The sequence below is a fragment of the Granulicella sp. S156 genome, assembly GCF_009766105.1.
Taxonomy (GTDB): domain Bacteria; phylum Acidobacteriota; class Terriglobia; order Terriglobales; family Acidobacteriaceae; genus Granulicella.
The window spans coordinates 599,218-656,888 of sequence record NZ_LMUH01000025.1 but is presented as its reverse complement, the minus strand read 5'-3'; the positions used below and the strand labels follow the sequence as shown (position 1 = coordinate 656,888).

The 57,671-nt window shown below is 56.7% G+C and carries 49 protein-coding genes (2 of these 49 only partly in view); 23 read left to right on the top strand and 26 right to left on the bottom strand.

Annotated features, from left to right (window positions below; genetic code table 11):
• The 3 genes from GSQ91_RS21385 to GSQ91_RS21375 all read right to left on the bottom strand — a co-directional run.
• Nucleotides 1-67, bottom strand: partial view of a helix-turn-helix domain-containing protein gene (locus GSQ91_RS21385; RefSeq protein WP_158823765.1) — the start only. It extends 734 nt beyond the left edge of the window; only the first 67 of its 801 coding nucleotides appear in the window; its start codon is at nucleotides 65-67; its stop codon lies beyond the left edge, outside the window.
• Nucleotides 68-269: 202 nt separating this feature from the next.
• A complete protein-coding gene (locus tag GSQ91_RS21380; protein WP_158823764.1) occupies nucleotides 270-1,655 on the bottom strand; it encodes an ATP-binding protein in 1,386 nt (461 codons plus the stop codon).
• Nucleotides 1,656-1,658: 3 nt separating this feature from the next.
• Nucleotides 1,659-2,369 carry a response regulator transcription factor gene (locus tag GSQ91_RS21375; RefSeq protein ID WP_158823763.1) on the bottom strand — a complete coding sequence of 237 codons (711 nt, stop codon included), beginning with the start codon at nucleotides 2,367-2,369 and terminating at the stop codon, nucleotides 1,659-1,661.
• Nucleotides 2,370-2,528: 159 nt separating this feature from the next.
• On the opposite strand from GSQ91_RS21375, the gene GSQ91_RS21370 reads away from it, so the two are divergent.
• A complete protein-coding gene (locus tag GSQ91_RS21370) occupies nucleotides 2,529-5,396 on the top strand; it encodes a TonB-dependent receptor (RefSeq protein WP_158823762.1) in 2,868 nt (955 codons plus the stop codon).
• A 564-nt stretch (nucleotides 5,397-5,960) separates the two neighbouring features.
• Here GSQ91_RS21370 and GSQ91_RS21365 read toward each other — a convergent pair.
• A complete protein-coding gene (locus GSQ91_RS21365) occupies nucleotides 5,961-7,025 on the bottom strand; it encodes a LysR family transcriptional regulator (RefSeq protein ID WP_158823761.1) in 1,065 nt (354 codons plus the stop codon).
• A gap of 51 nt (nucleotides 7,026-7,076) precedes the next feature.
• On the opposite strand from GSQ91_RS21365, the gene GSQ91_RS21360 reads away from it, so the two are divergent.
• Nucleotides 7,077-7,235 (top strand): hypothetical protein, encoded by a 159-nt coding sequence (locus GSQ91_RS21360; protein WP_158823760.1) that lies wholly within the window; start codon nucleotides 7,077-7,079, stop codon nucleotides 7,233-7,235.
• An 89-nt stretch (nucleotides 7,236-7,324) separates the two neighbouring features.
• Nucleotides 7,325-8,329: an MBL fold metallo-hydrolase gene (locus tag GSQ91_RS21355; protein ID WP_158823759.1), complete on the top strand. Its 1,005-nt coding sequence runs from the start codon at nucleotides 7,325-7,327 to the stop codon at nucleotides 8,327-8,329.
• A gap of 163 nt (nucleotides 8,330-8,492) precedes the next feature.
• Here the strand turns inward: GSQ91_RS21355 and GSQ91_RS21350 are convergent, their stop codons facing one another.
• The 5 genes from GSQ91_RS21350 to GSQ91_RS21330 all read right to left on the bottom strand — a co-directional run bounded on the left by GSQ91_RS21350 (nucleotide 8,493) and on the right by GSQ91_RS21330 (nucleotide 12,554).
• Nucleotides 8,493-10,394 (bottom strand): M56 family metallopeptidase, encoded by a 1,902-nt coding sequence (locus GSQ91_RS21350; protein ID WP_158823758.1) that lies wholly within the window; start codon nucleotides 10,392-10,394, stop codon nucleotides 8,493-8,495.
• Nucleotides 10,394-10,777 carry a BlaI/MecI/CopY family transcriptional regulator gene (locus GSQ91_RS21345; protein WP_158823757.1) on the bottom strand — a complete coding sequence of 128 codons (384 nt, stop codon included), beginning with the start codon at nucleotides 10,775-10,777 and terminating at the stop codon, nucleotides 10,394-10,396. Before GSQ91_RS21345 ends, GSQ91_RS21350 begins: the two co-directional genes overlap by 1 nt.
• A gap of 284 nt (nucleotides 10,778-11,061) precedes the next feature.
• Nucleotides 11,062-11,541 carry a DUF6644 family protein gene (locus tag GSQ91_RS21340; protein WP_158823756.1) on the bottom strand — a complete coding sequence of 160 codons (480 nt, stop codon included), beginning with the start codon at nucleotides 11,539-11,541 and terminating at the stop codon, nucleotides 11,062-11,064.
• Nucleotides 11,542-11,562: 21 nt separating this feature from the next.
• Nucleotides 11,563-12,060, bottom strand: coding sequence for a DUF6644 family protein (locus tag GSQ91_RS21335; RefSeq protein WP_158823755.1), 498 nt, complete (start codon nucleotides 12,058-12,060; stop codon nucleotides 11,563-11,565).
• 47 nt (nucleotides 12,061-12,107) lie between these two features.
• The gene (locus tag GSQ91_RS21330) at nucleotides 12,108-12,554 is read right to left on the bottom strand and encodes a DUF6152 family protein (RefSeq protein ID WP_158823754.1); all 447 of its coding nucleotides are present in this window, start codon (nucleotides 12,552-12,554) and stop codon (nucleotides 12,108-12,110) included.
• A 565-nt stretch (nucleotides 12,555-13,119) separates the two neighbouring features.
• On the opposite strand from GSQ91_RS21330, the gene GSQ91_RS21325 reads away from it, so the two are divergent.
• Together GSQ91_RS21325 and GSQ91_RS21320 are read left to right on the top strand one after the other, a co-directional pair.
• Entirely contained in the window at nucleotides 13,120-14,031 is a 912-nt protein-coding gene (locus GSQ91_RS21325; protein WP_158823753.1) for a hypothetical protein, read from the top strand.
• 45 nt (nucleotides 14,032-14,076) lie between these two features.
• Entirely contained in the window at nucleotides 14,077-14,868 is a 792-nt protein-coding gene (locus GSQ91_RS21320) for a hypothetical protein (RefSeq protein ID WP_158823752.1), read from the top strand.
• Nucleotides 14,869-15,052: 184 nt separating this feature from the next.
• Here the strand turns inward: GSQ91_RS21320 and GSQ91_RS21315 are convergent, their stop codons facing one another.
• Entirely contained in the window at nucleotides 15,053-15,601 is a 549-nt protein-coding gene (locus GSQ91_RS21315) for a TetR/AcrR family transcriptional regulator (RefSeq protein ID WP_256370399.1), read from the bottom strand.
• A 1,116-nt stretch (nucleotides 15,602-16,717) separates the two neighbouring features.
• Here GSQ91_RS21315 and GSQ91_RS21310 point away from each other — a divergent pair.
• Nucleotides 16,718-18,310: a DHA2 family efflux MFS transporter permease subunit gene (locus GSQ91_RS21310; RefSeq protein ID WP_158823750.1), complete on the top strand. Its 1,593-nt coding sequence runs from the start codon at nucleotides 16,718-16,720 to the stop codon at nucleotides 18,308-18,310.
• Nucleotides 18,311-18,767: 457 nt separating this feature from the next.
• On the opposite strand, the gene GSQ91_RS21305 is transcribed toward GSQ91_RS21310, so the two are convergent.
• The gene (locus GSQ91_RS21305; protein ID WP_158823749.1) at nucleotides 18,768-19,652 is read right to left on the bottom strand and encodes a LysR family transcriptional regulator; all 885 of its coding nucleotides are present in this window, start codon (nucleotides 19,650-19,652) and stop codon (nucleotides 18,768-18,770) included.
• Nucleotides 19,653-19,765: 113 nt separating this feature from the next.
• On the opposite strand from GSQ91_RS21305, the gene GSQ91_RS21300 reads away from it, so the two are divergent.
• Together GSQ91_RS21300 and GSQ91_RS21295 are read left to right on the top strand one after the other, a co-directional pair.
• Nucleotides 19,766-20,761, top strand: a complete 996-nt coding sequence (locus tag GSQ91_RS21300; RefSeq protein ID WP_158823748.1) for an aldo/keto reductase — start codon at nucleotides 19,766-19,768, stop codon at nucleotides 20,759-20,761.
• Nucleotides 20,762-20,801: 40 nt separating this feature from the next.
• Nucleotides 20,802-21,569: an SDR family NAD(P)-dependent oxidoreductase gene (locus GSQ91_RS21295; RefSeq protein ID WP_158823747.1), complete on the top strand. Its 768-nt coding sequence runs from the start codon at nucleotides 20,802-20,804 to the stop codon at nucleotides 21,567-21,569.
• Between the two features lie 102 nt (nucleotides 21,570-21,671).
• On the opposite strand, the gene GSQ91_RS21290 is transcribed toward GSQ91_RS21295, so the two are convergent.
• Nucleotides 21,672-24,362 carry a sugar-binding domain-containing protein gene (locus GSQ91_RS21290; RefSeq protein WP_158823746.1) on the bottom strand — a complete coding sequence of 897 codons (2,691 nt, stop codon included), beginning with the start codon at nucleotides 24,360-24,362 and terminating at the stop codon, nucleotides 21,672-21,674.
• 297 nt (nucleotides 24,363-24,659) lie between these two features.
• Here GSQ91_RS21290 and GSQ91_RS21285 point away from each other — a divergent pair, with 297 nt between their 5' ends.
• Entirely contained in the window at nucleotides 24,660-25,538 is an 879-nt protein-coding gene (locus tag GSQ91_RS21285; RefSeq protein WP_254064789.1) for an alpha/beta hydrolase, read from the top strand.
• Nucleotides 25,539-25,632: 94 nt separating this feature from the next.
• Here the strand turns inward: GSQ91_RS21285 and tam are convergent, their stop codons facing one another.
• Entirely contained in the window at nucleotides 25,633-26,406 is a 774-nt protein-coding gene (gene tam, locus GSQ91_RS21280; protein WP_158823745.1) for a trans-aconitate 2-methyltransferase, read from the bottom strand.
• 139 nt (nucleotides 26,407-26,545) lie between these two features.
• On the opposite strand from tam, the gene GSQ91_RS21275 reads away from it, so the two are divergent.
• The 3 genes from GSQ91_RS21275 to GSQ91_RS21265 all read left to right on the top strand — a co-directional run bounded on the left by GSQ91_RS21275 (nucleotide 26,546) and on the right by GSQ91_RS21265 (nucleotide 29,029).
• A complete protein-coding gene (locus GSQ91_RS21275) occupies nucleotides 26,546-26,929 on the top strand; it encodes a nuclear transport factor 2 family protein (protein ID WP_158823744.1) in 384 nt (127 codons plus the stop codon).
• 112 nt (nucleotides 26,930-27,041) lie between these two features.
• Nucleotides 27,042-27,494, top strand: coding sequence for a DUF1772 domain-containing protein (locus GSQ91_RS21270; protein ID WP_158823743.1), 453 nt, complete (start codon nucleotides 27,042-27,044; stop codon nucleotides 27,492-27,494).
• A 56-nt stretch (nucleotides 27,495-27,550) separates the two neighbouring features.
• Nucleotides 27,551-29,029 (top strand): MFS transporter, encoded by a 1,479-nt coding sequence (locus GSQ91_RS21265; RefSeq protein ID WP_256370398.1) that lies wholly within the window; start codon nucleotides 27,551-27,553, stop codon nucleotides 29,027-29,029.
• A gap of 56 nt (nucleotides 29,030-29,085) precedes the next feature.
• Here the strand turns inward: GSQ91_RS21265 and GSQ91_RS21260 are convergent, their stop codons facing one another.
• From GSQ91_RS21260 to GSQ91_RS21250, 3 genes are all read right to left on the bottom strand, one after another.
• Nucleotides 29,086-29,961, bottom strand: a complete 876-nt coding sequence (locus GSQ91_RS21260) for an SDR family NAD(P)-dependent oxidoreductase (RefSeq protein ID WP_174240712.1) — start codon at nucleotides 29,959-29,961, stop codon at nucleotides 29,086-29,088.
• Nucleotides 29,962-30,020: 59 nt separating this feature from the next.
• Nucleotides 30,021-30,584, bottom strand: coding sequence for a TetR/AcrR family transcriptional regulator (locus GSQ91_RS21255; RefSeq protein ID WP_158823741.1), 564 nt, complete (start codon nucleotides 30,582-30,584; stop codon nucleotides 30,021-30,023).
• Nucleotides 30,585-30,800: 216 nt separating this feature from the next.
• Complete coding sequence (locus GSQ91_RS21250; RefSeq protein ID WP_158823740.1) at nucleotides 30,801-31,178, bottom strand: tautomerase family protein; 378 nt, start codon at nucleotides 31,176-31,178, stop codon at nucleotides 30,801-30,803.
• Nucleotides 31,179-31,363: 185 nt separating this feature from the next.
• Here GSQ91_RS21250 and GSQ91_RS21245 point away from each other — a divergent pair, with 185 nt between their 5' ends.
• Nucleotides 31,364-32,296 (top strand): AraC family transcriptional regulator, encoded by a 933-nt coding sequence (locus tag GSQ91_RS21245; RefSeq protein ID WP_158823739.1) that lies wholly within the window; start codon nucleotides 31,364-31,366, stop codon nucleotides 32,294-32,296.
• Between the two features lie 257 nt (nucleotides 32,297-32,553).
• Complete coding sequence (locus GSQ91_RS21240; protein WP_254064788.1) at nucleotides 32,554-33,567, top strand: family 43 glycosylhydrolase; 1,014 nt, start codon at nucleotides 32,554-32,556, stop codon at nucleotides 33,565-33,567.
• A gap of 150 nt (nucleotides 33,568-33,717) precedes the next feature.
• On the opposite strand, the gene GSQ91_RS21235 is transcribed toward GSQ91_RS21240, so the two are convergent.
• Nucleotides 33,718-34,812 (bottom strand): hypothetical protein, encoded by a 1,095-nt coding sequence (locus GSQ91_RS21235; protein WP_158823737.1) that lies wholly within the window; start codon nucleotides 34,810-34,812, stop codon nucleotides 33,718-33,720.
• 375 nt (nucleotides 34,813-35,187) lie between these two features.
• Between GSQ91_RS21235 and GSQ91_RS21230 the strand changes: the two genes are divergently transcribed.
• Nucleotides 35,188-36,834 (top strand): FAD-dependent oxidoreductase, encoded by a 1,647-nt coding sequence (locus tag GSQ91_RS21230; protein ID WP_158823736.1) that lies wholly within the window; start codon nucleotides 35,188-35,190, stop codon nucleotides 36,832-36,834.
• Nucleotides 36,835-36,846: 12 nt separating this feature from the next.
• Nucleotides 36,847-38,313, top strand: coding sequence for an ATP-binding protein (locus GSQ91_RS21225; protein ID WP_254064787.1), 1,467 nt, complete (start codon nucleotides 36,847-36,849; stop codon nucleotides 38,311-38,313).
• Nucleotides 38,314-38,315: 2 nt separating this feature from the next.
• Here the strand turns inward: GSQ91_RS21225 and GSQ91_RS21220 are convergent, their stop codons facing one another.
• From GSQ91_RS21220 to GSQ91_RS21200, 5 genes are all read right to left on the bottom strand, one after another.
• Entirely contained in the window at nucleotides 38,316-38,966 is a 651-nt protein-coding gene (locus GSQ91_RS21220) for a PadR family transcriptional regulator (RefSeq protein WP_158823735.1), read from the bottom strand.
• A 224-nt stretch (nucleotides 38,967-39,190) separates the two neighbouring features.
• Nucleotides 39,191-39,964, bottom strand: coding sequence for a LytTR family DNA-binding domain-containing protein (locus GSQ91_RS21215; RefSeq protein WP_158823734.1), 774 nt, complete (start codon nucleotides 39,962-39,964; stop codon nucleotides 39,191-39,193).
• A complete protein-coding gene (locus GSQ91_RS21210) occupies nucleotides 39,961-41,094 on the bottom strand; it encodes a sensor histidine kinase (protein WP_158823733.1) in 1,134 nt (377 codons plus the stop codon). Before GSQ91_RS21210 ends, GSQ91_RS21215 begins: the two co-directional genes overlap by 4 nt.
• Before the next feature lie 67 nt (nucleotides 41,095-41,161).
• Entirely contained in the window at nucleotides 41,162-43,927 is a 2,766-nt protein-coding gene (locus GSQ91_RS21205) for a TonB-dependent receptor (protein ID WP_158823732.1), read from the bottom strand.
• A 385-nt stretch (nucleotides 43,928-44,312) separates the two neighbouring features.
• Nucleotides 44,313-44,909, bottom strand: coding sequence for a TetR/AcrR family transcriptional regulator (locus GSQ91_RS21200; protein WP_158823731.1), 597 nt, complete (start codon nucleotides 44,907-44,909; stop codon nucleotides 44,313-44,315).
• Between the two features lie 165 nt (nucleotides 44,910-45,074).
• On the opposite strand from GSQ91_RS21200, the gene GSQ91_RS21195 reads away from it, so the two are divergent.
• From GSQ91_RS21195 to ogt, 3 genes are all read left to right on the top strand, one after another.
• A complete protein-coding gene (locus GSQ91_RS21195; RefSeq protein WP_158823730.1) occupies nucleotides 45,075-45,758 on the top strand; it encodes a CPBP family intramembrane glutamic endopeptidase in 684 nt (227 codons plus the stop codon).
• A 90-nt stretch (nucleotides 45,759-45,848) separates the two neighbouring features.
• Nucleotides 45,849-47,351 (top strand): DNA-3-methyladenine glycosylase 2, encoded by a 1,503-nt coding sequence (locus tag GSQ91_RS21190; protein ID WP_158823729.1) that lies wholly within the window; start codon nucleotides 45,849-45,851, stop codon nucleotides 47,349-47,351.
• A complete protein-coding gene (gene ogt, locus GSQ91_RS21185; protein WP_158823728.1) occupies nucleotides 47,344-47,895 on the top strand; it encodes a methylated-DNA--[protein]-cysteine S-methyltransferase in 552 nt (183 codons plus the stop codon). The genes GSQ91_RS21190 and ogt overlap by 8 nt, the downstream gene beginning before the upstream one ends.
• 38 nt (nucleotides 47,896-47,933) lie before the next feature.
• On the opposite strand, the gene GSQ91_RS21180 is transcribed toward ogt, so the two are convergent.
• On the bottom strand, nucleotides 47,934-48,716 hold the full coding sequence (locus GSQ91_RS21180; protein WP_158823727.1) for a class I SAM-dependent methyltransferase: 783 nt from the start codon (nucleotides 48,714-48,716) through the stop codon (nucleotides 47,934-47,936).
• 139 nt (nucleotides 48,717-48,855) lie between these two features.
• Between GSQ91_RS21180 and GSQ91_RS21175 the strand changes: the two genes are divergently transcribed.
• The 4 genes from GSQ91_RS21175 (at nucleotide 48,856) to cynS (ending at nucleotide 52,768) form a co-directional block, all read left to right on the top strand.
• Nucleotides 48,856-49,842, top strand: a complete 987-nt coding sequence (locus GSQ91_RS21175) for a LysR family transcriptional regulator (RefSeq protein WP_254064786.1) — start codon at nucleotides 48,856-48,858, stop codon at nucleotides 49,840-49,842.
• A 147-nt stretch (nucleotides 49,843-49,989) separates the two neighbouring features.
• Nucleotides 49,990-50,832: a class I SAM-dependent methyltransferase gene (locus tag GSQ91_RS21170; protein WP_158823726.1), complete on the top strand. Its 843-nt coding sequence runs from the start codon at nucleotides 49,990-49,992 to the stop codon at nucleotides 50,830-50,832.
• A gap of 207 nt (nucleotides 50,833-51,039) precedes the next feature.
• Nucleotides 51,040-52,212 carry an NAD-dependent formate dehydrogenase gene (locus tag GSQ91_RS21165; protein WP_158823725.1) on the top strand — a complete coding sequence of 391 codons (1,173 nt, stop codon included), beginning with the start codon at nucleotides 51,040-51,042 and terminating at the stop codon, nucleotides 52,210-52,212.
• Between the two features lie 106 nt (nucleotides 52,213-52,318).
• Nucleotides 52,319-52,768 carry a cyanase gene (cynS, locus tag GSQ91_RS21160; RefSeq protein ID WP_158823724.1) on the top strand — a complete coding sequence of 150 codons (450 nt, stop codon included), beginning with the start codon at nucleotides 52,319-52,321 and terminating at the stop codon, nucleotides 52,766-52,768.
• Nucleotides 52,769-52,813: 45 nt separating this feature from the next.
• On the opposite strand, the gene GSQ91_RS21155 is transcribed toward cynS, so the two are convergent.
• The 3 genes in view from GSQ91_RS21155 to GSQ91_RS21145 are tightly spaced (each overlapping or abutting the next) and all read right to left on the bottom strand, a layout consistent with a single transcriptional unit that may run on beyond the window.
• Nucleotides 52,814-54,307: an efflux transporter outer membrane subunit gene (locus GSQ91_RS21155; protein ID WP_158823723.1), complete on the bottom strand. Its 1,494-nt coding sequence runs from the start codon at nucleotides 54,305-54,307 to the stop codon at nucleotides 52,814-52,816.
• Entirely contained in the window at nucleotides 54,291-55,544 is a 1,254-nt protein-coding gene (locus tag GSQ91_RS21150) for an efflux RND transporter periplasmic adaptor subunit (protein WP_158823722.1), read from the bottom strand. The genes GSQ91_RS21155 and GSQ91_RS21150 overlap by 17 nt, the downstream gene beginning before the upstream one ends.
• Nucleotides 55,541-57,671: the 3' portion of an efflux RND transporter permease subunit gene (locus GSQ91_RS21145; protein WP_158823721.1), read on the bottom strand. The gene runs 1,046 nt beyond the window's last position; the window shows 2,131 of its 3,177 coding nt (coding positions 1,047-3,177); the start codon falls outside the window, past its right edge — the gene reads right to left on this strand; the stop codon is at nucleotides 55,541-55,543. Before GSQ91_RS21145 ends, GSQ91_RS21150 begins: the two co-directional genes overlap by 4 nt.

Here is a 57,671-nt window from a genome sequence, read left to right as displayed (position 1 = left end):
TGCAGTACCATAGCAAGCGCACGCAGCTCTTAATCGTGGCATCGGGTTTATGCTCGACATAAATCATGTCAGCCCTTTTACTCGAGTAGCGTAACTGCTACCAGTAGGACGTTGGAGCGTTCGAATCTCTGCATGTTGAGCGACAACAAGGTATAGCAATACAACACTCTCCAGTGCAACTCGTTTTGGGATCACTGTAGATCAGTTCTGGTTTTCTATTGAGGGTCGGCCGGTGGATGGCATCAGGCGCGCACTGGCCAAAGAGGGGATCATGGCTGGTGATTTGTGGGGAACATTATCTGGATGCAGGTTCCACCTTCTGTCCGGTTGATCGCTCGCAGTGTTCCGCCATGAAGTCTCACGGCGCGTTCCGTAATGGCCAGTCCGACCCCGAATCCTCCGGTTGTGGAGGTGCGTGCCTCATCCAGGCGATAAAAGGGGCGAAAGATATGCTCCAGTTCTGGGGCGGGAATACCTGGACCGCAGTCTGTTACTTCGATCGTCGCCAGCTGCGTTGCTTCCAGAGACGTTTTTCGAATGCTGATTGTGACCAGTGTGCCTGGGTCTGTGTACCGGATTGCATTGCGGACTACATTCTCGATAGCGCGATATAACAGCTCCCAGTCGCCACGGATCGCGCACTCTGAGTCCTGTTGCAGGATGACGATACAGGGACGTCGCTGTGCCTCGTATTCAGCATCAGGCAGGATCTGTTCGCAGAGTTGGTTGAGTGAAACAGGCTTGAAAGAGGAGACGCTGTCTCTCGCTTCCATCGAAGACAGGGTGAGTAGTTGACCGATAAGCTGGTTGAGCTTTTCTCCTTCTCGCTCAATGCGCGCCAGATGCACTCCCAGCTCCGGTGTCGCATCTTCCCGCGCCAGCTCCAGTGCCACGCTTAGCCGCGAAAGTGGCGAGCGCAGTTCATGGGAGACGTCGCGCAATAAAAGCCTCTGCGCTCCGACGAGCGACTCCAGTCGCTCCGCCATGTGGTTGAAGTCGTGGACAAGCCCCTGGAACTCATCGGAGTGTGACCGCAACGCTCCCGACGGGGACGCTTCGACACGTACAGCGAGATTGCCCTCCGCAAGTTCGCGTGCGGCTTTGCGCAGACGGACGAGAGGACGGCTGAAAAGAAGTACCAGGACAAACGTCGTTAGACCACCCACTGCGATGGCGACAGGCAACTGAGGAAAGGCGTAGTGAAGAAATTTCCAATGCGGTTCTGGATGTCTTGCAGAGGCTGGAGGCTGAAACCAGACGTATTCGTAGGGGGCGCCGTCGCTGGATACAACTGGAATCAGCCATGCATAGTGGCCACCAATCTGGCGTCCATCAATTCTGTCCGGGAAATGGGTATCCAGACCGGAAAGAGAAGGTACGTTCGGCGTGCGGCAGACAATCTCTCCACTCTTCTTCAGAAGTGTCGAACCGGATGGCTCGTGTCGAGCTGCATTATCGGCAAAGCTACTGCAGCCACCGGCTTCATACGCGTGAAGCGCCGCATCTCCATCGTGCCGCAGATTGCTGTCGAGCGCATCCGACACAATATTCGGACTCGGAAAGCGCTGCCGCACGATAAGCGCGGTGGATATCACGAAGATCAGGCTTTGTGCCAGCCAGAAAATAGCGAATATTTTGAAGAACAGTCCGCGCATGTGTCAGTTCCTCCCACGCACAAGAGTTCGACGAAGGACAAGCTGATAACCCGTTCCGCGGACCGTTTTGACACGTTCTTCGCCGTTGCCGTCACCGGCCAACTTCTTCCGAAGGCGGCTTACATGCATGTCGAGGCTTCGATCAAACGGATTGAATTTTCGGCCCAGCACCGCCTCTGCCAGGCTTTCGCGTTCGACAACTTTACCGGGCGACCGCATAAGCACTTCGAGTAACGTGAACTCCACGTCGGTTAGCTCGAGCTGTTCGCCATTCCGCCGGACAGTCCGCGCTCCTGGATCAAGGGCGAGATCTTCCACAACGAGCGGAGGAGAGTCGATTCCTGCCGCCGGAGCTTCGCTCCGACGGCGGATAGCGCGAATGCGTGCGAGGAGTTCACGTGCATTGAAGGGCTTTGCAAGATAGTCGTCGGCTCCCATCTCCAGGCCGACGATACGGTCAATGTCTTCTCCACGTGCGGTCAACAGAAGTATATTGTCGGCGGAGAAGGTGCGAATCTGCTTGAGAACCTCGAAACCATCCATGCCGGGGAGCATCACGTCCAGCAAAATCATAGGCCAGGGGCGGGTGCGCGCGGCCTGCAGCCCTGAGTCTCCACGATGCACTGCGCAGACGCGAAGATCGTAGCGGCCGAGATACTCGGTCAGCATCTCGCACAACTCTACGTCGTCATCGATCAGGAGAATATCTTCCATGGCTCAACTGCGTTCCTCAGTAGGGTAAACCCGCATTACGGACAGCGATGTAAAGAATCGTCACGGCGTTGGTGACAAAGCTTTACATAGCGTTACTCAATGTGGCTGTACTGAATCGTGCGATGCGTTCTTCTGAAGAAGCTTCTGGAAGGCGCCATCATGATAAGGAAAAATACTGTTTTTCAATTCGCCCTTGGCGTGCTGTTGATGTTCTGCATGACAACTCCCATTCTCGCTCAAGTGGCCACGGGGACGATTAGAGGGACTGTTGCCGATCCCTCTGGGGCGCTCATACCTCAGGCCGATCTCACGCTCTCCAACGCAAGCGGTTTCTCCCGGACTCTTAAGAGTGGTGCTGCTGGAACATTCGAGGTGACACGCCTTGTGCCGGGCCGCTATTCCTTGAGTGTTAAGGCAAAGGGCTTTACGCCTGCTCTGGTGGGTGACGTTCTGGTATACGGCGACAAGGTTACGAGTGAGAATGTGAAGCTCGTAATTTCTGTGGAATCCAATGTCCAGGTCGCTGCTGAAGATCCAAGTTTAAGTATGAGTCCCGACAACAACGCGAGCGCCCTGGTCATCAAAGGCAAGGATCTGGATGCGCTGTCAGACGATCCGGACGATCTCCAGAATGAACTGACTGCTCTCGCTGGCCCCGCAGCTGGACCGAGTGGAGCCCAGATATATATCGACGGCTTCACTGGAGGTCAACTGCCGCCAAAGAGTTCCATCCGTGAAATCCGTATCAACCGGAATCCGTTTTCTGCACAATATGACAAGCTGGGCTACGGGCGTATCGAGATTCTGACGAAGCCTGGTACGGACAAATTCCATGGATCGTTCATGATCGATGGAAATGAGAAAGCGTTCAATTCGCTGAACCCATTTGTCACGAACGAGCCGTCGTATTACTCCACTTTCCTCACTGGCAATGCGAGTGGTGCGTTAAGCAAGAGCGCATCCTGGTTCACCAGCGTGTTCCGCCGAGACAACGCATCGAATTCCATCATCAACGCCGACATCCTTGGATCCGATGGAGCGGTACAGAATTTTACGTTGGCAGTTCCGAACCCCCAGTCGCGACTCGACATCAGCCCCCGGTTTGATTTCCAGCTCGGGGCGAACAACACGCTCACTGTGCGCTATATGTTCGATCGCCAAAAAGAGACCAACAGCGGTGTCTCCGGATTCTCATTGCAAAGCCAGGCGTACAACGTGCTCAATTACGAGAATACGGTTCAGATCAGTGACACCCAGGTTCTTAGCCCGAAGGCCGTCAACGAGACGCGCTTTCAGTACACTGCGGACCGCGATAGCCAGGCAGCCTCCGATACAGACCCGACTACCACGGTACAAGGTGCCTTTACGGGGGGAGGAAACAACTCTGGCACAGTCCGCGACAATCAGGATCGCTTCGAATTGCAGGACTACGTTACAGCCGCGGAAGGAAAGCACGCGCTGAACTTTGGCACACGCTTGCGGCTCACACACGAGGTCAACTCCTCCACCTCTGGCTTCAATGGGAACTACATCTACCAATCCCTCAGCGCCTATGCTGCGGGCACTCCGTCGGAGTATGACGTTACTGCCGGGAACCCAACGGCAGGGGTCAATCTCTTCGACGCTGCGCTGTTCTTCCAGGATGATTGGAGTCTGCGGCCGAACCTGACTCTCAGCTACGGTCTTCGGTATGAAGGCCAGAACCGCATCAGTGATCATGACGATTGGGCTCCACGCCTTTCGCTGGCATACGCTCCGGGAGCGCGAAACGGCAAAAAGGCCAGCACCGTTTTCCGCGCGGGGTATGGTTGGTTCTTCGACCGATTCTCTTCGACGTACGTTCTGGATGCTATTCATCAGAACGGAATCAACCAGCAGCAGTATGTTGTGAAAAATCCAACGTTCACGACCGACGCACCTTCGGCATCACAGCTCGCGAGCAGCAGCACGACTGCGCCCACTTTATACACGGTCGCTCCCAATTTGAAAGCAGCCACCAACATGCAGGCGGCGGTCGGGATCGATCATCAGTTTGGGAAGGCCGTCACTGTCTCCGCAACCTATATCAACTCGCGGGGTCTGCATCAGTATCTGAGCGACAACACCAATGCATACATCGCCTCAACGTACAACGCGACAACGGGAACGGGTGTCCGCCCCAACGGAATCAACGAAAACATCTATCAGTTTCAATCCGGTGGAGTGTACAACCAGAATCAACTGATGTTGAACTATTCGGTCAAGGCCCGCAAGCTATCCCTCTTCGGTTTCTATATGTTGAACTTTGCGAAGGCCGACACCTCCGGCGCCACCTACTTTCCTTCTAATCAGACAAATCCTGGAGCTGACTACGGACGAGCAACCTTCGATGTGCGCAGTCGCTTTCTGCTCGGCGGAAACTACCAAGCCCCCTTCGGGATTTCGGTCAGCCCTTTTCTGGTTGCAAACTCCGGCAGTCCATTCAACATCACCATTGGGCAGGACTTGAATGGAGACAATCAGTACAACGACCGGCCCTCGTATGCGACCGCCAGCAGCACCGATACGCTGCAAACGGCATACGGAGACTTCGATCTTGACCCGAGCGCAGATGCAACGCGAATTCCTTACAACGTCGGGACCGGACCGGCGCAGTTCAGCATGAATCTGCGTTTGAGTAAGACCTTTGGAATTGGTCCGAGAGTCCAAGGCGGCTCCACGGGTGGGACTTCCAATGGTGGCCCGGGAGGACCCGGAGGAGGACCTGGCGGGGGTGGGCCTGGAGGCGGTCCTCCAGGAGGAGGTCTTGGGCCAGGAGGCTTGAGTGGCAACACTGGGCCCCCGAGACTCGATCAGGTGGCACCGCGGCGTTATTCGCTGACCCTCTCTGCGATGAGTCGAAATGTCTTCAACCACGTAAGCCTGGCGGCTCCGGTGGGCGTACTTGAATCGCCACTGTTTGGCCAATCTACCGCGATCTCCGGAGGCTTCTTCGGTTCCGCGGCAGCCAATCGTACCGTCGACTTCCAAGCTAGCTTCAGCTTCTGAGGTGGAGTTCTGTGAGAACAGAACTCCAGTCAGACCATTTCTTGTACTTCGTATGGACTGTCTTTGACCTTCACTGACAAAGAGAAACCCATTCATCAGGAGAATAAAGAATGCATCCTCGGAAGGTAATTCGATTCGAAGAATCGGCGGTTCTACTTGCGTTGGCGCTAGTACAGTTTGCTTCCACACAAATTCTTCTTTCTGAATATTTACCTGGGATGTTTGGTGCTACGAATCAAGCAGTTCAGCCAGTCGACGGACTGCCTTCCGGGGCCCTGGTACACGATCGAGGTATCGCTGCCCACATCTGCACGCCTTCCGCTACTCTGTTATCCGGAACTCGTGTAAGGAGTCGAGCAGCGTGTTCACCGTTGGGCTAATGTCTCACCGGTTCGCTGTACCTCTGAACTGCTACTGATGGCCTCTTGGATATTTGGCAGGCCTTTGCTCAGGCGGTCGTCGATGTCGATGGATTTTGATTCGTGTTCGGCTCTCCTCACAACGGCGTGGTTTGCGCCGCTGTGGGGCGGACGCTGACGCAGAGCGCGGGATAGACGTTTGGAATTAAAGCTGTTGCGCCGCAGCAATCACGGGACAAACCTGTTCGCGAATCCACTCAAAGGCGGGTTCTTTGTCTGCGTGAGCGGTCCAGATCATCGCGATTGGAGCTACTTCTAAATTGAACGGAACTTCGCAGACTTTTAGACCAAACATACGTGCGTAACGCTTTGCAATCCGCGTTGGGAGCGTTGCTATAAATGGCGATTCGGCCGCCGCAGTAAGAACGGTCAGGAATTCCGGGGCTGCCATGGCAACGTCGAGCCGAAGATCGAGCTTCTTCAATGCGGCATCGAGGCATCCCTCGATCTCCTGCTTTTGCGACACGAGTGCATGTCTCGCCGCAAGGTACTCTTTCTGCGTGAGGCCGCGAGGAAACTTGAGCAGCTTTGGGTTATAGCAACACGAAAGCGACTGCTGAAAGAGCTCCTTGCGCCGGTAGCGGCTTGTGCCTTCTGCATAACAGCCAACCGCGAAGTCGATGATGTGATCGTCGAGCATGTGAAAGACGCTCTCGGGAGAGGCGGCTCGGGCATGCACACGAATACCGGACGCGTGCTTATGAAGGTGAGTAGCGAGTGGCGGCATCAGGATGACTTCAAGCTCGTTTGAAAAACCGATGCGGAAGATACGCTCCTCCCGGCTGGGATCAAAGGGCTGCGCGGTTAGCAGAATGCGGTGGGCCTGCGAGAGTACCTGATTGACGCCTACTGCCATGGCATGTGCTCGCGGAGTCGGCCGCATCGTCTGTCCCACCCTGACAAACAATTCATCCTGCAGCAGAAGCCGTAGCGTGGAGAGGCTGTGACTCATCGCCGGCTGCTGAATCCGCAGTTTCACCGCAGCTTTCGTAACGCTGCGTTCCTGCATCAGCGCGTCGAACACCAGCATGAGGTTGAGGTCGAACGAACGTAAATTGAAATGATCGATCGGCGAAGCTTCACGTTCGTGACTCTCACCGTGGTCTGCACCAACGAGTTGCAGGGGCGCGCCAGCGGCCGCATGTTCTTTCAATGGTTTGCTCGCAGGCTGCCCATTATGCTTTTTATCGATTCGGCGAATGCTTTGCATTGATTTGTATTATACGCAGTGGGGCCATAGTCTCTGTTTCGGAGGGACACCATGTCTCAGCAGAGCGCACTCATCACCGGAGCCAACAAAGGTATTGGTTTTGAAACAGCTCGCCAGCCTGGGCATGGCGGCATGCATGTCATCCTTGCCACCCTTCCTGCGAATGGTCTCTCTGGATCGTTCTTTCACGGGTGCGACGTTCAACCCTAGTACGTTGCGCCTACTTCCGGTGGTACGTGCGCTGCCGATGCGGTTCACTCACCGCTCACACCTGCCTCTTTCAGAAAGTGAAATCCATCATGAAACAGCTTCTTCTTACCCTTAGTTTGTGCTGCTTTACCTTTGCGGTGCGGGCTCAAGCTCCGATCGATAATCCGCAAGGTGCTCTTCAAGGAGCGAATCACTATACCTTTCGGGTAGGCGATATCGAGATCACATCGCTGTCGGACGGCACCGTTCCCCAGGACCTCCACACTTTGCTACACGACACCACCGATCAGAAAACAGATGCACTCCTGCATGATGCTTTCCTCTCCAACCCTGTGGAGACTTCCATCAACGCCTTTCTGCTCCGGGATGCAGGGCGTGTGGTGCTGGTGGACACTGGGGCTGGCGACTTCTTTGGCCCCGGTTACGGTGGCAAGCTTCTCGAGAGCCTGGCGTCGATCCACGTGAGCCCCAACCAGATTACCGATGTGCTCCTGACTCATGCTCATGACGACCACATGGGCGGTCTTGTTCACAACGGGCAGCTTGTCTTCCCGCATGCGATCGTGCATCTGAGTGCGCCTGATCTGGCCTTCTTCCTGGATCGGTCGAACTCTGCCAAGGCTCACTACGCCATGTCTTACTTCGACCAGGCATACACAGCGCTCAAGCCTGAACAGGATGCTGGCAAGATCGTACCGTTCCATAGCGGTGAGGAAGTCGTGCCGGGGGTCGAGGCTGTGATTCATCCAGGGCATACACCGGGAAGCACCTTCTACATCCTTCGCAGTCATGGCCAATCCATCACATTCGTTGGTGACATTATTCATGTCGCTGCTGTCCAGACACCGGCCCCCGAGATCACCATCGCTTACGACGTCGATCCTGCCAAAGCTGCTGCAGTACGTGAGACCTCCTTTGCTGAATTCGCAAGAGATCGCACCTTGGTCGCCGTTCCTCATCTTCCGTTTCCGGGCGTTGGGCACCTTAAGGCAAATGGCGACGGGTATATATGGGTGCCCATTCTTTACGAGAACCGAGACATTAGCAGAGGTGCAACGTTCATGGACCCACACAAGAATGGTGACAAGCCATAGCCGGCGATGGTCAAGGGCATCGCTAGCTATGCTGTAAGTAGCAGCAATTTGCCCCGGATGCTGACCTGCACCCGGGGCTATCTTTCGGCTGTAAATAAATAGGAGGCCCGGATGACTGCCTTGCGAAAGTGCCTTGCTGCAAAACTCTTTGGTCGGCTGTGGTTCAATTCGGAGTTGGTGGCTCGATGTGATCGATCATGAGTGTAGTGACGGGGGCAGTGGCGCGTGTAATGCGCAGGCCCAGTTGTTGTGCGAAAGCCTGATCAAAGAGCGGCCCGGAGGTGTGATTCGCCTCGGCCTGCTGCTCGTTTTTGACAAATTCGATATCGAAATCGATAAGACCAGAAAAATTTGTGCCATCGACTACGGAGTAGGTACGCATCCCCGGATCTTGCGAAACGTTGACGAGTGAGCCGACGGAGCTCGTGAGCTGCGATGGCGTCGCGTTGATGTAGCGAAAGTGCAGGCGGCCATCAACATTCCACGCGTCAAGGCCACAGTAGATGGGGCGGTTGACGCCTCCGGCTGACATGGTTTCCGTGGCAGAAGCGCGGCTGACGCAAGGTGTGGGGGCAGTGTGCAGGTGTAGCTGCGGGCCGGGTGCGGAGTGGGCGAGGGTGAGGACGAGGGCTGGTGCATCATGAGTCTCCGAGTGGAGGTGGAGGTGGAAACGGTCTTCGAGGAGCGAGCGCATCATGAGACGGACGTCGTCGGCTGTGGCGGACTCGGCGGCGCGGGCTTCGATGGTGTAGTTGACGTCGCGAGCCCAGGGCGGCATCTGGTCCATAAAGGATGTGGCCTGGCGTACGTCGGTGATCTTGTAGGCGAAGTCAAGGTAGAGGTAGAGCGGCGCGTTGGTGGAGAAGAGGCCGCCAGTGAAGCTTTTGCCCTGTAGCTCGTAGCCATTGAGGGATTCATTGCCGCGTTCCGGTAAATGGGGTGGAGCCTGACGGACGGATGCGACTTCGAATTCGAGCCGATGGTTGGCCTGCGCGATGAGGAGGGGTACCGCGAGTGTGCAGACAGCGACGGCAGCGAGCATGATCTTCTGCGCCGTTGTCAGGGAGCGCGTTTGGGTGCGGAGGATTGCGGTGATGCGGGTGCTGAGCGGACCGCCGCCGGTGAACCCTGCGGCATACGGGAGTGGCGAGCCGATCGCGTGACATGAGGCTTTGATAAGGCCTTGAGCGTAGATGCGGCGATTACCTTCGAGGCCAATGACAGCTTCGTCGCAGGCAAGTTCCCGCTCAGCGAGAAGGCGGGTTTCGATGTACCAGACGGCAGGGTGGAACCAGAAGAGCGCCTGCACCAGCATGTGGAGCGTTGCGGTCAGGTTGTCGCGGCGGCGGGCGTGGATGAGTTCGTGGAGGAGGATGGATTTGATGTGGTCGTCGGTGAGATGTTCTGAGAGCGAGGACGGCCAGATGAGCCTGGGCCGCAGAACGCCGAAGAGTCCCGGTTCAGAGAGAGAAGAGCACACGTGCAGCGGCAAGGTGCGGCGTGTGGGGAGCGAGGACTCGAGGCTGCGGAGCAGTGTGAGCTCTCGGCCCTGCCTGGCGAGTGTAGAAGCCTTCAGCACTTGGCGGGCGGTGCGCCATCGAGCACACCATACAGTGAGGACGAGGAGCGCGCCAATGAGCCAAATGGAAGCCAGCAGGATGATTGGCCATGCCGTAGGCAAGGGCTGTGCGGAGACGAACGGTTGTGGGAACGCGTGCGTGGGTGGCGTTGCAAAGAACGGCTGTGCAGCGGCCTGGGCGGCAGTGGTGATATGACTTGTGGGTACTGTGGTCCGGGGTGCGTAGAGGAAGCCGGAGAGCACAGACAAGGTGGAGAACGGAACGAGGAACTTGAGCGAAGCCGCGAGCCAGATGGCGTGCCGGGTAGCAGGGCGGTTGCGGCGAAGCAGGAGCGTGAGCAGCCACGCGAGCAGAAATACGGCAGTGGATTGCCAGAGGTGGTTGGCGATGGCTGGAACGATTGAGCGGAACGTCGCGGCAAGGGCCTGGACGGAGTGAAAGGCTGCGGGCGGAAGGAATACTGCTGGCTCGGTGAGGGTAGTCATCAGAACTGACCTTCTTTCTCGAACGCGCTAAGAGTGTCTTCGGCATAGGCGATGTCTTCTCGGGTGAGTTTGCCGGATTCGATGAGATGAGCTATGACAGGGCGGGACTGGCCATGGAAGAGGGCAAGCAGGTCGTTGAGGAGGCCGCGTTCCGTTTCTTCTCGCGTGATAGAAGGAGCGAAGATGTGAAAGTTGCCGACCTTGCGGATACGGCGCACTGCATGCTTGTCTTCGAGCCGGTAAATGAGAGTTTGGACGGTGGTGTAAGCGGGGCGTTTGCGGGTAGGAAGCGCCGCGTGGAGTTCGCGGATGGAGGCCTCACTCTGCTGCCAGAGGATCTCCATGAGCTGCTTTTCGCGGGGGCTGAGGCGGATAGGTGGCATCGCTACTGACCTTGTAGGAGTATTTACTACATCTAGTAGTAGGTTAAATATCAGCCACGCAGGATGGAAGTCAAGAATTTGTTTTGCTTATTTCTTTGGGGCTTGGTCTCAGGGATATTTTGAAGACGGTGCGGTGGTTTAAGCCCTGTTTTGCCCGAAGTTGCATTGCCGCTTCAGCCAAAATACAGGGGTCTCTCCGCTACGGCGCAAAAGCGCGCCTCCGGTCGAGATGACAAGGTCGGAGAATGGTCAAGAGGTCTCTCCGCTACTGCAGTTTTCGTCGCTTAGATCAATCCAATCGCTCGTCCTGCGACTCCGACGCCTAGCCAAAGCAGCATCGAGATCACTGCGATGGTTCTCTGCCCGATTCCAGGGGAAGCCGTGCCGGCACGATTCAACGCTCGACGGTGAATCGTGAAGTAGAACACGATGGAGCTTGCGAGAAGGGCCATCTTCCAGCGAAAGGCAGGGCTGAAGTAGCACTTCATGGATTCTTCCGAGAGCAGCCCGATGCCAGAGAAGATGAGCACGACCAAGCTGCCGAGCAGGATACGGCCGAGGTCGCGGCCTATGCTCTTCGCGGACTCGCCTTTCAGGATCACGCCGAGCAGGCGAAGGTCGATGAGCAACACGGAGCCGCCGAGAGCCGCAATAGCGAGCAAGTGGACCATCTCGACGACTGCAAAGGCCCACCGGCTGGTCTGCATGTAGAGTCCGAGCGGGGACTGCGAGAGGAGTTCAAACCAATGTTGGGCGGCGAGCAAGCGGATGATTCCTCAGGTGCGTTAGAAGTAAGCGATCGCGCGGCCCGCGACGATAATGCCACTCCACAGAGTGAGCGAGGCGATGGCGGCTGCACGCGCCCGCCAGGGAGAGCGATGCTGGAGTTCCCACTCTGCAACGCGGCGATAGATGGATGTGTGAAAGATCAGAGGATTGAGACCGACGAGCAGCAACAGCAAGAGCTTTATGCGAAAGGCGGGGTTCAGGTAGTTCTTCGCTGCCTCGGCCCAAAAGAGCAACAGGCCGCTTGTGAGCATCACCGCGAAGCCGGTCCAGGTGATGGGGAAGACCGCGCGTGAAACGCGGGTGACCGGAATCTCACGAAGGATAAGGCCGAGCATGCGCAGGTCGAGGATGGAGATAGAGCCGACGAGGAGCGTGATCGCCAGTACGTGAACAGATTCGATGATCGAGAAGGCGTAGTCCGACTCGCGGATCATGGTGCCGACGTGGGAGTCGTAGATGACCTGGCATATGTGTTGGAGAAGAGGTTGTGTCATTGAGAAAAATGCCGGCGCCTCCGAGAAGACGCCGGGCCTCAGAATCCTTAGCTCTTGCCGGTACCGGGCAGGTTGCCCTGTACGGTGCCGTTGTCTCCGGGGCCGCCGTCTCCGGGACTGCCGCCGTAGACCGAGCGACCGTCGGGCAGGGTTACGCGGCGAGCGTCGATCAGATGCGAGCCGTCCTTGGCGCGGTAGCCATCCACGACGATGGAGTCGCCGATCTTGAGGTCACCCTTCTTCCAGCCGCGACGGCTGAGAGCGCCGGGGCCGGCGCCTTCGCATCCCCAGTTGGAGACTTTGCCCTTGGAGTCCGACACGTCGACGTAGAAGTACGAGTGCGGGTTGGTCCACTCCACCCGTGTGATCTTGCCGACCAGCCGCGTGGGCTTGGAGCCGTCGAATTCTGCGGCGAACGAGTGATGCGCGTATGCCGGGACCGCCGCGAGAAGCGTCGCGACGATGAGAGCCGAGGTTGCGAGTTTAGCTTTCATGTCGATTCCTTTGTCGAACGAAGTGGAAGAGAAGAAACTCTTTGCGAAGGCTGTGATTGCTAGGCAATGCAAAGGCTGTGAGTGCGAGGCAAATGGAAAGGCCGCTCCGGATGGAGCGGCCTTCGATCTCGTAGGGCTTAGCTGTTCATACGTTCCGCCTGCGCTTTCGCAGGCACCACACGCGTTACAGCCGGGCGCACGCCGAAGTCCACTCCAACGGGAGCGAACAACGACAACAACGCGAAGCTGCGAGAGAGAACATGCCTGAACTTTAGGGAACAAGCCGACCCCTGTCAAGGGGACGGACTTGACGTTGTCTCAGTGATGGTCTAATTTCTGCCTATGCCCAGCATTTCCACGATGCAGTGTTCGCGCCGCTGTTGTTGCTCCTGTCGCTGAGCGCACACGCGTGAGCGGAGCCTGCAATCTCGAGCAGGCTCGGCACGATTTCTTCCAACACATACCTAACCCGTCAGTCCTGCTGCGATCGAGCAGCGAAGGATGACTCGCGTTGCATGCGGCATCTATGCCGCGTATGCACGACGGAAGAACAAGGAGTTCTCACTTGACGTTCAACCATGCCATCGCCGCATCTGCGCTAGCCGTAGTGACTCTTGTGCTCGTACCTTCATCCGGTGCTCAAGCGCAGGATTCCAAGAAAAAAGCAGACGACGCTACGGGGCGTGCCAACTCTCCGTTCTCGCGTAACGAGGCAGACCTGCCGAAGGGGCCAGCGCCACGGCTCGGCACGCATCCTGATCTCTCCGGCTACTGGGTTCCGTCGCATGCTCCGAAAGACAAGCCCATCGGAAACCTCGGTAAGGATTATCCGAACTATAAGCTGCCGTTCACGCCGGCTGGCGAAGCGGCGCATAAGTACAACGTCGAGCACACGATCGATCCCGAGGCGCTCTGCATCGTCGGCGGCTTGCCGCGCCACAATGCCAGCGGACTTCCGTTCCAGCTTCTGCAGGGAGAGGACCACACGGTGTTTCTCTACTGGTACACCACGTACCGTCTGGTGGCCACCGATGGTCGCAAGCACGATCCTGATCCCGATCCTTCGTTCTTTGGCGATGAGATCGGATCGTGGGCTGACGAAACGTTTGTGATCGACTCTACTGGCTTCAAAGAGGGGCGCACGTGGGCGGACGAGAACGCCGATCCTCATAGCGACGCTCAGCACGTCGTGGAGCGGTGGACAAGGCCCGACATCGGTCACCTGCACCTGGAGATGACGGTGGATGACCCGAGATACTACACCGAGCCCATCCATTACCAGCGGACCTGGTTGCTCGGCAAGCCGGCTGACGAGGTACGGGAGTTCTCCTGCTCGGAGGACAACGTGGATGCTCCGCACCTCGGGCCTGGTCCCGGTGTGATTGCACCGAACGGCGAGCGCGGCTATGAGAAGCTCGCACCGCTGCCGCCTCCGCCCTCGAAGGATCATCCCGCTGTCACTTCGATTCCGGACTAACGTGGACGAGAGTTGCGACCGAAATTCCAAAAAAGAATGAGAGACATGATGCAATCTGGATTTAGTCTGCGACGTACACAAGCTGTTCTCGTGCTTACAGTCAGCTTCGCAAGTGCGCTGGTATCGCTCGCACAGACACGCAACAAGCCCGCTCCACCATCCGGCGTGGAGGAGGTATGCTCTATCTCCTTCGACCAGGACAGTGTTCGACCTGCGCGTGTAGAGAACAGTGCATTGCCGTGCCTGAAAGAAGCTGTGAAGCGGCTCAAGGAGAGAGCCGACCGGAAGCTCGTGCTGGTCGGCGTAAAGGATCCGGCAAAGGATCACGAATTAGCCGACAACGGTTCGATGCGGGAAGAGGAGGACACGACAGGCCTGGATGTCAGGCTCGAAGACCTTTCGGCGTATCGCGCAGTGAACACGAAGTGGTATCTGGTGCAGTATCTGAATGCAGACCCCACACGCGTTTTGCCTACGACGGACGAGAGCTACTTCGCGCAGACAGTGACTTTCTATCTGGTGCCAGCGTCGGCGGATTTCAATCACAACTTCCTCGGCACGACGAAGACCAATGAGCACCCGTGCACAATCAAGCCGTGCTACCCGCCGGATGAGGAGACGCTAACGGCGCAACGGCGCTCACACATCGCGGAGAACGCCGCAGGAGGGCCGTTGCCGGAGACGCGCGCCGATCAGCTGGAGCTTGCGGCTGAGCAACGCCGTCGCGCTGGGTCCGCCAAGGCGGCTGCGAAGGACGCGCATAACGAGCCGCCACTCACCCCGCTGCCTCCGCGCCCAACGCCCGAGCATCCAGCTACGGCTTCGATCATTCCGTAAAGAGGGAAACGCGAGCCCTTGTCCGTAGCCTAAAGGCTATGGCTCCCTCCGCTCCGCGACGCTGAAGCGTCAAGTAGCGGAGGGCAACACTGATTCTTCAAAAGTTTCAGGCTCGCCCGCGCGGGCTGAGTTGGATAGGAGGTGCCCGCATGACTACCGTGCGAAAGTGCCCGGCTGCAAAAGATCACGTAGACGATATCAAACGATCGAACAGCGTTTGGATCAGACTGCGCGTGCTCTTCTGAGAGAGTTCTGAACCAAGTATTCTCTGCGTGACAGCCAGACCGTGAGCGAGATTGATGATAACCGTGATGAAATCATCCGGCGTCAATCTCGAAGTGACATCGGGAGATCGCAAGAGATCCCTAACCAGCTCGCTTCCGTCGTGAAGCTGCTGCCGATGTGCTTCAACGAAGCGCTTCCGGATACTTTCGCTTCGAAGAGCACCGATCTCGAATTCAGCGCGAAGCACAATCCAATCATGGTCTGTCATCAGGTCGGCAATGCCGTCCCGTAATTTCTTCACACGCTTCCTGGAGGAAGGCTCGTCCTTCAGCAGAGACCGGAAGAAATTTAAGTGGCGCGCCTGTTCGTCATGGATGACAGCGACAAACAGCTCTTCCTTACTGTCGAAGTTAGAATACAGTGCGCCCCGGGAATAACCGGCATCCTCCGCGATCTTCTCCGTCACGGCGCCACCCAGCCCGAAACGCAAAAAGTGCTTTCGTCCCACGGCGATCAGTGTGGCACGGGTCTGGGCTCGACTTTCCTCGCGGGTGAGGCGCTTTCGCGGCCTTGCAATGGTCACAAACGATCTCCTTCCAATGATTGCCGGCGCGATCTTCTATTGATGATCGTGGGGACACGCCTGAAGACGTTCTGAACGGCTGTCGGACCTGTCCGCTCCAGAGTTCGATGAACACTCTGCATCCAGATACGATAACAGCTGCAACTGCGCTCAGGCGCGAATCAATCTGACGATCACAACCGCTGCGATGCCCACAACTACTACGATGGCAAGAAGCACGTACAACAGATAGACCAGCGGAATATCTTCAACGTCATTCTTCATCTGGTTCCTCCTTGACTATTTGCATGTCGGAACCTCCTGTCGGCTGCGGCCAGCGGCTGGTAGATCCCAGGCGTACCAGGACGATACCCAAAGCCAGGCACGCGGCCGCTGTTATTCGCAACAGAGGTACGTATCCCAATCCCGCCCATGCGAAGTGCGCAGAAAGATCATTCTGACTGGTACTCATGGAGATACCCAAAGTCCCTGAGATCATGCAGATCATTCCCAACCCCAGGCAGATCCACTGCTCGATCACAACAATCAGGCTGACGGGAAAGCGGCTCTGGTTGGCTCCTGCCTTCTTCTCTATCCTTCGCTCGGAATTCAATGTGTCCTCGCGATCGAGGCCTCTATCCACTCCCTGATGGCTTTGGGCACTCCCGGAAATCGCAGATCTACCTGAAGTCGCCAACATCCGACCTACGCCTGAGCCAGCCATCTCCGACACCTCCATAGCGTCTATTTACATACAATACGCTTTCAGATACAGTTTGTCTTTGAGTGAAGAGTGATGCTTTCAGATGAAGTCGCGATGGAAAGTCGATTGAGCTTGGTCCCGGCGATGGTCGAGAAGCTTCGGTCTGACCCGGAATTGCGATCACGCATTGACGGACGCGAAGCCGCGTTTTACGTAGCGATCTGGGAAGCGTTGGCCATTGCCATCACTCATGGATAAGGTTCAGTTTCGCAATCAGGGCACGGAAATCTATATGCGCATGAATAGACGTCGGCAGCCATAAACCGGTCCGCAAAACTTCTGCATGGAAAGGGAGTGCAATGGCAGCAGATGTATCTAGTGGCGGGCAGTGGAAACCTGACGTCAATCCATGGCTCATTGCTGGGACGGTCGCGCTGGCTGCCTTCATGGAAGTTCTGGATACCTCCATTGCGAATGTTGCCCTTCCGCATATTGCCGGCGACCTCGGCGCCAGCACCAGCCAGGGAACCTGGGTTCTCACCAGCTATCTGGTCTCCAACGCCATCATTCTGCCGGTTGGTGCATGGGCGTCGAGTGTCATCGGCCGCAAGAATTTCTTTCTGCTCTGCATTACCATCTTCACCGCGGCAAGCTTTCTTTGTGGTATCGCGCCTACCCTCCCAATCCTGCTTCTTGCGCGTGTTCTTCAAGGAGTCGGAGGGGGTGGCCTCCAGCCTATGGCACAAGCCATTATGGCGGATTCGTTTGAACCGAAGAAAAGAGGCCAGGCCTTCGCGCTTTATGGCCTCGTCGCTGTACTTGCGCCTTCTCTCGGACCGACGATCGGCGGTTGGATCACGGACAACTACTCGTGGCGGTGGATCTTCTATATCAATCTGCCGGTTGGCATTCTCGCCTTCTTCCTGGTCAGCCGACTGGTTCAAGATCCGCCCTGGATCAAAGCCGACCGTTCCAACCTCAAGAAACTGGATTACATCGGCCTGGGTCTGCTGACCGTTGCCATGGCTGGCATGCAGATCATGCTCGATAAGGGTGAAGAGAACGACTGGTTTGCCTCCAACTTAATCCTCATCTGTGGCTTGCTGTTCGTTGCTGGGATGACCGGTCTGATCTGGTGGCAGTGGCGAGCTAAGAATCCCATCATGAATCTGAGGCTCTTCAAGTACAAGAACTTCGCTATCTGCTGCCTGCTCATGATCCTGGTCGGCGGCGTCTTGAATGCTGCAACCGTGCTGGAGCCGCAATTCCTACAGCAACTGATGGGCTATACGGCAACTCTTGCGGGAGAGGCGCTTACGGGCGGTGGACTTGCCCTCCTGGTCATTATGCCTCTTGCGGGTTTTGCTACCGGCAAGTTCCCAGCAAGGAACATGGCCGCATTCGGCTTCGCCTGCTTCGCCATCGCGTTCTATTACACCTCCACGCACTTTACGCTCGACATGACCTTCGGTTTTGCTTCCTGGCTCCGCATCCTTCAGATGTTCGCGATTCCTTTCGCGTTCATAGCGATTACCACTGCGGCCTATGTGGGGCTTCCGAAAGAGGCGAGCAACCAGGTTTCGGGAATCATTAATTTCGTTCGCAACGTTGGCGGAAGCATCTTCATCGCCGTCACTGGGGCGATCGTCACCAACCGGTCTTTGTTTCACCAGGCGCATCTGCAGGAATACATGCAGCCCGGTAATCCCGCATTCGTCAGTCGGCTCAATGCGTTGACCGCCTACTTCGGTGGAAGCGGAAAAGGGCCAGGGCCTTCGCTTATGGCGAGAGCTGAGATCTACCAGGAGCTTAATCAGCAAGCAACGGCGATGGCGTATCAGGACATCTACCGTCTGCTCTCATGGATGGCAATGGGCATGATCGTGTGTGCCTTCATTCTCAGTAAGAACAAACCCGGAGAGGGAGCACCCAAAGGAGAAGCTGTGCACTAGCGAAGCGCTTTGTGAGGAAGGCGGCATTGATAGAAGCAGTTCCAGCCAGGAGACAGGTCCCAATGTGCGACGAAAAGAAGAACCCAATTATTGCAACTCGGCAAGCACCCGTCGGATTAGTTGCCGATCTCTTGATGACAGCGGAGAGGGAGCTAGCAGCCTTCTATACGGCAGTCGTACGAAGGTATGGTCCAGGGGAAGCGAAGAGGGCCGCATACGATTGGATCGAAGAGATGGAGACGATGGATTGGCCCTTAGACGAAACTATCCCGAACTGGCGCCACGTTTCAATCGTCACTGCCGATTGTGTGGCCTCCAGAGTCATTGAGCACCCACCAAACCTGTGATGGCCAGAAACCGCACAAATTGGCTAGTCGATTCGAGTATGAAGTCTATTGGGTCAACTTGTTCCATTCCGTGCTTCTCAAACCATGCAGAACTCGAGATGCTCTTGCGTTCACTCTGACACTCGAAGCGTTTCGATCAGCGCGGCTAAAGCAGCAGGTTGATTCCGGCGGCTGGGATAGTACAGAAAGTATCCGGGGAAGGATGGGCACCAGTCTCTGAGGACCTGAACTAGACGTCCCTGTGCAATCAAGTCCCTCAGTGAATCTTCCATGGCTGATCCGATGCCTACACCATCGAGCACGGCCTGGATGACGAGGTCTGGATCGTCGAAAGAGGCGGGCCCCTGCGGGCTGACAGTAAGGGCCTTGCGACCCTTCTCAAACTCCCACCGGTAGAGGCCATTGCTGAAGCGGAAGCCGATGCAGGCGTGGTCTTTCAGATCCTGCGGATGTTTCGGGATGCTGTTGGATTTGAAGTACTTTGGAGATCCCACTATAGCGAGGCGCATCTCTTTGGTCACCCGGACGGCAATCATGTCGCGTTGAATGAATTCACCAAGCTGCACACCTGCGTCGTACTCTCCCGCTACAAGATCGACAGGGTCATTGGAAGACGTGACCTCCAACACGATTTCAGGATAGTTGCGAGCGAACTGAGCCAGCTTCGGTAGAACTACCTTTTTCGTCGCTGTTCGCGGGATGATGAGTCGTATCCGTCCGGAGGGAGTCTCTCTCTGCTTCCGTGTCTCCGCAACCGCTCGCTCGATCCGCTCCAGGGCAGGCGCGAGTTCATGAAGAAGGGCTGTGCCCGCCGAAGTCGGGGAGACGCTTCGTGTGGTTCGTGCGAGTAGCTGAAGTCCCAGCCTCTTCTCGAGTCCGCTAATGGAGTGGCTCAGCGCGGACTGCGAGATGCCCAGGCGCGCGGCGGCGCGTGTGAAGCTACGCTCTTCCGCCACGATTGCAAATGCCGAAAGCTCTCCCAGATCGTTTCTCATGATTCATGCATTTTACTCATAACTCCTTGCATCGAAAACCACCTAGTCTCATAGACCGTTGCTGCCTACACTTGCATCAGATGGACTACGGCACCATCGACACAGGAGAAATCATGCAAAAACGCACACTAGGAAACAGCGGCCTTGAAGTCTCAGCTCTCGGCCTCGGCTGCATGGGCTTGAGCTTCGGTCTTGGGCCCGCGACGGAAAAATCAGAAGCCATCAAGCTCATCCGCGCCGCTGTCGAGCGTGGCGTCACCTTCTTCGACACAGCCGAAGTCTACGGCCCGTACGTCAACGAAGACGTCGTTGGCGAGGCACTCGCGCCCTTCCGTAAAGACGTGGTCATAGCCACCAAGTTCGGCTTTGAGCCAGATCCCAACAATGACGGCAAGTGGACTGCCCTTAACAGCCATCCCGACCATATCAAACAGGTCGTGGAAGCCTCGCTCAAACGCCTCCAGACCGACACCATTGATCTCCTTTATCAGCACCGCGTCGACCCGAATACGCCCATCGAGGAGACTGCCGGCGCCGTCAAAGACCTCATCCAGGCAGGCAAGGTCAAACACTTCGGGCTGTCCGAAGCAGGCGCAAAGACTATCCGTCGCGCACACGCCGTGCAGCCTGTCACCGCATTGCAGAGCGAATACTCCCTCTTCTGGCGCGAACCCGAGCAGTCCGTCATACCCACGCTCGAAGAACTCGGCATCGGTTTCGTCCCCTTCAGCCCTCTAGGCAAAGGCTTCCTCACCGGGAAGATCGACGCAGCCACCAAGTTCGACAGCACCGACTTCCGCGCCATCGTCCCACGCTTTAGTGAAGAGAATCGCAAAGCGAATCAAGCTCTCGTCGGAGTAGTCACTCAATTCGCGGAACAGCAGAAAGCCACACCTGCGCAGATCGCTCTCGCATGGCTGCTCGCGAAAAAACCATGGATCGTGCCAATCCCCGGTACAACCAAACTCTCGCGACTCGAAGAAAACCTTGGCGGCGCAACCATCACGCTCAACCCTGAAGAGGTGCGCGCGCTGGAAGAAGCCTCGTCCGCAATCAAGGTCGAAGGCGAGCGTTATCCCGCAACCCACCAGAAGCTGATCGACCGCTAAACGCGATCGGCCTCACTCAGGACGAAATACGGAGAGAAGAATGAACATCACCTTTGAAGATAGGGTCGCCCTGGTGACCGGCGCAGCCTCCGGTTTAGGTCTCGCGACCGCAAAGGCTTTTGCTAAAGCCGGTGCCTCTGTCGTGCTCGCCGACTGGAACGAAAAAGAAGTGCAAGTAGCGGCGAAAGACCTCGCGAACGAAGGTCATAAGACGCTTGCCATCCGCTGTGACGTGTCAGACGACGCGCAGGTGGAAGCCATGGTGAAGCAGACTGTTGCTGCATTCGGGCGACTTGATGCAGCGTATAACAACGCAGGCATCCAGAACGTTCTTGCTGAAACTGCGGACTCTCCCCGTGAGGACTACGACCGCGTCATGGGCATCAACCTGCGCGGTGTGTGGAGCTGTATGAAGTTCGAACTCCAACAGATGCGGGAGCAAGGCAGCGGCGCCATCGTGAACTGCTCCTCACTCGGAGGTCTCATCGGCGGCAATCAGCGTGGAACATATCATGCGGCGAAGCACGGCGTCATCGGATTTACGAAGAGTGCGGCGCTTGAATATGCTACGCGCGGAATTCGTGTGAACGATGTTTGCCCCGGTATGATCGAAACCCCGATGTCCGACAAGATGATCGCCGAAGGCCAGGGACCAGAGCTCGACAAGATGCTGCAGACCCTCGTTCCAATGAAGCGGCTGGGACGGCCCGAGGAGATTGCGGATGCCGTCTTGTGGCTTTGCAGTGATGCAGCAAGCTACGTTACGGGCCAGTCGATCTCAGTCGACGGCGGCTATGTGATGCGCTAGACGCTGATGCTTCTATGGGGTACGAAAATAAAACGCCATTGGATACGGCTTTCCTGGTATTGCCTTAGAGCGGTGGCAGTATTCGTCTATGCTCGCGGAATCTTAGTTTGTGTTCCATCCGTGCGCGGTGACGATCGGTTTGTCGGAGCCTAACATGTTGGACTGATAGGTGGCTGTGATCTCGCGGCTCTCTCCCGGCAGCAGGGAGAAGTAGTTGTCCTGCCAGAGAACAGGGAGAACCTCTTCTGCGGTCGCCCCTTTGTCGAGCTTCAAGCGAATGAAGAAGGCCAGGCTATTTCCCGGATTCCGAATCGTCACGCGAGTGATCTCCTCATCGCCCCGTTTTTCAGTGGTTGTCTCCGTCACTAATTTGACCTTCGGCAACTGAGACAGCGCCGTGAAGTTGCTCTGCGAGGTTGTGGGTGTTGTGTACCAATTCGACTTCGTCCAATTGAAGGTCTCGGGTGTGGTGGACAGCCAGTAGAAGTTTGATCCCACTGTCTTCCCGGTTTCATCCTGCAGATCCAGTTTGAGGAAGTAGGTGGGAGTCAGGCCATGAATCGCGGGAAGAGTAAAGAGGCGAATCTTGCCGTCTGCCGGAATATCCACGGTCTCCTGACGAGAGAACTTCTTCGTCATATTGAGGTTGTAGATGGTGGCACTGGCCTTCAGGCCCTTTGCGTCCTGATACTGGCTGCTGATCACCCAGATTGCATGATCGTCGTAGGAGTACAGGGGATGCAGTGGCTCCAGGGCGATCTTGGTGCCAAAGTAACCACCGCCCGGACGCAGATAGTAGTCGTACAGATGCCAGATGACGGAGGGCCACGCGTTGTTCAGCATCCACTGGATCACGCCGGTGGAGTCATACTTGTTGCGGCTATAGCTCTCGAACATGGCGCGGGTGCCTTCGTACGACATCATCTGCGACTTTTCGGCGTAGTCCTCAACACTGCTCGCCGGTCCGTAGCGCGCGTTCAACGACTGTGTGTAGATGTCCAGGTCTTTGAAGACGCCGCCTCCGGCATGAAAACTCCAGGTGGAGTCGATGGGCCAGAGGTGATCTTTTCCGAGCATGGCCGTAAGGCTTTCGACAGGAGGTACGGCCGGCCCGGCGCTGGTCTCGGTGTTGAATCCATGAGCTCCTCCGCAACCGCCGAGCCCACAGGTATGGTCCGGCTGGTTGGCTTGTGAGTCCTGCAGCCAGTAGGAAGGTGCAACGTAGTCATAGGGACCCGTCATGCGCGCGCCATTCGGGGCGCCGCCGACACCAAGGTTCGCCGTGGCCGAAGAGAGAAGGGGATTGGGCCAGCGCAGCTCCTTTTCGATATCGAGGTAGACCTGCTCCTGATCCGGCGGAGGCTGATTGTCGCTTCCGTTCAGCCACATCACCAGGCTCGCGTGGCTGCGCAGTTGCAGCATCTGCGAACGCAGCGACTGTTTGGCGATGTCATGATCTTCCGCAGTCCACTTGGCCCAGTTTTCCCAGTGGTCGCAGCAGCTCCATCCAGCCATGACGAGAATGCCACGGCGGTCAGTCTCGTTAAAGAACTCCGGTGTCTGCGGTCTTCCTTCCAGACGAACGGTATTCAGGCCCATGTCCTGTACGTAGTCCATCTCATCTTTGAGGCGTTCCGAGTTCTCGCGCAGCATGAGATCCATGGCCCAGCCTCCGCCGCGAATCAACAAGGGTTTTCCATTGATGCGAAAGAGCCGCCGTGTGTTCTCTGTAACCTCCGAGGTGATCTGGCGTATGCCGAACTGCGATTCTGTGGTGTCCGATACCTGACCCTTGATATCGAATTGCAGGTGCAGTTCGTGAAGGTGAGGCGTCCCCATCTGGGTTGGCCACCATAGCTGCGGATGCGTGACGATCAGCTGCGGGAAGTCCGCCGGCTCGAAATTGACATCTTTTGTCTCTCCTGGCGCAAGTGTCACATCCTTCTTAAACTCGATCTTCTCGATCCGGCCGTGGAGAGTGCCCTGAACGCTTTTATCCGACGCATTCTTCAGTTGTGCGGTCACGCTTAGCTTTGCCTCATCGTTTTGAGGCGAGTTCACCTGGGAGAACACGGCGGGGTTGCGCACCGCGACCGGGCCGCTTGTGGAGAGGAACACCTCGCGATACAGACCCATATCTTTATCGGGAGGCATCGGGTTCCAGTCGACGAAGGTAACAGCAAGGTCATTTTCGGTCGGAGCAAATACTTCGACGGCCACAACATTCTTGCCCTCGGCCTTCACGGCCTGCGTGATATCGAACTCGTAGTGTCGCCATGCTCCAGCGACCTTTGTCGTGTCGGCGATCTTGTGGCCATTCACCCAGATGTTGGCGCGGTAGTTGATGCCAAGGAAGTTCAGCCAGATCGTCTTGCCAGCCTCGTCCGCGGGCAAGACAAACGCCTTGCGATACCACCATGAGGGGGCGAAGGGGCTGGTGGGCTTCATTGGAACTCTGGAGAAGTTTTCGCTGACAGGGTAATCCACGCCGGGAAGGCTGCGCAGATTCATCCCGACGGTGGGATCCGGATAGATCTTTGCCTTCACCAGGGCTGCCATGACGGTTGTAGGGACAGTCACGGGATACCAGTCTCGCGCCACAAAGCTGTCTGCGGAGATCTTCTCTCCCGGCTCCTGCACTTTGGCAGACGATTGAATCTCCCAGCCCTGGTCCAGCTTGATGTGGTGAGAGCTGGCGGTCTGAGCGCTGCCGGATGCGAAGCCGCAACAGGCAAACGAGAGGAGAACAAGAAGACACAAGGAGCGGACAGGCTTGCTTTTCCGATAAGTCATAAACATGTTTGTCTCACGTGTAGATGAGTGGCCCGAGACTACCTTTGAGGCTCGATGAACCTCGGAGTTTGCGATGCGGCTATCGTATGTTTTCGGATTCCCTAACTATGATGAGATCCTAAATGTTATTTAGGAAGTCTGGCTAACCAGGGCCCTTAGCGAAACCCGTTCAATCGCTGTATCACTTATTCAGGAATCAGATCACAGCTATTCAAACAAACGATTATCCCAGGCAAGGTAACGGGACTCTAACTGGGATGTTGGCAGCGAAGAACGCCCAACCTAAGGAGCACCCCCATGACGTTAGCAGGATTCGCAGCAGAAAATACAAGCCGCCTTCGCCGCTTTGCGCAGAGCCAGGCCATTCTCGGCTTGATCGGTCTTACCCTTGGTGGGATGGTTCCACTGGCTGCAGCTCAGGCTGCGACGGGGCCTGCAGCTTCCTCGGTTGCGGCGTCAGGTCAGGGACATCGTGTTCGGAATATCGTTTTGGTTCACGGAGCCTGGGCAGATGGTTCCGGCTGGAAGGGCGTTTACGACATTCTTAGCAAGGATGGTTTCAACGTCAGCATCGTTCAAGAGCCGGAGACATCCTTTCAGGACGATGTGACAGCCACGAAGCGCGTTCTTGCTCTACAGGATGGACCGACCATTCTTGTCGCTCATAGCTATGGAGGATCGGTGATTACAGAGGCGGGGACTGACCCTTCGGTTGTCGGTTTGGTGTACGTCGCAGCCCACATGCCGGATGCCGGCGAGAGTGAGGCCGCTGATGGCAAGCGCTTTCCCAGTGATCTTAGTAAATCCAATGCGATCAAGAAGACCGCGGACGACTTCGATTACCTCGATCCTGCGCAATATCGTGAGTACTTCGCCGCCGATCTGACTGCTGCGCAAGCCGCCTTCGGAGCGCGTTCCCAGGTGTTGATTGCCGATGCCAACTTCCATGCCGTGATTACGACGCCGGCGTGGAGAGGCAAGCCGAGCTGGATGGTGGTAGCGGGCAAGGATAGAACCATCAATCCTGATCTCGAACGGTGGTATGCGGAACGTGCCGGCAGCCATAAGGTCGAAGTCGCCGGTGCCAGCCACTCTGTCTATGTCTCCAGGCCGAAGGAGGTTGCGGCTGTGATTGAAGAAGCTGCATCGCAGGCTGGTCAGAAGGCGTCGGAGTAGCACGGCTTTGTTGCGATAGAAGAGATGCCGGCAGTGCCAGCCGATTCGCGGCGGCTGCCGGCAAATTCACGTTTGCTTCCACGGCCGCGACGGCTTATCGAGTGGCTACGAAGAACAGACGCGGAAAGGGCAGCAGGACGGTTCCATCGGGCAGGGAAGGATAGGCCTGTGCGATGGCAGCCTGATACTGAGTCAGGAAGAGGGCGCGATCGGCTTCATTCAGTGGCGCGAGGTAGGGGCGAAGTCCGCTCCCTTTAAACCACTCAACAATGGCTGCTGCGCCACCCGCTAACGGATGATAGTACGTAGTGCGCCAGATGTTGATGGCCGGCATGTGATCGTGCAGCGCCGTGTAGTACCAATCAGCGGTATGGCGATCTTCCCGGGCATTCGATGCATCGATGAGTCTCTCAGCCCAGGGACCCGAGGATGCAACCTCTCGCATCAAGCGGTGTGCCGGTTCGTCGAGATTGTCGGGTATTTGGACCGCCAGACTGCCACCTGGTGAGAGCCTTGATGTGAGTGTCTTGAGAAGCAACGCATGGTCGGGCACCCATTGCAGGGAAGCGTTCGCAAAGATCACGTCGGAGGACGAAGTCACCGTATGAAGGAGAGCGATGTCATCCTTCTCGAAGCGAATGCCAGGTAATCTTGTTCGAGCAGCCTCAAGCATGTCGTCGGAGCTGTCGATCCCTGTGACGATAGCGTTGGGAAATCGCTGGCTGAGGAGTTCCGTCGAATTTCCAGGACCGCAGCCCAGATCCAGGGCGTTCAAAGCGGTGGTGGTGGGGATCTGGTTGAGCAGGTCGCGAATCGGCCGGTTTCGTTCTTCTTCAAATTTCGTGTACTGGACAGCGGACCAACTCATCTCTGCTCCTGGACTCGGTCGGATATCGGTTTCTGGACCGGTCGTATTGATAGTGTCATTGTCATTTTAATGATGTGCCCTTGGAATTTGCTCCATATTCGAGGCTGAATAGCCGCGATATTCCATTTACTATTCGGCTATGTCTACTCTTACCGAACAAACAGTGGCTGAATACTTCTCTGCTATCCGCGCCATGGATGTCGAACGCTGTGTTGCGGTCTTCGCATCTGACGCCGAACATCACGACCCGGTCGGCACGCCTCCGAATATCGGGCATGAAGCGATTCGCGCGTTTTTTACCCAGATAGTCAGCGGTTTTAAAGTCGTTGGTCTGACTGAGGATAGTGTCCACGTGAACGGCAGTTCCGCTGCCGTCAAATGGACGGGGAAGGGCGTCGCCCACAGCGGGAAGACTGTCACCTTCGAGGGGGTCGATGTGATCGACTGCAACGAAGCTGGAAAGATTGTGCTGGTCCGGGCCTTCTGGGATCCCGATCCTGTGATGGCCGCACTGCAGCCTTGATCGAATTCGTTCCTTTGCAATCGGCTTTAGGGTGGATGGCTCACTTCTCAGAAGCGAGACGGAGGCATCCACCCTTTATAGTTGAGTACGATCATCAACATGGAGGGAAACGATGAAGACCTGGGAGTTGATCAGTATCGTTCTCTCGGCGTTGGTTGCTGGAATGTTCTATGGTCCGTGGGCGGCTTTGAGCAGGTCGCTGAATACCTTCGAGCCGGAGGTCTTTCTCGCGATCGTAGACCGGATGAATCGCAATATGGCACCGGTGATGACCGTGTTGATGCCGGCTGCTTTCCTGTCGATCGTGCCTGTTCTGTTTCTCTCGTATCCCGCGCAGCCAAGGACCTTCTATCTAACGTTGGCAGGGTTCGTCTTCTTCCTCTCTGCGCTGCTTGTGACGATGTTCGTTGAGGTTCCTATCGTCGAAGAGATCGTGACCTGGAAGGTGGATACGCTGCCGGCCAACTGGCAGCAGCTTCGTGACCGCTGGAGAAGATTCCACGTTCTCCGAGTGGTTGCAGGCCTTGCTAGTCTTGTCTTCCTTCTGGCCGGAGCCATCTTCTAGAATCGTCAGTTTTAAAATCTTCCCGGCGGTGAGCGCATCTATAAGATGGAGCCGCCTTGCCAAAAAACAGCACACAATCAAGCCCATCCTTCAGGATCAACGCCGCCACATCGGCCGGTCCTGTAAACAAATCGAGCCACCCGAATCTGATCTTAGGCATATGCTGCATGAGCCTGTTGCTCGTCGGCATGGACGTCACTATCGTCAATGTCGCGCTGCCGGCTATTCAGCATGACCTCAAAGCGAATCTCTCGGGGCTCCAATGGATACTCGACGCGTATACGCTCGTCGTCGCCAGCCTGCTCATGCTCTCGGGCTCTATGTCGGATCGTTTCGGGCGGAGGCGTGTCTTTCAGATTGGCCTGGTTCTATTCCTCACGGGATCGCTGCTGTGCAGTTTGTCGCAAAACATTGGACAACTTATCGCTTTCCGCGCGTTGCAGGGGCTGGGCGCGTCCATGCTCAATCCTGTAGCGCTGTCGATCATTGCCAATGCTTTTCCGAACCCGAAAGATCGGGCGCGCGCTGTAGGCGTCTGGGGCGCTGTGGCAGGCGTTTCGCTGGCGATTGGCCCGCTGCTTGGCGGCGCGTTGACACAGACCGTGGGCTGGCGCTCCATCTTCTGGATCAACCTCCCCATCGGCTTTACAGCGGTAGTGCTGGCCGCTAAATTCGTGCCGGAGTCGAAGGCTCCGCGAGCACGAGCGTTTGATCCCGTGGGGCAATCGCTGGTGTTTGTTGGACTGGCGTCCCTGACCTCCGCGGTGATCGAGGGCCCACATGCCGGCTGGACATCCGGGTTGATCCTCGGTTTGTTTGCTGCGTCAGCCGTGGCTTTGACGATCTTCCTCCTGTACGAACCGCGGCGTAAGGATCCCCTGGTGGACCTGCGCTTCTTTCGCAGCGTGCCTTTCAGCAGTGCGACGCTGCTGGCCCTCTGTGCCTTTATTTCGTTCGCCGGCTTCCTTTTTCTGAATGTTCTGTACCTGCAACAGGTACGCGGGCTCTCCGCCTTTTACACGGGGCTCTGCACGCTGCCGCTGGCCGTGATGATGATGGTCTTTGCGCCGCTCTCCGGGCGTCTGGTGGGTAGCTACGGCACACGACTTCCATTGCTGGCTGCCGGTGCGGGCTTTCTGCTGAGCACTCTGATGCTCACTCATCTGACGATCGATACTCCTGTGAGCTACTTGATGGTGGCCTATGCGTTGTTTGGCGTTGGCCTGGGCATGGTCAACCCGGCGATTACCAACAGCGCCGTTGCAGGCATGCCCCTATCGCAAGCCGGAGTGGCTGCGGCGATCGCCTCAACGGGGCGTCAGGTTGGAGCAACTCTGGGGGTGGCGGTGGCCGGCACCGTTGTCGCAACGAGCCACGCCAAGGGGTTGGACTTCACAAGGGCTACGCATCCCATCTGGTGGATCATGACGGGATGCGGTGCTGTCGTTCTGGTGCTCGGCTGGGTGTCCAGCACACCGTGGGCGCAAGCCAGCACGGGACGGGTTGCACATCTGCTCGGCGACCTGAAGCGATGACAGCGATGCGGTGTCTCTCCTCGACGAAGCCGTTCAATATTGGCCCCGACAACCCCTTAAGCTTGTCCGGGCAGACCGACCATGTGGGCACTTTCTACCCACAGCCCTCTCATTGCCGTGTCGCTTTGCGCCAGTTCCGAAGGATCCGGCCACGTCAGCTTACCCTTCACTAGTGAGGCGTATATGCGGCCGGACGGAGGCACAATCGTTCTGAGCCCCAGATCGGCAATCGCATTTCCTGCCTGCTCGATCGTATTCACGGGACGAAGTTTGGAAGCCACCGCCATCATCAACTTTGCCCACCAGGGCCACGCGCGAAACAGCGACGTGCCGGGAGTCAGTCCGGGATTGTAGGCAATAACCCGCATGCCATTCATCTGCGCATCGGTGGAGTTCTCGAAGGCACGCGCAGTGAGGAGGTTGCAGAGCTTCGAGCTTGCGTAAGCTCGAATTCCTGGGCCGAAGCCTTTGCTCTTATCTCTGGGATGAGCCAGCGTCTCGGGATCGAGTTCCTTCGGTCCGAATGGAACCATCTTTGAATCGTGGACATCGCTCGTGGTGATAACGATGGTGGCATTCTTCGCGAGGCTAGGCGTCAGAAGCCTGAGTAGAAGATAGTGCGCGAGGTGGTTGATTGCGAACGTCGATTCGAATCCGTCACCTGTCCGATGCTTGGTGTTTCCGAACTGCGCCCCGGCATTCATGATGAGGCTATCGATCTTTGTGCCGTTCAAATTCTTCGTGAGCGATTGAACGAAGGACCGAACATTCGAAAGACGGGCCAGATCTAATGGCAGGGTTTCGATCGACGGATTCTTGTTGTCTCGTGCCCCCAGAATCAGTTTCGTATTTGGGGTGTTGAAGATTCTCTTTGCGGCAACTGCACCGAAACCGGCAGTTCCACCTGTCATAATTACTGTTTTTATTGACATTTTTTCTCCATTTTAGTCGTATATTGTCTGTCTAGACAGTCTTCATCAGCATCAGAAAATCAACTCAGCATTCGCCAAAAAGCATCGAACCCCTCTTTGCTGTGCTTCTTTGCCTTGGCCGGATCCTGCGTCATGAAATCCATTGTTGCCTCCGCCACGGAGTTCATGAGAGCAACCAAGAAACCCATTGACACCTTTTGCATAGGACCGTGGGCGCGAGAGCGATCCAACAAATCGGCGACGTGGGCCATCATCTTGTGTCCTGCTGCACGGGTCACCGGAGTGATTTCGTCGGATACGCTAAGCTGTGCGAGCGCTCGCCGCTTCTCCGGGTTCGAGATTGCCCAGTTCATCCACTTCTTCCACAGGTCGAAGAACTGCTCACGAACTTCGGCATCCACTGGAAGGTTCATCGAGCCGGTTGCCAGTTCCATTTTCAGCTCAAGAAAGAGCTGGTTGAAGAGGTCCGTCTTGGTCTCGAAGTAGGTGAAGAGCGATCCATTGGCGACGCCAGCTTCTTTGGCGATGACCATCGTGGGCGCGCTCAGGCCCTGCATTACGATGACGCGCGTCGCTGCCTGCAGAATAGCGTTCCTCTTCTCGTCGCTCTTTGGCCTTGGCACATACCCAATCTATAGGTAAATGTCTAGACAGTCAACTTCGTCCCGGTAGTGAGGCCCGCAAGGGTGGCGGCAGTCTGCACGAATACTCAGCCGTTGGGGCTGCTTTGCGTGCACAGCTATTACTGACGAGAAGACGACCTCTCAGGAGTAATCCGCCGATGTAAGGCTGCGACGATCTCCAGCGATTTACCGTCGAATCGTGTTGACTATGATCGGCTAGTTCCACGGTTCGCCATTACCGAATGACCAATCCGAACGGTCGACAAAGACCATGTTGATCATGACGTCATCGGGGCGAACAGATAGCTTGCTCTTCAGTTCGTCGGCTATGTATCGGTAGAAGGCAAGCTTCGACTCTTTATTGTTTCCGACAGTGCTGGTCACTTGGATCAAGATGAAGTCAGGCGATCGCTCCCAACCGAGAAAGTGGGGGTCATAAATTAAATTATCGGGTGCATGCTCGCCGACGACTATGAAGCGGTCGCCGTCCGGTGCCTTCAGGACATCGACAATCCCCTGGTACACGACGTCGGCCACAGTGGCGCGATACTCAGCAGTTTTCCCTTTAAGTAAGTCGATACGTGCAAACGGCATGGTTGTCTCCTATTAGGTGCAGAGTTGGTTGAAAAGCGTTCGTATTTCTCATCACAGTCGGCGGCGGATGATAGATCTCCATGCCCCCCGGTAGTTCTACTTTCAGCGTAGGTTGCCAACCTGCCTTCGTAAATGCCGAAGGCTTTCAAATACATGCCTAATCCTGTCACGTACACTACGGCTATATGAGCCTTCTCGAACAAAGCGAATCGAGAAACCTGCAAGAACTGGCACAGAGCGTACGGCAGTACACAGAGGGTGCCGATGGAAGCGCTCCGTTGCCGACTGCAATTGAGGGTCTGCGATTTCTTCGCTCAGACCAGGCGAATCGGCCCGCCCACTGCCTGTTTAAACCTGCTCTCTACATGACTCTGCAAGGAGCCAAATGGGCGACCTTCGGTGAGAAGCGTTACAAATTTGCGGCAGGGCAGGGACTTATGGTCGCCGTCGATATACCTTCGCGTGGTACGGTCACCGACGCAAGTTCCGATAAGCCGTATCTGGGACTTGAAATCGAGTTGGATTTTGCCATCATGCAGGAGGTCGCGGAAGAGATAGAGATGGCGCTGACTGTATCCGGGAAACCGAAATCACGTGGCGCCTTCGTTCTGGAGCTAAATCGTCAACTCGTGGATTGTGCGCACCACGCAGTTCGTCTTCTAGAAACTCCAGAGGCTATCCCGACGCTCTATCCAGGCATTATGCGTGAGGTTTGTTACTGGCTTCTGATGGGCCCCGGGGGCGACCAAGTCCGCCAAATCATGATCACAACAAACGGCCAGGATCAAAGAATCATCCAGGCCATTCACACTCTTCGAGACAAGCTGAGTGTGACGATCCACGTGACAGACCTCGCCCTTGCTGCAAATATGAGTCCGGCAACCTTCCATCGTCAATTCAAGTCGGTGACGGGGATGACACCCATTCAGTATCAAAAGCAGCTCCGACTCCATGAAGCCCGTCGTTTGATGATCTTCCGTAATGCCACGGTAGAGTCTGCTGCGCACGACGTGGGTTACGTGAGCGTCTCCCAGTTCAGTCGTGAGTACACGCGCATGTTCGGAACCTCCCCTCGCCGTGATGTCTCTATTTGGAGACGTTCTCGACCAATACAGTGAAGTTCACTGGTTACATAGGAAGGTGTTCTGCCTGAAGCAACTGAGAGCAATGTCAAAACCGATCAGTGGCGAAAAACGTGCTTAGCGCCAGCTATGATTCTGCATTGACGCGAAATGGCCGAGTCGCTCATCCAGAGGATCAGTAAACTGGAAACCGACGCTGACATAGTCAATTTCACAGAAGCCGGGTATACCTTCAAGTGGTTCTAGCGAAAAGGACACGACGATTCATGTTGAAAATGGTTTTGGCATCGGTAATGATTTTCGCCGCATCACACAGCCTTGCCCAGGGCGCATCCACGCCTCTGCCTGCTAACACTTTTACAAACCCGCTGCTGAGCACAGGCCCCGACCCTTGGGTAGTTTGGTGGAATGGCTTTTACTATTATTCGAATTCAACCGGCGCCAATCTGACCCTGCGTGAGACGGCGGATATCACAGACCTTCAGCACGCAGAGACGAAGGCGGTGTGGACACCTGAGCCGGGGCACCCATGGTCGAAGGAGTTGTGGGCCCCCGAACTTCATCGATGGGGCAACAAATGGTACATCTACTTCGCCGCCGATGCAGGCGACAACGCCTCTCATCGGATCTATGTCGTCGAGAACGACCATGATGATCCCCTCCAGGGTGGCTGGACGCTCAAAGGTCAGATCAAGGATGCCAGTGATAGGTGGGCCATCGATGCAACCACGTTTGAGCTCAACGGTCAGCATTATCTTGTATGGTCGGGCTGGAAGGGCGAGACCGATGGGGAACAGAATCTATACATCGCCCACATGAGCAATCCCTGGACGATTGACTCACCTCGGACGCTGATTTCAACGCCAACCTATCCCTGGGAGACCAAAGGCGATCTACCCGGCAGACATGTGAGCGTGAATGAAGGACCAGAAGCGTTGGTGCATGATGGAAAAATCTTTATCGTCTTTTCGGCATCCGGTTGTTGGACTGACTTCTACACCCTCGGGGCCCTGCAGTCAGATACTGGCAAAAATCTGCTCGATGCCAGAAGCTGGACGAAGTTCGATCATCCGTTCCTGAGCACGGATCCTGAGGCTCACGCCTACGGTCCGGGACATAATGGGTTTTTCAGTTCTCCCGATGGTAAGCAGAACTGGATCATCTATCACGCCAATCCCGGTCCCAATGAGGGCTGTGGCAATCTTCGCTCGCCGCGTATCCAGCCCTTTACCTGGAAACCGGATGGCACCCCTGACTTCGGTAAGCCGGTCCCTGTAGGGAAACCGCTTAAAAAGCCCAGACAATAGCCGCAAATTCGCCGAGTATCCAATCGATTCACACTTCCCTCGAAAAGTGCATTGGCCTGTTAGCACCAACTGAGGTGTCGCTTGGCCAAACTGGTAAACACAAGCCGGCTTATGGGGGCAAATCGACTTTGAAAAGGGCCCGCGATTCTGCTACTGGTAGAGGTTTGCTGACGTGAACTCGGGGAGCATCACCAACAAATCATAACCATAGACAAGGTGCTCCCACTCGATCGACATCTCTATCTTCCGGAACCGCAGTTTCCGCAGGTCTACGACAACCCCTTTTGGCCCCGTGCCCTGGTCTGCCGGTAGCATGTCGATCACTGGCCTGAGCCAGCTGTACTCTGGAACGTCTGAGAGCACAAAAGGCTCGTTCTTCATCGGTCTTGCATACCCTCCAAAGCCAGCCAGCGTGCCTCTCGCAGCAATTACCTGGATATGGAGAGAGGTCGTGTGTTCAACCGACGCAAGCTCTGCAACGAAGTCTCCCAGGTCCAGCTGATGAAGATCATTGAAGCCCTTCCACATGTGGTTATCACCGAACTTGAGCAAAATTCGCGGAGTGGCTGTCGTCTGCTGCAAGGCTCGGTAGTGGTCGAGAAAGTGCTGTTTGAGTAGACTTGCCCGCACCGCGTTGCTATCCGGCGATCTCGCCATATTGAGACGGTAGATACGTCTTGATTCACCAAATTCACGCATGATGGCCCGGCTTTCAGGTGTACCGTCGACCGCCAGGGGCGCCTCTAGAGCAGATACGTCGTCGTCGGTGGCACTTACAAGAAAGAGTCGGGTTGCATCGCCGCTGGAACGAGCACTCGCTTCCGCTTGCCTATCCTTCTCCGCAGCGAGCCGAATCGCAGCCGCTGCTGTCGGCCCATTGTGTTGCGCATCCATCTGCATCAGGAGCACCGAAGCCGCTCCTAGAAACTCTTGATCGAGACCCCACAGAGCGAAGCTCTTGTTCCGGGAGAATGAGGAACAGCTGGCCGCCAGATCGTTCTCCTGCTCATTGTCAAGAAAAGCCATATTGGCCGGATGCGCACGCTCTCGCTTCTCCATTTGGGCCTTTCGATCAGGACTTGTGAGCAGTCCGTTTACATAAGCCGCAGCATAGGGTCCTGCTTCCACGGCATAGCTGTCCGGGTGCATAGCCCGACACACTGCAGCTGCCAGTTTTGGGGTTTCTCGGCTGAAGTGACTCTCTCCGAGTAGAACGAACTGAGCGTGCTCGATTGCATCCGTCATAAGCTTGCCGCCAGTATCTCCAAGCTCGCCTGTTGAGGACACAGTAATAGGTGACGTAGCACTTTTCAGGGCGTCTGTTAAGCGTTCCCCTGTTGAGGGCGCACCACTGTTTTGGCATAGACAGCTCGACGCAAAGACCAGCAAAGGCAGCCACCTGAATTTCATAGTGACTACTATGCCATACCCGGCCACGCGCACCGGGGGCGAATGGGATTGAGCCGGACGGAAGATTAGTCGCCACAAACGCGCTTTTAGCAACGAATTCGTGTAAACAAGAACTAGCAGTACCCGACGGATCGTTTCTGAACCGCCATGCCCCCGCGGCTCATCTAAGGAACAGGAATAAAGCGTGGCAAGCGAAAGATAACAGAGCACATGGCAAACCCGATCCTCCTAGCCGTAGATGACGATGTCAGCGTACTCGAGACTGTCGTACAGGATCTGCGCCGTAAATACGGCAAAGATTACCGCATCCTCCGCGCCGCCTCCGGGCAGGCTGCGCTCGATGTCTCCCAGCAACTCAAGGAGCGCGGCGACGTGGTCGCCCTCTTTCTCTCCGATCAACGTATGCCGGGCATGACCGGCGTCGACTTCCTGGAAAAGGCTATCCCGCTCTTTCCTGACGCGAAGCGGGTGCTTTTGACCGCGTACACGGATACGGAAGCCGCGATTCGGGCGATCAACTCCGCGAGAATTCACTACTACCTGACCAAGCCCTGGGATCCGCCGGAGGAGAAGCTCTACCCGGTGCTCGACGATCTGATTGCGGCCTGGAACGAGGGCCATAAGCCCGCGTATTACGGGCTGCAGCTCATCAGCCCACGCTGGGGCGTGGGCGATCACGAGACGCGCAACTTCCTCTCGCGCAACCTGATTCCTTTCAAGTGGCTCGACCCGGAAAAGAACCCCGAATGCCTGGATCTCCTCTGCGAGAAGCAGATTGACGACTCCAAGCTCCCGGTGGTGCTTTTTCCAGATGGCTCCTCGCTCGTTCAGCCCACGATTACCGAGCTTGCAGCGAAGGTTGGGCTCCGTACACAGGCCAGGCAGGAGCACTATGATGTCGTCGTCGCGGGAGCTGGCCCTGCTGGCCTTGCGGCTGCCGTTTATGGAGCCTCGGAAGGTCTGAAGACGCTCATTATTGATTCGCTCGCACCGGGCGGCCAGGCTGGTTCGTCTTCCAAGATTGAGAACTACCTTGGCTTCTCGCGGGGCATCAGCGGCGAACGTCTCGCCAAGGAAGCCTATATTCAGGCCAGCCGTCTTGGTGCGGAGTTTATGACGCAGCGTGTCTGCTCGATCCGGTCCGAGAACAGCTATCACATTGTGAGGCTCGCGGATGGGCGCGAGGTCTCCTGCCGTGTTTGCCTCGTCGCTACGGGCGTTGAGTACTGCAAGCTCGACATACCGGGAGAGAAGGAGTTTTCCGGTGCCGGTCTCTTCTATGGTGCTGCGCTAACGGAGGCTTCGTCGTGCGCCGACCAGGAGGTTTACATCGTGGGCGGTGCCAATTCAGCGGGGCAGGCCGCGATGTACTTCGCGCGTTCAGCCAGGAATGTGCGCATGCTGGTTCGTGGGCCTTCGCTGGAGCGCAGTATGTCTCGCTATCTTATCGACCAGATCGAAAATACGTCCAACATTTCGGTCGAGACGAATACCGAACTCCGAGAGCTGAAGGGCGACGGCCATCTCTCTGAGATCGTTCTTGAGACTTCCAATGGAGCCGAGACGCGTCCCGCGAGCACCGTCTTCGCCTTTATTGGCGCTGCTCCGAAGACCGAGTGGCTTCCCGACTGTGTCGCGCGCGATCCCAAGGGCTTTGTGCTGGCCGGTCCGGATTTGAAGACCAAAGCCGGGAATCTCTGGAAGTATGAGCGTGATCCGTACCTGCTTGAAACGACAGTCCCTGGAATCTTCGTTGCCGGGGATGTTCGCTTCGGTTCTGTGAAACGCGTGGCCTCGTCTGTTGGAGAGGGCTCCATCGCCATTCAGTTTGTTCACCAGTATCTTGCAACTCTCTAGCGAGGCAAAAACGTGCCATCCTCAGTGATTTCAACTCAACCCGTGACTTCGACGCTTTCCCCCGAGACCATCGCGCGCCTTGCCGACGTCTCGATTCTTGCCTCACTCAACGAGACGACGCTGCACTGTCTCGATGGGGCGACCGAAGTCCATCTTCCCGCTGAGCAGATTCTCGTCCAGCAGGGAGAGGCTGCGCGTTTTTTCTGGATACTGCTCTCAGGCGCTATCGACATCTATAGCGTCTTGCCCGATGGTCAGGAGAATATTCACCACACCATTGATCAAGGGATAGCCTTCGGCGAGGTTCAGCTCCTCGCGAACATCCCCTCCTCCGCGACCTACCGCGCAGCAGCCGATTGCGAGCTGCTGCAACTGGACGAGGAGCAGTTCTGGCTTCTCATGACCAGCTGCCCTGGGGTCCGTCAGGCCATTCTAGGCAACATGGCCATGCGTCTCGCCAAGATGCAGGCCGCTACGTTTCAGCAGGAGAAGATGGCTTCGCTCGGCACACTTGCTGCCGGGCTGATGCATGAACTTAACAACCCAGGCGCTGCCGCACGCCGAGCCTCCTCTCAACTCCGCGAAAACTTGGTCCTCATGCACGCCCTCACCGCCAGGTGGGCAAAGACAGAGATGACGCACGAGCAGAAGCAATGCATGTTCGATCTTCAGGATTTCGCACTCGGAGCCTCGCTGACGCGCCCGCTCAGCTCCATCGAGCAGGCCGATGCAGAAGAGGCTCTCGCTGCGTGGATGGAGGTTGCCGAGGTCCAGGATGCATGGAAGCTGGCTCCTGCTCTGGTCTCCGTGGGCATTAAATCCGAGGACCTGGAGCACGCGAGAGAGATAGTCCCCGCAAATGTATTCTCGGACTCCATCAGTTGGCTTGTTGCCTTGATCTCCTCCATGCAGCTTGTCGGCATCGTGGAAGAGAGCGTCTCCCGTGTGACTGATCTGGTTCAAGCGGTCAAAAGCTATGCTTATGAGGGGCGCGGCGAGAAGCAGGTGATCGACGTGAACTCCAGCATCCACGCCACCCTTGTGATTCTCAGCCACAAGATACGCGAAAAGGAACTTACGCTCGACAAGTGCTTTGCCACCGATCTAGTCAGCCTCAAGACCGATTGCCAGGGGCTGAATCAGATATGGACCAACCTTCTCGATAATGCGATCGATGCCGCTCCGCAGGGTGGCCAACTGACGATTCGTACCTGGGCCGATCAGGTTTACACCGGAGTGCGTACCGAACCGCGCACCGACATCTGCGTGATGTTCCGCGACAATGGACCAGGCATTCCACCTGAGATTCAATCCCGCATCTTCGATCCCTTCTACACCACGAAAGCGGTAGGTGTTGGCACCGGGCTTGGATTGGGAATTGTCTTCCGCATCGTAGAGCAGTGCCACGGCACTCTCCGCTTCACATCCTCGCCCGGCGATACCGAGTTTGTTGTTCGCTTGCCTGTGACCAAGGGGTAAGCTCAGAGCTCGTCAATCGACTTGGCAGCCGCATCGATCGCTTCCTTGATTTTGCGGATTTGCTCCGGTGTTACGCTCGCGCGGGACAGACGTGCGACAGCAGAGTTCCGCAGATTGCCGAATGCTTTTAGAATTTCGGGCGAGCGGCCGCGCTCGAAGCCTCGTCCTGTCTCCTCGAGGCGCTCGAATAGCTGCTCGATGCGTTCCTTGTGGGTCTCCAGGTACTGCGTTCCCTCCGGGGTTACCGAATAGACCTTCTTATTGTTCTCTGAGGTGGCAGCGGCGAGGCCTTCTTCCTCCAGCAGGATCAAGGTGGGGTAGATGACGCCGGCGCTTGGTGTGTAGCCTCCCGACAGACGCTCCTCCATGGTCTTGATGAGCTGATAGCCATAGCTGGGCTGCTCCGAGAGCAGTTTGAGGATGACCAGCTTTATGTCGCCGGCGTCGAACAAGCGCTCGCGCCCGCCGCCAAAACCGCGTCCAAAACCTCCACGCCCTCTGCCGCCAAACCCATGCCCGAAGCCGCCGTGCTCTCTGCCGGAAAAGCCTCTCGCATACCTGTCTTGAAGTTCGGCACAGAAGCCCCTGTGTCCTGTAAATCCGCTTTCCCTGTGTTCCCAACCTCTGTGACTTTCAAAAATGTGTTCTCTCATGATGGTTCTCCTTTGAGTTAAAGATATATCTCAAGATATATCTTTAAGCAAGAGGTATTCCATCGAAAATCTGGAATTACCGGAGTCGGTCTGATCGGATGAATTGAAGAGTGATCTTGTTGTGGAGGTAGATAATCTTTTATTTGCAGTTGGATATGGTGTTTCCTTGATGCTGTGGTGTGGGTGTGGGATGGCACGGTAGAGGTGGATCGAAAAGATCCTCATCAGACTTGGCCGATCTCGCTGAGTTTCTGGCGGCCCGCTTTGCTCGTTCTGAGAACCTGGCCGTTTGTCAGCACAATCGATCCTTCTGAGGGGCCCTCGCGGTGGATCTCTTTTACGTGGTCGAGGTTGACGATGATGGAGCGGTGAACACGGACGAAGGTGGTGGGGTCGAGTTTGCGGCACAACTCGGTGATGGTCTCGCGCAGCATGTAGGTACGGCCCTGGACATGGAGGCTGCTGTAGTAGTCGGCGGCTTCTATCCATTCGATGGAGCCGGTGGAGAGCAGAACGTCCTTTGTGCCGTCTCGCACGACCAGGCGTGTCAGATAGGCTTTGCGTTCCTCTGCAGGGCCGACCAATCCCTGCAGTACCAATGAAAATTGCGACTGCGTAAGGAGTGCTGTCTTCGCAGCGATCCTTTCGCGGACGCGGTCCAGGGCCAGCTTGAGGCGCCGCGGATCGACGGGCTTGGTGAGGTAGTCGGTGGCGTTGACTTCGAACGCGCGCAAGGCGTGCTCCTGATACGCGGTGATGAAGACGGTCGGTGGAAGGTGAAACATGCCTACCTGTTGCACGACTTCCAGACCGCTCATAAGAGGCATCTGGATATCGAGGAACAGGAGGTCGACCGGCTGCGATTGCAGATAGGCAACGGCCTCGGCTCCGTTCTTGCACTCGGCGACGATCTGAATATCAGTTTCATCGGCCAGCAGAAACTTGAGCCGTTCTCGAGCCAGAGGTTCATCGTCCACGGTGACGGTACGAAGACTCATACGGCGACCCGCTCGAAGGGAATCTCTATTGTCACCTCGTAGCCGCCAGTCGCTAATCCGCCAGCTTTGAAGTCGTAGGCATTCGGGTAGAAGTAGGCCAACCGCTCTCGCGTGTTTCGGATGCCGATGCCGTGTCCCTTGCTTGGGGTGGCACTCGATCCTGCGCCGTTGTCGCGTATCTGCATCCAAAGCCTGTCGCCGCGGCGTTTGATGGAGGTTGCAATGATGCCGCCTGCTTCCATCGGCGCGATGCCGTGATGGATGGCATTCTCCATGATGGGTTGAAGCAGAAAGCAGGGAACCAGGCCCTCCAGGGCTTCCGGTGTTACGTCGATTGTGATCTGAAGACGATCGGCGAAGCGAACGCGCTGGATCGTGAGATAGCTCTCTATGATGCGTAGCTCTTCGGCGAACGGAACCTTCTCCGGTGCGGAGCGCTGCAGGGCGCTGCGCAGGATCGTGTTGAGATGAGCGAGTGTCTGCGAGGCTTCCTTATTGCGGCCCAGATCGACGAGTGAGTTCACAGCATTCAGTGTGTTGAATAGAAAGTGTGGCTCCAGCTGCATCTGCAGGACATGGAGCTGTGCCTGAGAGAGCTGTCGCTCCAGCTCCAGCTTCTGGATAACCGCTTGCTGGGCCTGTGATTGCGCATACATCAGGCTGGAGAAACCGTAGAGGAGCGCATAGATCACGAGGTCCGCACCAAAGCGCTGTGGGGTTTCCAGATTGAAGGAGCGATACATGGAGCCCCAGGCAGGCCAATGTGCTGCTGCCCACCAGACTGTGTGTTGCAGCAAACCCAGGTGCGATACAGCGAGAAGGCAGGCTGCCAGGGGATGGAACAACGCGGCGCCTGCGGAGAATCGCAGAAGCGTTGGTTTGTACAGGGCACACCCGAGAAACAAGAGCGCGATGGCTGCCCACCAGAACCACGTGACTGCACCATAGAGAAACGATGGCGTGAAAGACACTGTGATGTGATTGAGCGTCAGGTTGGTATGGCACTCATTTCCGGTTATCGCAGCAAGGGCGCCTGCGATGGCGAGTATCGCGAGGGTTCCCGCTACGTCCGTGAGGCGTGTTGAAGCGCTGCGTCCCACCGTGAGTTGTTTTGCAATCGTGGCTTCCATGTCGTCCTCCTTGTAGGTTGACAGACTCGCCGGGCATCCAAGCTCCAGACAAGTGTATGCGTAGTTCTCAAAAGCTGAAACGTCCTCCGAGTTCCACGCGCCGGGCAGTCTCAGCGGTGATGGGTTGCCCCAGCGTGGACGAGGAGAGCACCGTATTCACGCCAGTTACATTGGTGTGGTTCAGCAGGTTGGCGCTGCGTATGTTGAAGGTAAAGGTGCGGGGATGGTTCTTGTCCTTCGGGTTCAGCGTGAACACACGGTTCAGGTTCATATCAAGATGCACGACGCCCGGCATGGTGCCGAGATTGCGTGGGACGTTGCCGTTGACGGTGTTTGCGGTCAACAATCCGAAGCGTGTGGGATATACCCCTGGGCCAGGAGCCGTGGCATAGGAAGGCCGGTCGTTGAATTCGCCATCGCCGTTGTTATCCGTACCGGTTGTGATGTCATAGGGCGTGCCGTCACCCGCATCGAACTGCGTCATCAGTCCGATTTTGAGAGGCAGATTGACGTTGCCGAGCATGCTGACAGTGTTGTGCCGAAGCCAGTCGACGCGCGCCGATTCTCCCGCGTCGCTGTAGCTTGACTGAGGGAAGAGAGACGGATCGTCGCCAACATTGCTCCTGAAATTCATGTGCGCGTATCGCATGTGAAATCCGAACCATTTATAGCTGTGCTGGTCCAGGTTGAAGGAAACAAGGCCGCCTGTATGATGACCCGAGTTTTGATATTCCAAGATGTTTTCTCCGGGCATGATGGGCCGCGGAGCAAGCAGAGCGGCCGTTGGATCTGGCGCCGTGCCAATACTGCTGGAGACTAAAGGAGCATTGATGTTCCGGATGCGAATACCGTCGTAGCCCTCACCCCAATAGAGATTGAGCTGCATGTGCGTCTGGTGGAGAAATATGTGCTCAGCGTTGGAGTACACGGTGAAACCTATTCCCTGCGCTAAGGAGTGCGGGAATTGGTCCACAGTGCCCACCTGGATCGCCCCCGGGACCGGTGTTAAGGGATTTTTATAGTCAGGTGAGTACACCAGCGTCTGCTGCTGACGACTGCCGTTCAGCCGCGCGACCTCGATTGCATAAGCCTGGTCGTTCGCGCCATTGAAGATCCCGCCCCGCAGATGAAAGATCCAGGTCTCCTTCTTATCGGCAGCCCAGGCGAGGCCAAGACGGGGCGCGAAGTTAGCCCAGCTATCGGGTGTTGTCTGGAAGGCATAGCGCAGTCCAGCGTTAAGAGTTAGGCGAGGTGCGAGCTTGATGTTGTCCTGCACATAGAGACCCAATCGCCACTGTGTCAGAGAGACCAGCGGCGTGCCGGTAGTGATCTGGTAGGTTGTCGGAGCTCCTCCAGGAAGGCTCTGCAACGCTCGCTCGTACTGCTGGATCGGCGTGATGGTCTCGGTCTCGCCGGTAGGGTTGTTGTTCGCATCCAGTACCGGCGCACTGCCGCCGCCGAACACGTAGGCCCCGTTGAAGGTGTTCGGATCATCGTCATGCACGAACATGCCCAGTGCCTGTGCACCGATCTTCAACTCATGCTTGCCGCGGGTGAGCATCACATCGTCATCCACTTCGAGATCGCGCTCGCGATCGTTCAGATTCTGGGCCGTGGCTCCGCCGCTGGTGAAGTAGCCGGCTACCTGGAGCGATGGGGCCGTCGATAGCGGCGTCTCCCCGGTGCGCTTCCATGTATAGCCAATCCGGGTCTCATGCAGCGTATTCGCATTCAGCGTTAGCGTATTGATCAGGCGGAGATCGTACTCGCTCACCAGGCTGTCGTATCCGGCCTCAGCAAGCGTAAGTCCTCCGGCACCCTGATTGCCGCGATTGTTGACGTTGGCCGAGAAGGAAAATGCAGCAATATCGTTGGGCGCGACTTGCAAGTCTCCACGGGCGGACGCAATCCAGAGCCTCTGCGGAGCCGCAACCGTCTGTTGCAGCGGCACAAGTGTGTTGTTCGCATCCAGAGTCTGCGCGTTGATCACCTCGAACTCATTGATGTCGCGCTTTTCGAGTGCCAGGGAAAAACCACTCTTCTTCTGAACAATGGGTCCGCTCAGTTCAAAGCCGTAGCGCCTCTTGCTCGCCGGGGTTGCGGTAAGGGAGAACGGATCGGTGGCATTGAAGCTGCCATCGCTATCGGTGAAGAAGAGCGAGCCGTGGAATGTGTCTGCGCCGGGTTTCGTGAAGATGTCGACCTGTCCACCTCCCCAGGGAGGAGAGGAATACTCAGATGAAAAGAGATCAGAGGCGACGCGAATAGAGGCGATTGCCCCTTTGGGAGGAAGCGCGCTTCCATTCTGAAACCCATCGACTCGAATGAGGACAGAGGTTGGATCTCCGCCGGCACCGGATGCTAGGACCTGAAGCTGACGCAGAAAATCGTCCGGATCGTCGGCGAGTTGTTGAACCTCACTAGTGTTAAGTGTCACGGCGCTTCCGGCTTGATCGGTATCGGTGGCAGCCGTATCGGCGCTTACCTGTACGGAGGCTTGCACGGCGGCGATCTCTAACTGCACGTTCGTTGTTGCAAGCCTTCCCGACCGGGCGCTGACACTCACGGTCTTTCCCTCAAAGCCCTCGGCCTCCACGGTAATCGCGATTGACCTGCTGCGGACGCAAGGCAGGACATACTGTCCTGCCGCATCGCTCACGCTCTGTTCTCCGTCGGAGCCTCGCACCTGTGCTCCAGGGATGACGGCGCTGGTTGGATCTGTAACAGCGCCTTCGACGCGAAAGCCGGTCGTACATGGGGCCTGTGCCAATAGCACTAGCGGGTTCAGCACACCCGTTAGTGCGACTAGCAGTCTCCAACTCTTTAGGCTCATGCCGGACTCTCGCTTCCTCAGACTCCACTTTCAGGAGTGAGGCGAGAGCTTGCCAGCGGTTTGCAGGGAGCAATGGAAACTATGCAGGGAACGAGACGAGCGATTGATCTAAGCGAAAGCCTGAGCCAACAGCTTAACGCGCCATTTGCCTGACGCCGGGTTCCTTTCCTAGAGCGGGAGGCTTCAGTCCGAGATTTGACGGCGCGTCGAGAATAGTGAGGCGACGATGCATGGATTGTGCAGTTCCTCTTTTAGAAGTGGTTCCGATGCAAACAGCAGCAGCTACACCACGCAAGAAGGTACGCCGGGAATGGAAGTGCATTGGGGACAAACTTGCCGAATCACGCACCGCGGACCTCCGGTTTTATGAACTAGAGTCAAAACATCATAAACGCGCATCGGTCTTCTTCGCAGGCTTGCGGCTGCTTCGATCGGCTGTGGTCGTACTTGCTGATGCGGGCGATACGATCGAGATAAAGTGATCCAGAGCCTTGGTTAATTTCTGACGGTCGCCTCCATTCATCAGTTCAAGAATCAGCCCGTCGAATAGGGCAATGCAGATGGTTGCCATAGCATCGTTTCGCATAGGTGACGACATTACCCCAAGTGCGATCGCGTGCCAGTCGCTGGAGGTCTTTTTCAGATAGCGGCCGTATTCAACCGGGTTCTGGGCAGCGACGATCTGGAACTCATAGAGCAACCGCAAGTGAGGATAGTTCTCTTTCCTGATCGCCCACTGCCAAAATTGTTTCAGTGGCGCGACCCGTTGCGGTCCAATATCCGAGGATGCCATCTTCGTCAGTGAGACCTGCAGGCGTGAGTGCAGCTCTTGCAGTACTTCCTGCAGCAGCTCTTCCTTTGACTTGAAATGAAACATCAATATCCGCGGGCTGGTTCCGAGCTGAGCTGCCATCGGCCGTAACGACACGTTCGCCACTCCATGTTCCAGCAGGTAGTTAAGCGCAGCGTCGAGCAATTCCATTTTTCTACTTGACATGACACGATCGTTACATGTTACGGTCGTTACAGTCAAGGATTGAGTTCCTCGGCGGAGTTCATAAACCCGTGAACGCTGTGTCTGCACAAATGCATGGATACGATCGAAACTCACTGCGTGACGTTTTGGAAAAGGCAAGAGGAGGGAAGCGTGATTTCCGAAGAATTAACCCAGCCAATGAATGATGGGATACCAGAAAAAGGCAGATCGCTTGCCAGGACCGCCGGCACGATTGCACTTTTGATGGTTCTTCAACTGCCGATCGCCGATTACTTAGTGCCAGGAGACAGCCTGGCGGCACAGACCGGACGCGAGGCCGTGTTTTGGGTGCTTGTTGCAAACCTGATTGCGTATGTTCTTTTTATCGAACGCAGGCCAATCTCGTCGGTGGGACTCAAACGGCCAACCTGGAAGAGCATCGCATTTGGCTTTGCCGCAGGGGCCATTATGGTCGCGGGATTTGCGTTCATCTATATGGTCATCTTTCCGGCCTTTGGGTTGGCTGACAAGCAAGGCGCGTTGGAGGCGGTGAAAGCCACGCCCCTTTGGTTTCGTGTTTTGGTTGTTATCCGCGCGGCTGTTCTCGAAGAGCTTTACTATCGCGGTTTCATGATTGAGCGCCTCACTGAGATCATGGGTTTTCGGTGGCTGGCTGCAGCGATCTCTTTCTCAATCTTCACGATGGCGCACCTGGGTTATTGGGGAGGGGCTCATCTTATCGTCGCGGCATTCGGCGGGGCTGTTTTGACGGGGCTTTACCTCTTCCGGCGCGATCTTGCCAGCAATATGATCGCTCACTTTCTTATTGATGGAATCGGATTTCTCGTTGGCTAATCCTCTTATTTCAGGATTGGGAGCAGCGGCATAAATGACCATGTCCGAAAAGCGCGAGTTTGTTCCTTCAATCAGTGAGAACATTCTCGTATGGAACTGCCCGATCAAGAGGTCTGCTATCGCGCTCTACAGAGCCGGGATGCCCGTTTTGACGGCCTATTGTTTGTAGGTGTCACATCGACAGGTATCTATTGCCGGCCTGTCTGCCCAGCGCGTACCGCGAAGTTTGAGAATTGCCGCTTTTTCGGTTCGGCGGCAGCGGCGCAGGACGCGGGCTTTCGCCCGTGCCTGCGTTGCCGGCCGGAGACAGCTCCCGACCTGGCCTCATGGCGTGGAACATCGAACACCGTTTCCCGCGCACTGGCTCTCATTAACGATGGCGCCCTTGATGGCGATGGAGCAAGCGTTGAAAAGCTGGCCGAACGTCTTGGCCTGGGCGAACGCCAGCTCCGCCGATTGTTTCTTCAACATCTCGGAGCCTCGCCCATCTCGGTGGCCCAGACTCGGCGTGTGCTTTTTGCCAAGCAGCTCATTCATGAGACGCGGATGCCCATGACGGAAGTCGCGCTGGCCTCTGGATTCGGCAGCTTGCGGCGATTCAATGAGATCTTCCGTGAGCTCTTTCAACGCCCTCCCAGCGCTTTGCGGCGAAAGAACTCCGCGAACCCTGCGGGGGCGGACGCAGGTGTGACGCTTCGACTGCGATATAGGCCTCCTTATGACTGGGAGTCCATACTCGGCCACTTGCAGATGCGTGCGATTCCAGGCGTTGAAGTGGTGGAGAACGGAAGATATCTGCGTACGGTTGAGATAGATGGTTCTGTCGGAAGCGTAGAAGTGATGCACTTGCCGCAGTGGCAGAGTCTTGGGATCACGATCCGATTTCCGAAGGTGAGATCGTTACCGACTATCGTGGCCCGCGTGCGTCGCCTGTTCGATCTTGGCGCGGATATTGAGACGATTGATGCTCACCTCTCCTGCGATCCGCTGCTTGCGCCTCTGGTGGCGCGCCGTCCCGGGTTGCGTGCGCCCGGTGGATGGGATGGCTTTGAGCTGGCGGTGCGTGCGATTCTCGGCCAGCAGGTCAGCGTCATCGCTGCACGACGGCTTGCGGGACAGCTCGTTCAACTTCACGGCAAGCCTGTGCCGATGGGCTATAGGGTTCATCCGGGACTGTCCCATGTGTTTCCTACAGCAAAGCGTCTTGCTTCTGCAGCATCCATCGGCCTCGGCATGCCAGGGGCGCGTCAGGTGTCGTTGAAGGCGTTGGCGGAAGCTACGGTGTCTGACCCAAATCTGTTTCGCCCCTTTGGAACCATTGAAGAAGCGATTGCGCGACTGCGCACGATCCGCGGCGTTGGCGAATGGACAGCTCAATATATTGCGTTGCGCGCTATTCGCGAGATGGACGCCTTTCCTGCGTCCGACATCGGCCTGCTACGCGGTGCAGCTATAGTCGATGGCGCGCGGCTAACTTCAGCTGGCCTTCTTAAACGTGCGGAGTCATGGCGTCCATGGCGCGCTTACGCTGCGCAACATCTCTGGGCGGCAGACGCCCATGTGATTTCTACGAATAGGAGTTCGCATGAGTGAGGTATTGCAGTTGTTGATCGATCGACTCGACACATCCATCGGCGAGATGCTGATCGTGGCGGATCGCGAAGGGAATCTGCGCGCTGTTGACTGGACAGATCATGAGGAACGTATGCGCCGCTTCCTGCGGCTTCACTATGGGGAAGATGGATTCACGCTCACACCCGCTCGCAATCCAAACGGATTAGCCGATGCGATCGGTAGCTACTTTGCGGGAGAGCTTACGGCAATCGATCACCTGCCGGTGCAAACAGGAGGCACACCTTTTCAGCGCGAGGTGTGGGGGGCACTGAGAGAGATTACCTGTGGCACTACTGTGTCTTACGCGGAACTTGCTAAACGAATCGGCCGGCCAGCCGCAGTCAGGGCCGTGGGATTGGCCAATGGCTCCAATCCGATTGGGGTTGTCGTACCGTGCCACCGTGTGATCGGAGCGAACGGTTCACTCACCGGCTATGGCGGCGGTATCGAACGCAAACGCTGGCTTCTGGAGCATGAAGCCAGCCTGCGGAAGATTCCACAGCAGCAATCCTCTCTATTCTGATGTTCGGCAAACCAGGAAGCGGACTCAGCTTGCCGCGATCAAGATGCACCATGCCCGACGATGAGTCTCAGAGAACCGTCAAGCTCCGGTTGTGTGCGTAGATAACCATACTTCCTGTCCCACGTGCCTTCTGTCAGGTCCTGACGCAACGTCTCCACAAAGCGTTTCTGTGCGGACGGCTCAACGAAGCTCCATGCCGAATTTGCCAGCCTTGCGCCTTGCTCCAGAAGACGTTCTGGCCGGCCGTAATAGGCTTCGCCGAAGCCATCGACGCAGTTCAAGGGAATGGGAACCGAGAGGACCGAGGTGTGGTCTCCTAAGGTGGACGCTATGGTGCTTATCGCTGGATAGCGACGAGCTTCTACAGAAATTACTTCAGGAGAGTATGCGTTCAACCAAAATCGATCCAAGGCATCTGGGTCGCAAGTGAGGATGAGCACGGGGCCGCGGGTCACACGCCGCATCTGCCGGAGACCAGCCTGCAGATCTGGCCACTGATGTACCGTGAACGACGCCATGCCGGCATCGAATTGGTTGTCCTCGAACGGGAGATGCTCGGCTGTGGCATCGATAGCCCGCGAGAGGTGGGCTGGGCGCTTTTCCCGCATGGAGGCCGAGGGTTCGACAGCAGTTACGTCCCGATCCAGGGGTTCGTAAGAGCCTGCTCCGGCTCCAACGTTTAGCACCGTCCGAGCCCCTGCCAATGCCTTGTCAATGAACTGCGCTATGCGAGGTTCCGGCTGACGATACTGTGTATAGGTGCTTCCGATCACGCCGTAGTTCGCATCTCCAGCGCTTCCATCGTGATGACGTTGACTCAATATTCAATTCCTTTCGGGTTGGCGATCAATATAGGGCGCTTCTCCTGACGCGACTCTCAAGGGGCGACGTTAAAAATTCTAATCTGAGGGTGGAATCGGGACGCCACCTTCGGGGCGTTGCCACCGATGAACAATAGCGATGCGTTCAACTCGCTGCTCTATGGTGTGGTTTACCCTTGTCAGCAGTGGGGTCCTGAACGAAGTGATTACGCGACACTTGGAGTATTTAACGGCGCTTGCTCGTGAGAAGCACTTCGGTCGAGCGGCCGCCGCTTGTAAGGTTACGCAATCGACGCTCTCTGCCGGCATCAAACAATTAGAAGAGGATATCGGCGTTTTGATCGTGGAGCGCGGACAGCGCTTTGTCGGCCTCACACCGGCTGGGGCTGAGGTATTGTCGTGGGCCCAGAGATCGATCCGCGATTACAGCAGTCTGCAGCAGAGCCTGCACTCCATGAGCCACGGGCTAAGAGGGCAACTCCGTATCGGTGCTATCCCAGTAGCCCTTCCGCTGGTCCCTCTGCTGACCGTTCCTTTCACCAAACTCCACACAGAGACGACGATCCTCATTCGCTCCCTGAGTTCCGCGGAGATTCAGCGTGGGCTTGACGATTTCTCACTGGACGTAGGCTTTACCTATCTCGACAACGATCCTCTGGTTCGAGTTCGACGACTTTCCCTGCATCGCGAGCGATATATGTTTGTGACCTGCCGCGAAGGCAAGTTCTCAAAGAAGAAGCAAATTACATGGAGAGAAGCCGCTGCCGAACCTCTTTGTTTAATGACCCCGGATATGCAGAATCGACGAATTCTGGAGAGGCACGCAAAAGAGGGGAGAGCGACGCTCCATCCGGAACTGGAGTCCAACTCACTGCTTGCGCTTTTAGGCCACCTTCATACGGGGCGTTGGGCGACGATCCTGCCCGATAGCTTTGTCAGGCTTCTAATGGATCGCGAGATGTTGGTGGTGCTGCCGCTCGTCGAACCAGAAGCCTCTCACGCGGTCGGCCTGGTGACGACAGATCAGGAGCCGCTTCCCGCGATGGCACGCGCTTTTCTGGATGTTGCAAAGATGCCGAAAACAAAGAAGGAGATCAGGCTGCGTCTGCGTCCGTTCTCCGCATGACGAAGCGTTGCGCGCGCAAATTCATCTTCACGGTTATGCTGCACGACACTGTAGACATTCCATCAAAACGTCTGATAAAGTTGGCGCCACAGAGATTAAATCGGTTCTGGGCCGATTCAACTGCCCGATCATAAGAGGTGTGCTGATTTGGAAGAGCTGGGACCAAACAGATATGTCGATCCATTGATTGGAACGGAGTTGAACTTATCCGATCACGTTGCACGCTATCAGAACAGCAGAGAATGTAATACCCGAATCTATAGAGAAATGGAAGCCACATCCTATCACTGGCCGTGGCTTTCCAGTCATCGCGCTTGGGTTGAAGCCCAGCAATGGGGCTTTGGAGACCGAGCCTTTCATACCATGTGGTATCTAATCCTCAGTCACCTTGGACAACACTCCTCTGTCATTCGGTGCCTGGAGATCGGCGTCTATAAGGGACAGGTCATCAGTCTGTGGTCGTTGATTTCGCGTCATGTTGAAGTGCAGCTACAGATTTCGGCCCTTAGCCCTTTTTCTGGAGTTACTGGTGTTACTCGCGAAAATCGCCTCTTGAGAGCAATCCGTAAGCGCATTGATCGAAGGTTTCGGCATGAGATCGAAGCAGGCAGCCTCTATCAAAACGGCGATTATTTTGCGGATTGCGAAAAAATATTTAGTGAATTCGATCTGGATTTTGGAAAGGTCGAAATTTTGCGGGGATTTTCGACAGACAGTAACATTCTTTCATCGCTTGATGAGCGTCAGTTCGATCTAATTTACATCGACGGCGATCATACGGAAGAAATTGCTACCCATGATGTAAAGGTGTTTGCTCCGAAAGTAGCGAAAGGGGGGGTGCTTGTCATGGACGATGCGTCTCTATTCCTGGAAATGGACATCTCCTATCGTGGTCGCCCGGGTTCTAGCAAAGCCTCGGAATTGCTGCCCGCTATGGGCTTTCAAAATATTCTGAATGTCGGACATAACAGGGTATTTCAGAAGCAATAACGAAGGTCCATCAATTTTCTTCATAGCGATCTCTGTCTAGAAAAATCTTGATAGTGGAGATAGTGCGCGGCACGCCGATTCATTTACTGAGTAAGAATAGTTGTCCGCAATCGAAATCTCCGATCAGTTGATCGTTTTCCATTGTTTGACGGTCGTTTTCTCCAAGTCGCACTGTTGTTGTGTTGCAGATGCAACAGGAGAAAAACGATGGCGAAAGTATTGTGCGTACTTTATGACGACCCAATTACGGGATATCCCAAGTCCTACGCGCGGGTTGATATACCTAAGATCACCTCCTATGTGGGAGGACAGACGGCACCGACTCCCAAGGCGATCGACTTCACGCCCGGCCAACTGCTGGGGAGCGTGTCGGGTGAACTCGGGCTTCGCAAGTACCTCGAAAGCCAGGGGCACACGTTCGTTGTCACTTCCGACAAAGAAGGAGCGGATTCTGTCTTCGACAAGGAGCTTCCCGATGCCGATATCGTCATCTCGCAGCCCTTCTGGCCTGCTTATCTGACTGCCGAACGCATTGCGAAGGCCAGGAAGTTGAAGCTCGCAATCACAGCAGGCATCGGCTCCGATCATGTGGATCTTGAAGCCGCAAACGAGCACGGTATTACTGTCGCTGAGGTCACGTATTCCAACAGCATCAGCGTCTCGGAACATGCGGTGATGATGATTCTGTCGTTGGTTCGCAACTATCTTCCTTCCCATGAGTGGGCGGTAAAGGGTGGTTGGAACATCGCGGATTGCGTGCAGCGCTCCTATGACCTTGAAGGGATGCATGTAGGTACGGTCGCCGCCGGGCGAATCGGGCTTGCCATCCTGCGGAGGTTGAAGCCGTTCGATGTGAAACTCCACTACACCGACCGCTATCGTTTGCCGGAGTCGGTCGAGCGGGAGTTGAACCTCACCTTCCACCCCGATGCCGAGTCGATGGTGAAGGTGTGCGACGTGGTCACGATCAATGCACCGCTGCATCCTGAGACGGAGAATCTGTTCAACGAGGCTCTCCTTGCCAAGATGAAGCGTGGTGCGTATCTCATCAACACCGCACGCGGAAAGATCTGCGACCGCGATGCGATTGCCCGTGCCTTGGAGAGCGGCCAGCTTGCCGGGTATGCCGGCGATGTCTGGTTCCCGCAGCCTGCACCGGTTGATCATCCGTGGCGGACCATGCCATACAACGGCATGACACCGCACATCTCGGGCACCTCGCTCTCCGCACAGACCCGCTATGCTACGGGGACTCGCGAGATACTGGAGTGCTGGTTCGAGGATCGCCCCATCCGCGATGAGTACCTCATCACGAAGGGCGGCAAGCTGGCTGGTGTAGGAGCGCACTCATACAGCGTGCGTGAACTCACCAAGGCTTAATCAGCGATGCCTTGAGCTGAGAGACAATGAGCAGCATACGTTGATTGACCGGAGCGAATAAGGCTCCGGTCAATCCGTTGTGTAGAAGAGACGTTCAGGAGACAGCATGTCGAGTCGCGAAGAAGTAACCGCAAAGATTTTGAGCAGGAAGGTCGAACTGGGACTGACCTGGAAAGGTATCGCCGCTGACCTGGGAAGTAGTTCACCAATCATCTATACAGCGGCCCTGTTGGGGCAGATGACGTTGACTGCCGAGGAGGCAGGCAAAGCCGCGGCAATATTCGGTCTAACAAAGGAAGAGGCCAACTGGCTCGTGATCTCCCCCGAGCGAGGGGCGACTGCGATCATGCCACCCACCGATCCACTGATTTACCGCTTCTATGAACTGATCCAAAACTATGGCACTACGTGGAAGGCTCTTATCGAAGAAGAGTTTGGGGATGGCATCATGAGCGCAATCGACTTCAGTATGTCCATCGAACGGGAGCCGGACCCAAAGGGCGACCGCGTAAAGATCGGCATGTCCGGCAAGTTTCTACCCTTCAAGCGTTTCTAAAGGGCGATCGCCCTGATGTTACAAAAAGCTGAAGCCCTGCTCCCGTTACTGCCAGCCTCCGCCGAGCGCCGCATAGAGATCCACCAGAGAGGCCGCCTCCTGTTGCTGCGCCTGGGCGAGAAGCAATTGCGCCGAGTAGAGATCTGTATCCGTGGTGAGCACCTCAAGATAGCTGGTGTTTCCGCCGGAGTAGCGTAGCCGCGCGAGCCGCACGGCATCAGCCGCGGATGTCACCTGCGCAGCCTGTTCTTCACGGTGTTCGCGCGTCTCTTTATAGGTGACTAGAGAGTCCGAAACATCCTTGAGCGCATTGAGGATGGTCTTGCGATACTCGAGCAGCATCTCCTGCTCCTGCGCCTGCGAGAGATGGTAGTTGTTGCGAATGCGGCCGCCATCGAAGATCGGCTGTGAGAGCGAACCGGCGGCATACCAGTAGGCGTTTGGCGAGGAGAAGATGGATTGCAGCTGGCTGCTCGACGAGCCGCCCATGCTGGTGAGTGAGATCTGCGGAAAGAACTGCGCCTTGGCGACGCCGATGCGTGCGTTGGCTGCAACCAGCTTGGCCTCGGCCTGCTGAATATCGGGGCGGCGTTCGAGAAGTTGTGAAGGCACACCCACCGGCACCTCTTGCGGGTGAGGCTGTTGGTCGACTGCAAGACCGCGATCGATGGCTTCGGGATTGTGGCCCAGGAGAATGCTGAGGGCATTTTCCTGTACGGCAATCTGGCGCCGCAACTCAGGGAGATTGGCCTGAGCAGCGTGGAGCAGCTCCTCCGCCTGACGCGTATCTGCGAGGGAACCAGCACCGTGCCGCTCCAGCGATTGCGTGAGGTGCAGTGAGTCCGTGCGGGCCTTGATGGTGTTCTCTGTAATCTCTCGTTGAGCGTCGAGGCTTCTCAGTTGGAAGTAGGACTCGGCAACATCCTGGACGAGCGTGGATCGGGTGGCCTTCTGCGCCCATTCACTGGCCAGCAGGTCGGCGCGCGCGGCTTCGGTCTGGCGGCGGTACAGTCCCCAGAAATCGAGGTTCCATGCTCCTGATCCGCTGAAGCCTCCACCGTTGAAGAAGGAGTTGTTCGGGGTGCCGTTGGAGTTGTTGCCTACCAGCGACGAGGGCGCTTGCAGAGCGGAGTAGCTGGCACCAGCGCTCACAGACGGAAGCTGTTGTGCGTGCGTGATGCCGAGTTGTGCCTGGGCCTCAAGAATGCGCTGGGCTGCAATGCGCAGGTCCAGGTTGTTCTGCAGCGCCTCCTGAACGAGACGCTGCAGAACCTGGTCCTGAAAGACCGCTGCCCACTTTTCATCGGCGAGCGAGGTTGCCGATGCGGTGGGTGCAATGTCTGGCGCGAGGACGCCACGATAGGCCTGCGGCGTGGTATCGACGGGGCGTTTGTAGTTGGGGCCTGCGTTGCAGCCGACCACCATCAGTGCGAGCGCGCCCGCAACGAGGGTTTGTACGACTCTCTTCACGACAACGTCCCTTACGGTGTGGTTCTGCCACTGTTGGTGGCAGGAAAGATGTTCAGCGCACTTCGACATGTTGACCCTCGTTGAGCAGATCGCTCGGACTGGCTACCAGGGCTTCCGAGCCCTGTAGCCCTGTGAGAATCTCAACCTGTGTTCCCATGTCTTTGCCCACGGAGACTGGCACGAAGTGGATCGTGTGGTCCGGGTTCACGGTCACAACGTGCATTCCTGAGTGGTCGACGACGAGAGAGCTGGTCGGGATGATAAGAGCAGTGTGCTGCTCCGGCAGTGTGAACTCGACCTGGGCATACATGCCCGGCAGCAGGGAGCCATCTTTGTTGTCGACCTGCACCTCGGTCAGCATGGTGCGGGCTGCGTTATCGAGTGCTCCGGCGTTGCGGATGACGGTGCCGGTGTAGGGACGTCCGAGGCGCTCCTTGACGTCGATGGAGGCCTTTTGCCCATCCTGAATGTTGACTGCTTCGGACTGTGGCACATCGACCTGGATGCGCAGGGTGCCGCTCTGGGCAATGCTGAAGAGTGGCTTTGCCGTGCTGCTGGCGGTGGCGCTTACGAGGTCGCCGCGCTCGACATTGCGCGCGGTGATAACGCCATCGAACGGGGCAACGATACGTTCGAAGCTCTGCATCTGCAGCAGACGCGCTACGTTGGCGTGGTTGGCTGTCACGCTGGCTTCGGCGGCCGTGATGTTGGCATTCGCAGCGGCCACATCGGCGAGGCGAGCATCGTGAGCCTGCACGGCTTCATCGACGATCTGCTGCGAGATCGCGTGTTCCTGGCCGAGAGGAAGATCGCGCTCCTTGGTAAGGCGCGTCAACTCGGCGTTAGCCTTTGCTTGCTGGAGAGCAGCATTGGCCTGCAGAAGCGAGGCGTCCGACTGTGCCAGAGTGGCGCGGGCCTGAAGCAGTTGCTGATCGATCTCCGGGGAAGAGATGACCGCCAGCACTTGGCCCGATTTCACCTTGGTGCCAATGTCCACGTTCCTGCGGTCGAGGTAGCCATCGACACGGGCAAAGAGATTGGCGTCATAGAGCGGTTCGATGTTGCCGGGCAACAGAAGTTCGGAGGTTGGCTCCCCTTTCTGTGCATGCACAAGCGAGACGACTGGATGCGTCACCGCAGAGTCACGAACGGCAGCCAGCGCCTCACGCTGACGTGTCAGCCGTGGGAGGGTGCCGATGGCGACCAGAGCGATCAGAACTACAGCCGCACCGGTTGCTTTGACGAAGGTGCTGGTGGTCTTCTGCTGAGTCTTCTGGGTAGGAACGGTTTCGGTCTGCTGTGTCATGCGGCCTCCTGTTGTGTGTTGGCGTTTCTTCCGTGGATGAGGGTGAACATCAAGGGGACGAAGAAGAGCGTGGCGAAGGTGGCGACGGTAAGACCGCCGATCACGGCACGAGCCAGCGGAGCATTCTGCTCACCGCCTTCTCCCAGGCCCAGCGCCATCGGCAGCATGCCGATGATCATTGCGAAGGCCGTCATGATGATGGGACGCAGCCGGGTGTAGCCGGCTGTGACCGCCGCTTCGAGTGGGGCGACGCCCTTGGCACGAAGTTCATTGGCAAAGGTGACCAGGAGAATCGAGTTGGCCGTGGCTACGCCGATGGACATGATGGCGCCCATAAGACTGGGGACGTTGAAGGTGGTCTGCGTGAGGAAGAGCGCCCATACAATGCCGCAGAACGCTCCGGGAAGCGCGCAGATGATGATGAAGGGATCGAGCCAGCTCTGGTAGTTGACAACCATGAGCAGGTAGACAAGAAGAGCGGCAAACGTAAGGCCGAGACCAAGACGGTTGAAGGCCTCGTTCATGCTCTCTACCTGTCCGCGCACGACGATCTTCGTTCCTGGAGGAAGGTTCTTGCTCTCCTCCTTGACGATGCGGGTGACCTTCGCCGCGACGGAGCCAAGATCGCTGTCCTGGGTGTTGGCGAAGATGTCGAATACGGGTGCGCCGTTGTGGTGGTTGATGACCACCGGTTGAATCGCGGGCTTGAGCGTCGCCATGTTGCCGAGCACTTCGGTGCGGTTATCCAGTGTGTGGATCGGGATAGGCGTGTTCTGCAGGGCGTTGATGGAATTGATGCTGTACTGCGGCGTCTGCGCGGCGACAGTGTAGGTGATGCCCATCTTGGGGTCGAGCCAGAAGTTCGGCTGCACCGCAGCGCTGGAGCTGAGCGAGATATAGATGCTGTTGGCTACGTCCTGCTGGGTGAGGCCGAACTGCGCTGCGCGCACGCGGTCTATGTCGAGATGCAGATCCGGCGCGTCGACGACCTGGTGCATATGAACGTCGACCGTACCGGGAACCGTTGCGAGGCGCTCGCGGAGATGGCGGGCGATCTCATAGTTCGCCGGGTCGTAGCCCTGCACCTGCACATCGATGGGTGAGGGCAGTCCAAAGTTGAGGATCTGCGTCACGATGTCTGCGGGCTGGAAGAAGAAGGTGAGGTCAGGGAACTGCTGCTGCAGTTGCGTGCGTAGCTGCTTCACATACTTGTCTGTCGGGCCGTGGTGTTTTTCATTGAGCGCGATCAGGATCTCGCCGTCTGCGCTGCTGATGGTTGCTCCATCACCGAAGGCGTAGTTGAAGGTCTCGGGTGAGAGGCCGATGTTATCGATGAGGAGTTCCAGTTCATCGTCTGGAATGGTCTTGTGAATCTGCTCTTCCACCTGGCTGAAGATTGCTTTGGTGGTCTCGATGCGGGTTCCGGGTTGCGCCCTTACGTGCAGCCGAATCTGGCCCGCATCGACAGCAGGGAAAAAGTCTCTGCCGACAAACGGCAGCAATACGAACGCCGTGGACATAAGGGCGATCGACACGATGAGCGCTGGCCTGCGGTGGTTCAGGACCGTCTCCAGCGAATGGGTGTAGCGGGTCTGGACCCAGAGATAGCCCTGGTTGAAGCGGTCGTTAATGCGTCCGAAGATGGAGCGCTTTACGGTTGCGAGCGTCTCCAGATCGAAGTTGCCCTCGAAGGTGTGCTCGGCGCCCAGCAGGTAGTTGACCAGCACCGGAACGAGCGTGCGGGAGAGGATGTAGGAAGCGAGCATGGCGAAGACAACCGCCAGCGCCATCGGCGTGAAGAGGTACTTCGCCGGGCCGGTGAGGAAGACTACCGAGACGAAGACGATGCAGATGGTCAGCGTGGAGACGAGCGTCGGTGTGGCGATCTCGGAGGCACCGATCAGCACGGCCTCGCGCAGAGGCTGTTCGCCCATGTGCCGGTGGATGTTTTCGATGGTGACGGTTGCGTCGTCGACCAGGATGCCGATGGCCAGGGCCAGGCCTCCGAGGGTCATGGTATTCATCGTTTCGCCCATCGCGCTGAGCACGATGATCGAACTGAGGATCGAGAGCGGAATGGAGATGGCAATGATGAGCGTGCTGCGCCAACTGCCCAGGAACAACAGA

Coding starts and splice junctions, on each gene's coding strand:
- GSQ91_RS21365 (WP_158823761.1), bottom strand. CDS start 7,025: ATGCAAAGCATTCGCCGAATCGATAAAAAGCATAATGGGCAGCCTGCG.
- cynS (WP_158823724.1), top strand. CDS start 52,319: ATGTCGAGTCGCGAAGAAGTAACCGCAAAGATTTTGAGCAGGAAGGTC.
- GSQ91_RS21320 (WP_158823752.1), top strand. CDS start 14,077: ATGATGCAATCTGGATTTAGTCTGCGACGTACACAAGCTGTTCTCGTG.
- GSQ91_RS21345 (WP_158823757.1), bottom strand. CDS start 10,777: ATGCCACCTATCCGCCTCAGCCCCCGCGAAAAGCAGCTCATGGAGATC.
- GSQ91_RS21305 (WP_158823749.1), bottom strand. CDS start 19,652: ATGAGAAACGATCTGGGAGAGCTTTCGGCATTTGCAATCGTGGCGGAA.
- GSQ91_RS21175 (WP_254064786.1), top strand. CDS start 48,856: ATGCGTTCAACTCGCTGCTCTATGGTGTGGTTTACCCTTGTCAGCAGT.
- GSQ91_RS21155 (WP_158823723.1), bottom strand. CDS start 54,307: ATGTCGAAGTGCGCTGAACATCTTTCCTGCCACCAACAGTGGCAGAAC.
- GSQ91_RS21210 (WP_158823733.1), bottom strand. CDS start 41,094: ATGGAAGCCACGATTGCAAAACAACTCACGGTGGGACGCAGCGCTTCA.
- GSQ91_RS21200 (WP_158823731.1), bottom strand. CDS start 44,909: ATGGAATTGCTCGACGCTGCGCTTAACTACCTGCTGGAACATGGAGTG.
- GSQ91_RS21165 (WP_158823725.1), top strand. CDS start 51,040: ATGGCGAAAGTATTGTGCGTACTTTATGACGACCCAATTACGGGATAT.
- GSQ91_RS21190 (WP_158823729.1), top strand. CDS start 45,849: ATGGAACTGCCCGATCAAGAGGTCTGCTATCGCGCTCTACAGAGCCGG.
- GSQ91_RS21250 (WP_158823740.1), bottom strand. CDS start 31,178: ATGCCGTTTGCACGTATCGACTTACTTAAAGGGAAAACTGCTGAGTAT.
- GSQ91_RS21310 (WP_158823750.1), top strand. CDS start 16,718: ATGGCAGCAGATGTATCTAGTGGCGGGCAGTGGAAACCTGACGTCAAT.
- GSQ91_RS21290 (WP_158823746.1), bottom strand. CDS start 24,362: ATGACTTATCGGAAAAGCAAGCCTGTCCGCTCCTTGTGTCTTCTTGTT.
- tam (WP_158823745.1), bottom strand. CDS start 26,406: ATGAGTTGGTCCGCTGTCCAGTACACGAAATTTGAAGAAGAACGAAAC.
- GSQ91_RS21300 (WP_158823748.1), top strand. CDS start 19,766: ATGCAAAAACGCACACTAGGAAACAGCGGCCTTGAAGTCTCAGCTCTC.
- GSQ91_RS21360 (WP_158823760.1), top strand. CDS start 7,077: ATGTCTCAGCAGAGCGCACTCATCACCGGAGCCAACAAAGGTATTGGT.
- GSQ91_RS21285 (WP_254064789.1), top strand. CDS start 24,660: ATGACGTTAGCAGGATTCGCAGCAGAAAATACAAGCCGCCTTCGCCGC.
- GSQ91_RS21370 (WP_158823762.1), top strand. CDS start 2,529: ATGATAAGGAAAAATACTGTTTTTCAATTCGCCCTTGGCGTGCTGTTG.
- GSQ91_RS21260 (WP_174240712.1), bottom strand. CDS start 29,961: ATGTCAATAAAAACAGTAATTATGACAGGTGGAACTGCCGGTTTCGGT.
- GSQ91_RS21245 (WP_158823739.1), top strand. CDS start 31,364: ATGAGCCTTCTCGAACAAAGCGAATCGAGAAACCTGCAAGAACTGGCA.
- GSQ91_RS21355 (WP_158823759.1), top strand. CDS start 7,325: ATGAAACAGCTTCTTCTTACCCTTAGTTTGTGCTGCTTTACCTTTGCG.
- ogt (WP_158823728.1), top strand. CDS start 47,344: ATGAGTGAGGTATTGCAGTTGTTGATCGATCGACTCGACACATCCATC.
- GSQ91_RS21230 (WP_158823736.1), top strand. CDS start 35,188: ATGGCAAACCCGATCCTCCTAGCCGTAGATGACGATGTCAGCGTACTC.
- GSQ91_RS21270 (WP_158823743.1), top strand. CDS start 27,042: ATGAAGACCTGGGAGTTGATCAGTATCGTTCTCTCGGCGTTGGTTGCT.
- GSQ91_RS21240 (WP_254064788.1), top strand. CDS start 32,554: ATGATTTTCGCCGCATCACACAGCCTTGCCCAGGGCGCATCCACGCCT.
- GSQ91_RS21375 (WP_158823763.1), bottom strand. CDS start 2,369: ATGGAAGATATTCTCCTGATCGATGACGACGTAGAGTTGTGCGAGATG.
- GSQ91_RS21380 (WP_158823764.1), bottom strand. CDS start 1,655: ATGCGCGGACTGTTCTTCAAAATATTCGCTATTTTCTGGCTGGCACAA.
- GSQ91_RS21215 (WP_158823734.1), bottom strand. CDS start 39,964: ATGAGTCTTCGTACCGTCACCGTGGACGATGAACCTCTGGCTCGAGAA.
- GSQ91_RS21150 (WP_158823722.1), bottom strand. CDS start 55,544: ATGACACAGCAGACCGAAACCGTTCCTACCCAGAAGACTCAGCAGAAG.
- GSQ91_RS21295 (WP_158823747.1), top strand. CDS start 20,802: ATGAACATCACCTTTGAAGATAGGGTCGCCCTGGTGACCGGCGCAGCC.
- GSQ91_RS21205 (WP_158823732.1), bottom strand. CDS start 43,927: ATGAGCCTAAAGAGTTGGAGACTGCTAGTCGCACTAACGGGTGTGCTG.
- GSQ91_RS21220 (WP_158823735.1), bottom strand. CDS start 38,966: ATGAGAGAACACATTTTTGAAAGTCACAGAGGTTGGGAACACAGGGAA.
- GSQ91_RS21335 (WP_158823755.1), bottom strand. CDS start 12,060: ATGACACAACCTCTTCTCCAACACATATGCCAGGTCATCTACGACTCC.
- GSQ91_RS21275 (WP_158823744.1), top strand. CDS start 26,546: ATGTCTACTCTTACCGAACAAACAGTGGCTGAATACTTCTCTGCTATC.
- GSQ91_RS21350 (WP_158823758.1), bottom strand. CDS start 10,394: ATGACTACCCTCACCGAGCCAGCAGTATTCCTTCCGCCCGCAGCCTTT.
- GSQ91_RS21235 (WP_158823737.1), bottom strand. CDS start 34,812: ATGACGGATGCAATCGAGCACGCTCAGTTCGTTCTACTCGGAGAGAGT.
- GSQ91_RS21330 (WP_158823754.1), bottom strand. CDS start 12,554: ATGAAAGCTAAACTCGCAACCTCGGCTCTCATCGTCGCGACGCTTCTC.